Annotated in this window: 52 protein-coding genes, 2 tRNA genes, 1 other RNA gene, 1 pseudogene and 1 other annotated feature (1 of these 57 running past the window's edge); of the genes and pseudogenes, 18 read left to right on the forward strand and 38 right to left on the reverse strand. The window is 50.7% G+C overall.

Features of this window, described 5'->3' with window-relative positions:
- Both ACLBVC_RS00005 and ACLBVC_RS00010 read right to left on the reverse strand, forming a co-directional pair.
- Positions 1-132, reverse strand: a pseudogene (locus ACLBVC_RS00005) (IS3 family transposase); the annotation flags it as partial.
- Positions 133-271: 139 nt separating this feature from the next.
- On the reverse strand, positions 272-613 hold the full coding sequence (locus ACLBVC_RS00010) for a Grx4 family monothiol glutaredoxin (RefSeq protein ID WP_015697793.1): 342 nt from the start codon (positions 611-613) through the stop codon (positions 272-274).
- A 463-nt stretch (positions 614-1,076) separates the two neighbouring features.
- On the opposite strand from ACLBVC_RS00010, the gene ACLBVC_RS00015 reads away from it, so the two are divergent.
- Positions 1,077-1,979 (forward strand): C40 family peptidase, encoded by a 903-nt coding sequence (locus ACLBVC_RS00015; protein ID WP_410148058.1) that lies wholly within the window; start codon positions 1,077-1,079, stop codon positions 1,977-1,979.
- Between the two features lie 165 nt (positions 1,980-2,144).
- Here the strand turns inward: ACLBVC_RS00015 and cydH are convergent, their stop codons facing one another.
- Positions 2,145-2,234, reverse strand: a complete 90-nt coding sequence (gene cydH / locus ACLBVC_RS00020) for a cytochrome bd-I oxidase subunit CydH (RefSeq protein WP_104922526.1) — start codon at positions 2,232-2,234, stop codon at positions 2,145-2,147.
- A 333-nt stretch (positions 2,235-2,567) separates the two neighbouring features.
- Between cydH and purR the strand changes: the two genes are divergently transcribed.
- The gene (gene purR / locus ACLBVC_RS00025; RefSeq protein WP_104922527.1) at positions 2,568-3,593 is read left to right on the forward strand and encodes an HTH-type transcriptional repressor PurR; all 1,026 of its coding nucleotides are present in this window, start codon (positions 2,568-2,570) and stop codon (positions 3,591-3,593) included.
- 36 nt (positions 3,594-3,629) lie between these two features.
- Here the strand turns inward: purR and punR are convergent, their stop codons facing one another.
- Positions 3,630-4,535, reverse strand: coding sequence for a DNA-binding transcriptional activator PunR (gene punR, locus ACLBVC_RS00030; protein ID WP_410147385.1), 906 nt, complete (start codon positions 4,533-4,535; stop codon positions 3,630-3,632).
- A gap of 136 nt (positions 4,536-4,671) precedes the next feature.
- On the opposite strand from punR, the gene punC reads away from it, so the two are divergent.
- The gene (punC, locus tag ACLBVC_RS00035; RefSeq protein WP_410147386.1) at positions 4,672-5,883 is read left to right on the forward strand and encodes a purine nucleoside transporter PunC; all 1,212 of its coding nucleotides are present in this window, start codon (positions 4,672-4,674) and stop codon (positions 5,881-5,883) included.
- Positions 5,884-6,244: 361 nt separating this feature from the next.
- Entirely contained in the window at positions 6,245-7,396 is a 1,152-nt protein-coding gene (gene cfa / locus ACLBVC_RS00040; RefSeq protein WP_410147387.1) for a cyclopropane fatty acyl phospholipid synthase, read from the forward strand.
- A gap of 93 nt (positions 7,397-7,489) precedes the next feature.
- Here cfa and ACLBVC_RS00045 read toward each other — a convergent pair whose 3' ends face one another.
- Positions 7,490-8,143, reverse strand: a complete 654-nt coding sequence (locus ACLBVC_RS00045; protein ID WP_410147388.1) for a riboflavin synthase subunit alpha — start codon at positions 8,141-8,143, stop codon at positions 7,490-7,492.
- Positions 8,144-8,396: 253 nt separating this feature from the next.
- On the opposite strand from ACLBVC_RS00045, the gene ACLBVC_RS00050 reads away from it, so the two are divergent.
- The 5 genes from ACLBVC_RS00050 to ACLBVC_RS00070 all read left to right on the forward strand — a co-directional run bounded on the left by ACLBVC_RS00050 (position 8,397) and on the right by ACLBVC_RS00070 (position 12,698).
- On the forward strand, positions 8,397-9,770 hold the full coding sequence (locus ACLBVC_RS00050; protein ID WP_410147389.1) for an MATE family efflux transporter: 1,374 nt from the start codon (positions 8,397-8,399) through the stop codon (positions 9,768-9,770).
- 233 nt (positions 9,771-10,003) lie between these two features.
- Positions 10,004-10,080 (forward strand) — tRNA-Val (locus ACLBVC_RS00055).
- Between the two features lie 30 nt (positions 10,081-10,110).
- A tRNA-Val gene (locus ACLBVC_RS00060) sits at positions 10,111-10,187 on the forward strand.
- Positions 10,188-10,756: 569 nt separating this feature from the next.
- The gene (pykF, locus tag ACLBVC_RS00065; protein WP_410147390.1) at positions 10,757-12,169 is read left to right on the forward strand and encodes a pyruvate kinase PykF; all 1,413 of its coding nucleotides are present in this window, start codon (positions 10,757-10,759) and stop codon (positions 12,167-12,169) included.
- A 292-nt stretch (positions 12,170-12,461) separates the two neighbouring features.
- The gene (locus ACLBVC_RS00070; protein WP_013576093.1) at positions 12,462-12,698 is read left to right on the forward strand and encodes a major outer membrane lipoprotein; all 237 of its coding nucleotides are present in this window, start codon (positions 12,462-12,464) and stop codon (positions 12,696-12,698) included.
- A gap of 213 nt (positions 12,699-12,911) precedes the next feature.
- On the opposite strand, the gene ACLBVC_RS00075 is transcribed toward ACLBVC_RS00070, so the two are convergent.
- From ACLBVC_RS00075 to sufA, 7 genes are all read right to left on the reverse strand, one after another.
- Positions 12,912-13,925, reverse strand: a complete 1,014-nt coding sequence (locus ACLBVC_RS00075; RefSeq protein ID WP_410147391.1) for a L,D-transpeptidase family protein — start codon at positions 13,923-13,925, stop codon at positions 12,912-12,914.
- Between the two features lie 260 nt (positions 13,926-14,185).
- Positions 14,186-14,599: a cysteine desulfuration protein SufE gene (gene sufE, locus ACLBVC_RS00080; protein WP_410147392.1), complete on the reverse strand. Its 414-nt coding sequence runs from the start codon at positions 14,597-14,599 to the stop codon at positions 14,186-14,188.
- 28 nt (positions 14,600-14,627) lie between these two features.
- Positions 14,628-15,848, reverse strand: coding sequence for a cysteine desulfurase SufS (gene sufS, locus ACLBVC_RS00085; RefSeq protein ID WP_410147393.1), 1,221 nt, complete (start codon positions 15,846-15,848; stop codon positions 14,628-14,630).
- Positions 15,848-17,149, reverse strand: coding sequence for a Fe-S cluster assembly protein SufD (sufD, locus tag ACLBVC_RS00090; protein ID WP_410147394.1), 1,302 nt, complete (start codon positions 17,147-17,149; stop codon positions 15,848-15,850). The genes sufS and sufD overlap by 1 nt, the downstream gene beginning before the upstream one ends.
- Positions 17,124-17,870 (reverse strand): Fe-S cluster assembly ATPase SufC, encoded by a 747-nt coding sequence (gene sufC / locus ACLBVC_RS00095; protein ID WP_410147395.1) that lies wholly within the window; start codon positions 17,868-17,870, stop codon positions 17,124-17,126. The genes sufD and sufC overlap by 26 nt, the downstream gene beginning before the upstream one ends.
- 123 nt (positions 17,871-17,993) lie before the next feature.
- Positions 17,994-19,517 (reverse strand): Fe-S cluster assembly protein SufB, encoded by a 1,524-nt coding sequence (sufB, locus tag ACLBVC_RS00100; protein WP_152325716.1) that lies wholly within the window; start codon positions 19,515-19,517, stop codon positions 17,994-17,996.
- Between the two features lie 56 nt (positions 19,518-19,573).
- The gene (gene sufA, locus ACLBVC_RS00105; protein WP_104922540.1) at positions 19,574-19,945 is read right to left on the reverse strand and encodes a Fe-S cluster assembly scaffold SufA; all 372 of its coding nucleotides are present in this window, start codon (positions 19,943-19,945) and stop codon (positions 19,574-19,576) included.
- Between the two features lie 457 nt (positions 19,946-20,402).
- On the opposite strand from sufA, the gene ACLBVC_RS00110 reads away from it, so the two are divergent.
- Complete coding sequence (locus tag ACLBVC_RS00110) at positions 20,403-20,807, forward strand: hypothetical protein (RefSeq protein WP_410147398.1); 405 nt, start codon at positions 20,403-20,405, stop codon at positions 20,805-20,807.
- Positions 20,808-20,934: 127 nt separating this feature from the next.
- Here ACLBVC_RS00110 and ACLBVC_RS00115 read toward each other — a convergent pair whose 3' ends face one another.
- Together ACLBVC_RS00115 and ydiJ are read right to left on the reverse strand one after the other, a co-directional pair.
- Positions 20,935-21,354, reverse strand: coding sequence for a hotdog fold thioesterase (locus ACLBVC_RS00115; protein ID WP_410147399.1), 420 nt, complete (start codon positions 21,352-21,354; stop codon positions 20,935-20,937).
- A 16-nt stretch (positions 21,355-21,370) separates the two neighbouring features.
- On the reverse strand, positions 21,371-24,427 hold the full coding sequence (gene ydiJ, locus ACLBVC_RS00120) for a D-2-hydroxyglutarate dehydrogenase YdiJ (protein WP_410147400.1): 3,057 nt from the start codon (positions 24,425-24,427) through the stop codon (positions 21,371-21,373).
- Between the two features lie 326 nt (positions 24,428-24,753).
- On the opposite strand from ydiJ, the gene ydiK reads away from it, so the two are divergent.
- Together ydiK and rprA are read left to right on the forward strand one after the other, a co-directional pair.
- The gene (gene ydiK / locus ACLBVC_RS00125) at positions 24,754-25,851 is read left to right on the forward strand and encodes an AI-2E family transporter YdiK (protein ID WP_410147401.1); all 1,098 of its coding nucleotides are present in this window, start codon (positions 24,754-24,756) and stop codon (positions 25,849-25,851) included.
- A 189-nt stretch (positions 25,852-26,040) separates the two neighbouring features.
- Positions 26,041-26,151: antisense sRNA RprA (gene rprA / locus ACLBVC_RS00130), an RNA gene on the forward strand.
- 124 nt (positions 26,152-26,275) lie between these two features.
- On the opposite strand, the gene ppsA is transcribed toward rprA, so the two are convergent.
- Positions 26,276-28,651, reverse strand: coding sequence for a phosphoenolpyruvate synthase (ppsA, locus tag ACLBVC_RS00135; RefSeq protein ID WP_410147402.1), 2,376 nt, complete (start codon positions 28,649-28,651; stop codon positions 26,276-26,278).
- A gap of 508 nt (positions 28,652-29,159) precedes the next feature.
- Between ppsA and ppsR the strand changes: the two genes are divergently transcribed.
- The 6 genes from ppsR (at position 29,160) to ACLBVC_RS00165 (ending at position 35,206) form a co-directional block, all read left to right on the forward strand.
- A complete protein-coding gene (gene ppsR, locus ACLBVC_RS00140) occupies positions 29,160-29,981 on the forward strand; it encodes a posphoenolpyruvate synthetase regulatory kinase/phosphorylase PpsR (protein ID WP_101077080.1) in 822 nt (273 codons plus the stop codon).
- Between the two features lie 127 nt (positions 29,982-30,108).
- Positions 30,109-31,155, forward strand: a complete 1,047-nt coding sequence (locus ACLBVC_RS00145; protein ID WP_410147403.1) for a 3-deoxy-7-phosphoheptulonate synthase — start codon at positions 30,109-30,111, stop codon at positions 31,153-31,155.
- Between the two features lie 383 nt (positions 31,156-31,538).
- Positions 31,539-32,573, forward strand: coding sequence for a hemin-degrading factor (locus ACLBVC_RS00150; protein WP_410147404.1), 1,035 nt, complete (start codon positions 31,539-31,541; stop codon positions 32,571-32,573).
- A complete protein-coding gene (locus ACLBVC_RS00155) occupies positions 32,570-33,400 on the forward strand; it encodes a heme/hemin ABC transporter substrate-binding protein (RefSeq protein WP_410147405.1) in 831 nt (276 codons plus the stop codon). The genes ACLBVC_RS00150 and ACLBVC_RS00155 overlap by 4 nt, the downstream gene beginning before the upstream one ends.
- Positions 33,397-34,425 (forward strand): FecCD family ABC transporter permease, encoded by a 1,029-nt coding sequence (locus tag ACLBVC_RS00160; RefSeq protein WP_410147406.1) that lies wholly within the window; start codon positions 33,397-33,399, stop codon positions 34,423-34,425. Before ACLBVC_RS00155 ends, ACLBVC_RS00160 begins: the two co-directional genes overlap by 4 nt.
- Positions 34,418-35,206: a heme ABC transporter ATP-binding protein gene (locus ACLBVC_RS00165; RefSeq protein ID WP_410147407.1), complete on the forward strand. Its 789-nt coding sequence runs from the start codon at positions 34,418-34,420 to the stop codon at positions 35,204-35,206. The genes ACLBVC_RS00160 and ACLBVC_RS00165 overlap by 8 nt, the downstream gene beginning before the upstream one ends.
- A 64-nt stretch (positions 35,207-35,270) precedes the next feature.
- Here the strand turns inward: ACLBVC_RS00165 and ACLBVC_RS00170 are convergent, their stop codons facing one another.
- The 23 genes from ACLBVC_RS00170 to thrS form a co-directional block, all read right to left on the reverse strand.
- On the reverse strand, positions 35,271-36,725 hold the full coding sequence (locus ACLBVC_RS00170; protein WP_410147408.1) for a protein adenylyltransferase SelO: 1,455 nt from the start codon (positions 36,723-36,725) through the stop codon (positions 35,271-35,273).
- Between the two features lie 142 nt (positions 36,726-36,867).
- Positions 36,868-37,596, reverse strand: coding sequence for an EAL domain-containing protein (locus tag ACLBVC_RS00175; protein ID WP_410147409.1), 729 nt, complete (start codon positions 37,594-37,596; stop codon positions 36,868-36,870).
- 598 nt (positions 37,597-38,194) lie between these two features.
- Positions 38,195-39,208: a lipoate--protein ligase A gene (locus tag ACLBVC_RS00180; protein WP_410147411.1), complete on the reverse strand. Its 1,014-nt coding sequence runs from the start codon at positions 39,206-39,208 to the stop codon at positions 38,195-38,197.
- Between the two features lie 98 nt (positions 39,209-39,306).
- Positions 39,307-39,786 (reverse strand): NlpC/P60 family protein, encoded by a 480-nt coding sequence (locus tag ACLBVC_RS00185; protein ID WP_082465713.1) that lies wholly within the window; start codon positions 39,784-39,786, stop codon positions 39,307-39,309.
- A gap of 154 nt (positions 39,787-39,940) precedes the next feature.
- Positions 39,941-40,330, reverse strand: a complete 390-nt coding sequence (arnF, locus tag ACLBVC_RS00190) for a 4-amino-4-deoxy-L-arabinose-phosphoundecaprenol flippase subunit ArnF (protein WP_410147412.1) — start codon at positions 40,328-40,330, stop codon at positions 39,941-39,943.
- Positions 40,327-40,659 carry a 4-amino-4-deoxy-L-arabinose-phosphoundecaprenol flippase subunit ArnE gene (gene arnE, locus ACLBVC_RS00195; protein ID WP_410147413.1) on the reverse strand — a complete coding sequence of 111 codons (333 nt, stop codon included), beginning with the start codon at positions 40,657-40,659 and terminating at the stop codon, positions 40,327-40,329. The genes arnF and arnE overlap by 4 nt, the downstream gene beginning before the upstream one ends.
- Positions 40,656-42,326 carry a lipid IV(A) 4-amino-4-deoxy-L-arabinosyltransferase gene (gene arnT / locus ACLBVC_RS00200; protein WP_410147414.1) on the reverse strand — a complete coding sequence of 557 codons (1,671 nt, stop codon included), beginning with the start codon at positions 42,324-42,326 and terminating at the stop codon, positions 40,656-40,658. Before arnT ends, arnE begins: the two co-directional genes overlap by 4 nt.
- On the reverse strand, positions 42,326-43,225 hold the full coding sequence (arnD, locus tag ACLBVC_RS00205) for a 4-deoxy-4-formamido-L-arabinose-phosphoundecaprenol deformylase (RefSeq protein ID WP_410147416.1): 900 nt from the start codon (positions 43,223-43,225) through the stop codon (positions 42,326-42,328). Before arnD ends, arnT begins: the two co-directional genes overlap by 1 nt.
- 13 nt (positions 43,226-43,238) lie before the next feature.
- Complete coding sequence (arnA, locus tag ACLBVC_RS00210) at positions 43,239-45,221, reverse strand: bifunctional UDP-4-amino-4-deoxy-L-arabinose formyltransferase/UDP-glucuronic acid oxidase ArnA (protein ID WP_410147417.1); 1,983 nt, start codon at positions 45,219-45,221, stop codon at positions 43,239-43,241.
- Positions 45,221-46,201 carry an undecaprenyl-phosphate 4-deoxy-4-formamido-L-arabinose transferase gene (arnC, locus tag ACLBVC_RS00215; RefSeq protein ID WP_410147418.1) on the reverse strand — a complete coding sequence of 327 codons (981 nt, stop codon included), beginning with the start codon at positions 46,199-46,201 and terminating at the stop codon, positions 45,221-45,223. The genes arnA and arnC overlap by 1 nt, the downstream gene beginning before the upstream one ends.
- Positions 46,201-47,343 carry a UDP-4-amino-4-deoxy-L-arabinose aminotransferase gene (gene arnB / locus ACLBVC_RS00220; protein WP_410147419.1) on the reverse strand — a complete coding sequence of 381 codons (1,143 nt, stop codon included), beginning with the start codon at positions 47,341-47,343 and terminating at the stop codon, positions 46,201-46,203. Before arnB ends, arnC begins: the two co-directional genes overlap by 1 nt.
- Positions 47,344-47,691: 348 nt before the next feature.
- On the reverse strand, positions 47,692-48,453 hold the full coding sequence (gene btuD, locus ACLBVC_RS00225) for a vitamin B12 ABC transporter ATP-binding protein BtuD (protein WP_410147421.1): 762 nt from the start codon (positions 48,451-48,453) through the stop codon (positions 47,692-47,694).
- Between the two features lie 37 nt (positions 48,454-48,490).
- Positions 48,491-49,042: a glutathione peroxidase gene (locus ACLBVC_RS00230; RefSeq protein ID WP_410147423.1), complete on the reverse strand. Its 552-nt coding sequence runs from the start codon at positions 49,040-49,042 to the stop codon at positions 48,491-48,493.
- 62 nt (positions 49,043-49,104) lie between these two features.
- On the reverse strand, positions 49,105-50,112 hold the full coding sequence (btuC, locus tag ACLBVC_RS00235) for a vitamin B12 ABC transporter permease BtuC (RefSeq protein WP_410147424.1): 1,008 nt from the start codon (positions 50,110-50,112) through the stop codon (positions 49,105-49,107).
- 149 nt (positions 50,113-50,261) lie between these two features.
- A complete protein-coding gene (locus tag ACLBVC_RS00240; protein WP_410147426.1) occupies positions 50,262-50,708 on the reverse strand; it encodes a DUF2502 domain-containing protein in 447 nt (148 codons plus the stop codon).
- A gap of 765 nt (positions 50,709-51,473) precedes the next feature.
- Positions 51,474-51,770, reverse strand: a complete 297-nt coding sequence (ihfA, locus tag ACLBVC_RS00245; RefSeq protein WP_004089944.1) for an integration host factor subunit alpha — start codon at positions 51,768-51,770, stop codon at positions 51,474-51,476.
- 4 nt (positions 51,771-51,774) lie between these two features.
- A complete protein-coding gene (pheT, locus tag ACLBVC_RS00250; RefSeq protein ID WP_410147428.1) occupies positions 51,775-54,162 on the reverse strand; it encodes a phenylalanine--tRNA ligase subunit beta in 2,388 nt (795 codons plus the stop codon).
- A 14-nt stretch (positions 54,163-54,176) separates the two neighbouring features.
- On the reverse strand, positions 54,177-55,160 hold the full coding sequence (pheS, locus tag ACLBVC_RS00255) for a phenylalanine--tRNA ligase subunit alpha (protein WP_101077100.1): 984 nt from the start codon (positions 55,158-55,160) through the stop codon (positions 54,177-54,179).
- Positions 55,161-55,258: 98 nt separating this feature from the next.
- Positions 55,259-55,383 (reverse strand) — a sequence feature (Phe leader region).
- Entirely contained in the window at positions 55,334-55,378 is a 45-nt protein-coding gene (gene pheM / locus ACLBVC_RS00260) for a pheST operon leader peptide PheM (RefSeq protein ID WP_106120997.1), read from the reverse strand. It overlaps the preceding feature by 45 nt.
- A gap of 125 nt (positions 55,384-55,508) precedes the next feature.
- Positions 55,509-55,865 carry a 50S ribosomal protein L20 gene (gene rplT / locus ACLBVC_RS00265; protein WP_056773451.1) on the reverse strand — a complete coding sequence of 119 codons (357 nt, stop codon included), beginning with the start codon at positions 55,863-55,865 and terminating at the stop codon, positions 55,509-55,511.
- 42 nt (positions 55,866-55,907) lie between these two features.
- Positions 55,908-56,105, reverse strand: coding sequence for a 50S ribosomal protein L35 (gene rpmI, locus ACLBVC_RS00270; protein WP_013576135.1), 198 nt, complete (start codon positions 56,103-56,105; stop codon positions 55,908-55,910).
- A 95-nt stretch (positions 56,106-56,200) separates the two neighbouring features.
- A complete protein-coding gene (gene infC, locus ACLBVC_RS00275) occupies positions 56,201-56,752 on the reverse strand; it encodes a translation initiation factor IF-3 (protein WP_013576136.1) in 552 nt (183 codons plus the stop codon).
- Positions 56,753-56,755: 3 nt separating this feature from the next.
- A protein-coding gene (gene thrS / locus ACLBVC_RS00280) for a threonine--tRNA ligase (protein ID WP_101077102.1) crosses the window boundary here: on the reverse strand, positions 56,756-57,671 show its 3' end. The gene runs 1,013 nt beyond the window's last position; only the last 916 of its 1,929 coding nucleotides appear in the window; its start codon lies off the right edge, out of view; its stop codon occupies positions 56,756-56,758.

Raw genomic sequence — 57,671 nt, forward strand, 5'->3', positions numbered from 1 at the left:
ATGGCTGCCTTGAATACCATACCGGTCTTGCGCCTCGCGGTAAGTCATTTCGCCTTTTTCGACCTGTTCGACTACAGCCAATTTAAAGGATAGAGAGTAATCGCGTTGGGTACGTTTAACATATTGGTTCATCACATTTTCCTCAATATACGAGTTAAATGTGTCAACGCTATTTAGGACGGGTCAATACAAATAAAAAGAGCGACATAATGTCGCTCTTTTTTACCGGTAACCCCGGGTCAGGCTGCCGGTATTTCTGAATCGCCCTGAATTACTCTTCAGAGGATTTGTACTTCTCAGCCGTTTCTTTGATCAGCTGTTGCAGTTCACCACGCTGGAACATCTCAACCACGATGTCGCAACCGCCAACCAGCTCACCATCAACCCACAGCTGCGGGAACGTTGGCCAGTTTGCAAATTTTGGCATCTCAGCACGGATATCCGGGTTCTGCAGGATATCAACGTACGCGAAACGCTCGCCGCACGCAGACAGCGCCTGAACGGCCTGTGCAGAGAAACCGCAGCTTGGCAGTTTTGGAGAACCTTTCATGTACAGCAGAATCGGGTTTTCAGAAACTTGCTTCTGAATTTTTTCAATCGTTGGAGTGGTCATTTCTTGCTTCCTCAAGCCGGTACAGGCTGTCACGGTCATTACTCTTCACGCGCAGCACACAGAGACGGTGCGCAATCACAATGCTTTCTATTGTAACGATGGCTGCCACCAGATAAAAACGCCAATTTTTGTGGGGTCTTTCTGAATACTGGCATTTTCCTAAACAATCTTTAGCGCTTGCGTTCAGGCTCACATATTTAAAGATTCATCGAGAATAACATTTTTGCCGTTCGGCGATAATGTCAGATTTGCAAAATCCCATTCTTTAACTTAAATAATAACATGATGAAAAGTGGTTATTTTTTTGACTAAAAATGGCGGTTATTTCGACATAAAAAAAGCTATTAACTTTTTCTCACAATATGATCTAGAATCGAGGCAATTCGTGCTTTTTTGTCTCGTTCTTTTAGGCAATACTCTGACATCCCTGATGTTTAACCCTACCACTCATGGTAACGAAGCTATGCGCTTACTGTTCACGCTTTTTGTGCTGCTCTTTACCCAGCTGTTTCTGAATATGGCTCACGCGTCGCCACAGACTCGTGTTGCTGCCGATCAGCGAAAGAGTCATGTCAACCAGGTCACACCGGAAGAACGCCGAAAGCGAAAAACAGCAGCTGCGAAAACCAGCAAGAAAACCAAAGTCGCGCCGGTTTCAGAACCTAAAACTCAGGAAAAAGTTTCGAAGAAGAAAGTAAAAAGCACCGAACTGGTTAAGCGAAAGACGCCTTCTGAAAAAACAGTAAAAACGACGCGGGCCGAGAGTAAAAAAGAAAAGACACTCAAGACAACGCGGGCTGAGAAAAAAGCAGAGAAAGAAACGAAAAACCGTTCTCTCGCCAAAAACAGCAGTGAAAAGGCCAGTAAAAAAGAAGCGTATGGTCGCCACCGCAAAGGCAAAAAGTTACGTGAAGAAGACAGTAAGCCGATAACGCTCAGCGCAACACACAAAAAACGTTATCAGCATGCGCAGCAAACCGCGATGACCAAGCTGATGCACCAGGTCGGCAAACCTTACCGCTGGGGCGGAACGTCACCGAATACAGGTTTCGATTGCAGCGGACTGGTCTACTACGCATACAAAGATTTGATCCGTATTAAAATGCCCCGCACAGCCAATGAAATGTACCACTTGCGCGATGCGGCTCCGGTCAAACGGGGTGAATTAGAATCCGGCGATCTGGTGTTCTTCCGGATTAATAACCGCGGCGCCGCAGACCATGTCGGTGTTTACGTAGGAAACGGGAAGTTTATCCAGTCACCGCGCACCGGCGAAGACATTAAGATCACCTCACTGGGTGACGATTACTGGCAAGATCATTATGTAGGCGCACGACGGGTAATGACCCCTAAGACAATCCGATAATAAACAATTCGTTAAGTCTGAAGTTTCGCTAATCAGCCATTGAATAGCATTTAACGAAGAGTTTCTGCAGGGAAGAGTATCGGCGGAATGGGTGACTGCGTAAAATTGAAAAGGGCGATTCCTGTTATAGGTAATCGCCCTTTTTTATTGCGGCTTTCGCACAAATCAGTTCATCACTGCGGTAAAGCTGAAAGCAATAATCACGAGCAAAGCGCAGACCGTAGTGATCAAAGAAAATTTCAGGTTGCTGTCCATCAAACCCCCTTACGGATCAAATTGTGGCGTTGGTTTAGCCACACTAAATGTGTGCCAACGCATTTTCTCATAATTCGCATTTAAAATCTTGTGCTGAATCACAGTAGGTTCATGACAATTTTACTTCCACTTTCCTGCATTATAAGTGAAAATTGTCGGTTACCACGCCTGTGTGCCGGTCGATTTCACCCGAGAGCATTTCACGCCTTACTCTGAAGAATCCACCCAACGATTTCACTGCCCTTTTCGAAGTCCGCAGTTAAATCCACGCAAGCAAACGATTAACATAATGCTAACGTGCTGAAACACGTGAGCACAGGAGTCATTTTTTACATGGCAACGATTAAAGATGTCGCAAAGCGCGCTGGCGTTTCCACCACAACCGTGTCGCACGTCATCAATAAAACCCGTTTCGTCGCCGAAGAAACCCGAGCCGCGGTTCTCCTTGCAATCAAAGAATTACACTATTCACCCAGCGCTGTGGCACGCAGCCTGAAGGTCAATAACACAAAAACTATCGGTCTGCTGGCAACGTCCAGTGAAGCGCCCTACTTCGCCGAAGTGATTGAGGCCGTGGAAAACAGCTGTTTCTCAAAAGGCTATACGCTGATTTTGTGTAACTCACACAATAATCTGGAGAAGCAACAGGCCTACCTGCAAATGCTGGCGCAAAAACGCGTCGACGGTTTACTGGTGATGTGCGCGGAATATCCGGACGAATTGCTAAATATGCTTGAAGAATACCGTTCCATCCCGATGGTTGTGATGGACTGGGGCGAAGCGCGTAAGAATTTCACCGACAGCATTATCGATAACGCGTTCGAAGGCGGTTATATGGCCGGACGTTATCTGATTGAACGCGGTCATCGCGATATCGGCGTGATCCCGGGACAGCTGGCGCGAAACACCGGCGGCGGCCGTTTTCAGGGCTTTGTGAAAGCACTGACGGAAGCTAATATTCCTCTTCGTGAAGAGTGGGTCGTTCAGGGCGACTTTGAGCCGGAATCGGGCTATCAGGCCATGCATAAAATTCTGATGCAGAAAAACCGTCCGACGGCCGTATTCTGTGGCGGCGACGTAATGGCAATGGGCGCAATTTGTGCCGCCGATGAACTGGGCCTGCGCGTACCGCAGGATATTTCCGTGATTGGCTACGATAACGTGCGTAACGCGCGCTATTTCTCACCGGCGCTGACGACAGTTCATCAGCCAAAAGAACGTCTGGGCGAAATGGCCTTTACCATGCTGCTGGACAGAATTATCAGCAAACGCGAAGAGTCGCAGACCATTGAAGTGCATCCGAAACTGGTTGAGCGCCGTTCTGTGGCCGACGGCCCGTATCGGGATTACCGCCGTTAATTCTCACTCGACGCCTGCGATGCAGGCGTTTTCTTTTCAGCCGCGCAACCATTCCCGGTTCATCGTTTCCGTATCGCCCATGTATTCCAGCAGCCACGCCAGCGAAGGCGACGGATTGCTCTGATCCCACGTCAGGCAGCACGGGCTGTCGGGGAAGATATTTTCCAGCGACAGTACCTGCAATTTCCGCTGTTCAATCCACGGCGTCACGCGGTGAACCGGCATCATCCCCACACATAAACCTTCGTTCAGACATTCCACCGCACACGTCCAGTCGGGAACCACCAGCCGCCGCTGGTTATCCAGCGTCCAGGTATCGCGTTTCGGCAATGTCCGCGATGTATCTTCCAGGCAAAGCGCAGGATAAGGCCGCAACTGATCGTCATTCAGTATTCCCGACGTCTGCGCCAGCGGATGTTGCACGCTAACCACACAATGCCAGTCCATAAAACCCATATCGCGGAAACTGAACCGCCCTCCGACGGGGATCGCCCGCGTCGCACCGATGGCGACATCTGCCCGCCCGTCGACCAGCGCGTCCCAGACACCGTTAAAGACTTCCGAATGAATGATGAGCTCGGTATCGGGGAAATGGCGGTAGAAATCCAGCACCAGCCGCCGTGTCCGCGCAGGTTTAACGATACGGTCGACGGCCACCCGTAATTCTCCGCGCCAGCCGTTTGCGACCTGCTGACACTGGCGACGGGTAGCTATCATTTTTTTTGTCAGAATCCGTGCTTCATCGACAAAAACTTTCCCTGCGGGCGTCAGAACAACGTCACGGTGTCTGCGCTCAAATAAAGGAACGGCCAGCCATTGTTCAAGCTGGCGCACGGTATAACTGATGGCCGACGGCACGCGGTGCAAATCCTGCGCGGCTGCGCTGAAACTGCCTGTTCGGGCGACGGCGTCCACGACTTCAAGTGCATATTCGGACCACATTGTTTAGCCTTCAATATTTTTGATAGCAGAATGCAAATATTAGCGTTTCACAAGCCTGTTATCCAAGCGTTAAACTCCGCATCCGATATGATTTCTGCGTCAATTCATCTGCACTAAATAAATTAAAGAGACAATAATGAAACCCTCACTTGGATTTATGCTCTATCTTGCCGGGCTGAGCATGCTTGGCTTTTTAGCGACCGATATGTACCTTCCGGCCTTCAGCGCGATGCAAACCAGCCTGATGACCAGCCCGGGCATGATCAGCGCCAGCCTGAGCATTTTCCTGGGCGGCTTTGCCATCGGCCAGTTGGTTTGGGGGCCGCTGTCCGACAAGATCGGTCGCAAACCGGTATTGCTGATCGGCTTAGCGCTCTTTGTCGTCGGTTGTCTGGGCGTACTGTGGGTTGAGAATGTCCGTGCCCTGTTGGCGCTACGTTTCCTGCAAGCTGTCGGCGTCTGTGCTGCCGCCGTCACCTGGCAGGCGCTGGTGGTAGATCGCTTTTCTGCCGATGTTGCTAAAAAAACCTTTGCCAGCATCATGCCGCTGGTGGCGCTTTCCCCCGCGCTTGCCCCTCTGCTGGGCGCATGGGTTCTTAATCATTTTGACTGGGAGGCGATTTTCGTTCTGCTGACCGGCGTAGCCGTTATCCTGCTGATCACCACGTTCACTCTGCGCGAAAAGACACCGGAGGTTCATGCCCCTGAAGATAAAGCCGGTTTCGCGAAGCTTCTTGCTTCGCGGGTTTACAGCGGTAATGTGATGATTTATGCCGCCTGCTCTGCTGGCTTTTTCGCGTGGCTGACCGGTTCTCCATTTATTCTCAGCGACATGGGATATTCGCCGGGCGTGATTGGCCTGAGCTATGTTCCTCAGACCATTGCTTTCCTGCTGGGCGGTTTTGGATGTCGCGTACTGATCAGTAAAACGGATGGGAATAAGATCCTGCCGTGGCTGTTGGCGGGTTATGGCGTCAGTGTTGCGGGTCTGTTCGGCGTAGCTATATTTACTGATGCCGGGCTGATGAGCCTGTTAATTCCGTTCTGTATGATGGCTTTGGTGAATGGCGCGATTTATCCCATTGTTGTCGCAAATGCATTAATGCCATTTACTGCTAATACAGGTAAGGCCGCGGCGTTGCAAAATACCCTGCAGTTGGGTTTGTGTTTCCTCGCGAGTCTGCTGGTTTCCGCATTTATTGTGCAACCACTCATGGCGACAGTCACCACGATGCTGTCTACACTACTGTTGGTAGTTTTAGGCCGCTGGCTGTCACTGCGTCAGGAAGAAGGGCAATCCGGTGAACAGGAACCGGAGCAGAAACAGCAAGCAAGGCATGCGAACTGATCGCAATAATGACCTTAAGTAACAATCACTTAATGGACATTTTCATTCGTCGCGATTAACTATTGAGAATGCCTGCCAGCGAGCCTATACTCAACAAAACCCAATAAAATAGCATTTTTACAATACTTTTATTACATACTTAGCGCCGGCGCGAGGGTCGCGTCACACTATTTATTCTGGTTTATTTTTCAAGGATGATTTTCCTGCACGCCATTTGTGTGCGGGTGTTCTTCTAAATTTCCTCTGTAGGTGTCGAATATCGGACGTGGCGCGAGTCGTCTGTTCTCATAAAGACCTGCACAAATTGCCTTTGCTTTTCCCGGCAGGTTAATAAGTCAGAAGAGAAAGTGATGGAGAAGCTATGAGTTCATCGTGTATAGAAGACCAAAGCATTCAGGACAATCAGTGGTATCGGATAGTCAGTGAATTGCTGGCTACGGCAGACATCCAGGTTAACGGTAATCGCCCTTTCGACCTTAAAGTAAAAAACACTGACTTCTTCAAGCGTGTTTTACAGGAAGGTTCTTTGGGTCTGGGTGAAAGCTATATGGATGGTTGGTGGGAATGTGAGCGCCTTGATATATTTTTCCAGCGTGTTCTCCGTGCAGGTTTGGAAAATAAACTCCCCCACCATTTCAAAGATACACTGCGCATCGCAGCTGCACGCCTAACCAATCTGCAATCCCGCAAACGTGCGTGGATCGTTGGGAAAGAACATTACGATTTGGGTAATGATTTATTCACTCTGATGCTCGACCCATATATGCAATATTCCTGTGGCTACTGGAAAGACGCCACGACGCTTGAAGAAGCGCAGGAAGCTAAACTCAAAATGATCTGCGATAAACTGCAACTGAAACCGGGCCAGCGTTTACTCGATATCGGTTGTGGCTGGGGCGGATTGTCTGAGTTTGCAGCCCGCAATTATGGCGTCAGCGTTGTCGGCGTGACAATTTCTGCCGAGCAACAAAAACTGGCTCAGAAACGCTGCGAAGGCCTGGACGTCACCATCTTGCTTCAGGATTACCGCGATCTTAACGATCAGTTCGATCGCGTTGTTTCTGTCGGCATGTTCGAACATGTGGGTCCAAAAAATTATGACACCTACTTTAATGTCGCCAGACGCAATATCAAACCTGACGGCATTTTCCTGCTGCACACCATCGGTTCTAACAAAACAAATCTGAGTGTCGATCCTTGGATCGATAAATACATCTTCCCGAACGGTTGCCTGCCGTCTGTCCAGCAAATTGCTCAAAACAGCGAGTCATTGTTCGTGATGGAAGACTGGCACAATATCGGCGCAGATTATGACCGTACCCTGATGGCCTGGAATGAACGTTTCCAGAAACACTGGCCAGAACTGGCAGAACGTTACGGCGATCGTTTCCACCGGATGTTTACCTACTATCTGAATGCCTGCGCGGGAGCGTTCAGGGCTCGTGACATTCAGCTCTGGCAAGTTGTGTTCAGTCCGGAAGGTGTGGATGGCGGTATGCGCGTCCCGCGTTAACTCGGACAAGTAATGCTGTGCCATAAAAGCAAAAAACCGGACATGAATGTCCGGTTTTCTTTTGGTGCTTCTTCACACACGTGCTGAAAATAATTATTCAGCCCTTTCGATCATTGCCTGCGCAGTGGCAATTGCAGCTTCGCGACTGGCCAGCACGCGTTCAACGGTATCGACGATGGCCTGCGTTTGCGGATCAATTTCAATATTAATTTTATCCCCGAGACGCTTCGTTCCCAGCGTGGTTCTTTGCAGTGTTTCGGGAATTAAATGCACACAAAAACGGGTGCGGGTGACTTCGCCAATCGTCAGGCTGATGCCATCAATCCCTATATATCCTTTATGTAATACATATTTCATCAAATCTTCATGCGGCATGCGGAACCAGATTTGACGGTTATTTTCTGACGTCAGAATCTTCGCCACTTCAGCCGTACAAATAATATGCCCGGACATTAAATGCCCGCCGATTTCGTCATTAAAACGCGCAGCACGTTCCAGATTAACCTGATCGCCAATCTTGAGATCACCAAGATTAGTCAGACGCAGGGTCTCTTTCATCAGATCGAAACTGACCAAATCTCCCTTCACTTCTGTGACTGTCAGACAACAACCGTTGTGCGCGACAGAAGCACCTAGCTGGAGGTTATCAAGCATATCTTCGGGCAAGCTAACTACATGGGTACGGAAATTCGGTTTTTCGTCAATGGACACTACCGTTCCGGTTCCCTGAACAATTCCGGTAAACATAGCCTATTCCTCAATTTTAAATCTGCTTTATTAAGCCGACGTTTCTTTCAGTTTGCCGCAGAATTAATTGAAAGCCAATTCTCTGTGGGCAAAAATAGTCTCATATTGACGGATTTCATTATTTAACCGGTCATTAACAGCATTGTTTGCTTAAAAATATTGAAGATGTACAATCTTCTGGCTATTTTCCACTCTTTAATGCCGCCCTGCGTGGCGTTTTTTATTCAATATAATCAACAAAAAAGGTGTATCAGTGCAGAAGTACCTTGCAGAGGCGCGGGTCTTATTAGCGCTCGCGATCCCGGTCATACTTGCGCAGGTAGCCCAGACCTCTATGGGCGTGGTGGATACCATCATGGCAGGCTCGGTCAGCGCAACAGATATGGCTGCAGTTGCCGTCGGCACCTCAATCTGGCTACCCGCAATTTTATTCGGCCACGGCTTATTACTTTCGCTGACGCCAACCATCGCGCACCTGAACGGTGCCGGACGCCGGGACAAAATTGGTCATCAGGTCCAGCAGGGATTCTGGCTGGCCTCCGGCGTTTCTGTGCTGATCATTGCCGTCTTGTATCAGTGCGACCATCTTATTGGCCTGATGCACAACATCGATCCTGAGCTTAAAGAAAAAGCCGTCGGGTATTTGCACGCGATTATGTGGGGTGCGCCGGGTTATCTGTTCTTTCAGGTTTTGCGCGATCAGTGTGAAGGGTTGTCGAAAACCAAACCTGGTATGGTCTTCGGATTTATCGGGCTGCTAGTCAATATCCCCGTTAACTACATTTTCATCTACGGGAAATTCGGCGCGCCGGCGCTCGGCGGTGTCGGTTGTGGCGTGGCGACGGGGACGGTCTACTGGGTCATGTTCTTCATGATGCGGTTTTACGTGCGCCGTAATTACACAATGCGCGATATCGTAGCCCCTACCCGCTTTGCGAAACCTGACTGGCCGACGCTGCGCCGTCTGATCCAGCTCGGGATGCCGATTGCGCTGGCGCTGTTCTTCGAAGTGACGCTGTTCGCCATTGTCGCGCTGCTGGTTTCACCGTTAGGTATCGTGGCCGTCGCAAGTCACCAGATCGCCCTTAACGTCGGTTCACTGATGTTCGTGATCCCTCTTTCGCTTGGCGTTGCAGCAACGATCCGCGTCGGCTCCCGCCTGGGTGAATCGTCTGTGGAAGGTGCCAAAGTGGCGGCTTATACCAGCATTCTGACCGGCATTGTGATGGCGTGTTGTACGAGCCTGACCGCCATCATCTTCCGTGAGCAAATTGCGTCACTTTACAATGACAATGTGGAAGTGGTCACACTGGCGTCTCATCTGCTGATATTTGCTGCGCTATTCCAGATTTCAGATGCGGTTCAGGTGATAGGAAGTGGCGTACTGCGCGGATACAAAGATACGCGTTCGATCTTCTACATTACGTTTGTTGCGTATTGGGTGCTGGGACTGCCAGTGGGCTATGTTCTCGGGCTGACAGATCTGCTGGTACCGCAAATGGGGCCGAGCGGATTCTGGTGCGGATTTATCCTTGGTCTGACTTTTGCCGCAGTGATGATGACGATCCGTATGCGCTGGCTGCAAAAACAACCCTCTTTTACTATTTTGCAAAAAGCGGGCCGCTGATCGGATTTAAAAATCCCGAAGTCTGAAATTCCGCGTACTGCAAAGTGAAAGCTGTGCGCGGAAAATTTCGTCATCCTGCTGGCTGTTATGCCTAAAAAAACAACGCAATGCGCATTAGCTCGGCAATCACTCACAATATGACAGTAAAATGTCTTTTTTCCCTTGCCAGCATTCAGAGAGGTCGTTAATATTCGTCCCCGTCGCCAACGCTGGCTGACATAGAAGAAAACGATGCGTCCGTAGCTCAGTTGGTTAGAGCACCACCTTGACATGGTGGGGGTCGGTGGTTCGAGTCCACTCGGACGCACCATTCTTCAAAAGCTTTACCGTTGCACATTGTGCGTCCGTAGCTCAGTTGGTTAGAGCACCACCTTGACATGGTGGGGGTCGGTGGTTCGAGTCCACTCGGACGCACCAAAGCAACGTTCACTCTTCTCACCCCGACTTAAATTTCCCTGAACGGTTTCCGTTTCTGAATAAACCTGATTTCACTCATTCGCATAATTTCTTTCTGAGTTTTAAATAAACCCGACGCCATCCGTTTGTATTTTTTTAAGAATATTTCGCAAATGTGGCATTTTCGAAGGTACCGTGACGAAACTGTTATGCCCTCTGGTTTTTACTCTGCCCGCTTTGGATAATTGCGCAACAAAGCTCTGTCATCTGCCCTAAGCTTGCGCAGCATCACGTTTTTTATTTGGTTTCCCACCCCGTTCCCCTCTATAATACGCATCGTCTCTTCGATTGAATGGTTTCAGCCCCTTGATCTGTCGATATCGCACTTATAAAAGCGTGACCACTCCAGTAGCGATGATAAATCGCACAAATCGCTATGGTTTGGCTGAACTTACTACACCATTCCTTTCACAGTCTTCTACGCTTAGTAATGATTTGATTCAACCAGGCAACACCTCAATTCCGCGCGGACAGCGATGCTGTCAGGCAAACACTTTTCCAATCCATCACAACTTGTAGATAAAATCGTCATGAAAAAGACCAAAATTGTTTGTACCATCGGGCCGAAAACCGAATCCGAAGAAATGCTGACCAAACTGCTTGATGCGGGCATGAACGTTATGCGTCTGAACTTCTCTCACGGTGATTACGAAGAGCACGGTCAGCGCATCCAGAATATCCGCAACGTTATGGCTAAAACCGGTCATAAAGCAGCAATCTTGCTGGATACTAAAGGCCCTGAAATCCGTACCATGAAACTGGAAGGCGGCAAAGACGCTTCCCTGGTTGCGGGTCAGACCTACACTTTCACCACCGATCAGAGCGTTATTGGTAACACCGAACGTGTTGCTGTGACCTATCAGGGTTTTGCTGCTGACCTCAAAATTGGCAACACCATTCTGGTCGATGATGGCCTGATTGGCATGGAAGTTACTAATGTCACTGAAACTGAAGTGACCTGTAAAGTGCTGAACAACGGTGACCTGGGCGAAAATAAAGGCGTTAACCTGCCAGGCGTTTCTATCGCACTGCCAGCACTGGCTGAAAAAGACAAACGTGACCTGATCTTCGGTTGTGAGCAAGGCGTTGACTTCGTCGCGGCTTCCTTCATCCGTAAACGTTCTGACGTTCTGGAAATCCGTGAACACCTGAAAGCACATGGTGGCGAACACATCCAGATCATCTCCAAAATCGAAAACCAGGAAGGCCTGAACAACTTCGACGAAATCCTCGAAGCTTCAGACGGCATCATGGTTGCTCGTGGTGACCTCGGCGTTGAAATCCCTGTCGAAGAAGTTATCTTCGCGCAGAAGATGATGATTGAAAAATGTAACCGCGCACGCAAAGTGGTCATCACCGCAACGCAGATGCTCGATTCCATGATCAAAAACCCGCGCCCTACCCGCGCAGAAGCTGGCGACGTTGCTAATGCCATCATCGACGGTACCGATGCCGTCATGCTGTCTGGTGAAAGTGCGAAAGGTAAATACCCGCTGGAAGCTGTAACCATCATGGCGACCATCTGTGACCGTACTGACCGTGTAATGCAGAGCCGTATCGACGGTCAGAATGACAATCGTAAACTGCGTATCACCGAAGCCGTTTGCCGTGGCGCTGTAGAAACCGCAGAAAAACTGGATGCACCTTTGATCGTTGTTGCAACCAGTGGTGGTAAATCTGCTATAGCTGTGCGTAAATACTTCCCGCACGCCACTATCCTGGCTCTGACCACTAATGAAATCACTGCACGTCAGCTGATCCTCACTAAAGGTGTTGTCACTCAGCTGGTGAACGAAATCGCTTCTACTGATGATTTCTACCGTATAGGTAAAGAAGCCGCGATCGAAAGTGGTCTGGCTCAGAAAGGCGATATCGTTGTGATGGTTTCTGGCGCGCTGGTACAAAGCGGCACAACCAATACTTCTTCGGTACATGTTGTTTAATTAAAAACGTGACCTGGGTATTAATAGACGTTGCATAATGCAGCGTCTATTTCTTCAAAAAGGCTCTTCTTACTTAAAAAGTGCTAAAAGCAGTAGCAGCAAAATTGGGATAAGTCCCATGGAATAAGGCTGTTTTCGCTGCAATTTTTAACTTTTTCGTAAAAAAAGATGCTTCTTTGAGCGAACGATCAAAATATAGCGTTTACCGGCAAAAAATTATTCTCATTAGAAAATAGTTTGTGTAATACTTGTAACGCTACATGGAGATTAACTTAATCTAGAGGGTTTTATAATGAATCGCACTAAACTGGTACTGGGCGCTGTAATCCTGGCTTCAACTATGCTGGCTGGTTGTTCAAGCAACGCTAAAATCGATCAACTGTCTTCAGACGTTTCTACTCTGAACTCTAAAGTTGACCAACTGAGCAACGACGTGAACGCAATCCGTTCTGACGTTCAAGCAGCTAAAGACGATGCAGCTCGCGCTAACCAACGTCTTGACAACCAAGCTCACGCTTACAAGAAGTAATATTTACTTCTCTAGTTCAATGGCGCACTCAGTGCGCCATTTTTTTTGCCTGTCATTCAGTCAGTTCCCTACTCTGCTTTTTCGTTTCCTGAATCCCCCCTCCTGCAGTCTGCCCCTTTAAATCCTCCTGCGTCACTTCCTGAGCTTCGGAAACAATAAAGGAGCCATATGGCTCCTTTTGGAAAATCACTTCTTAAATGCTTCTGTATAACGTTATTGCGTGCTGGCCGTCGTTACCGTTGGCGTATCCGCAGAGACAGTTTGTGGCGCGTTGGCTGCCGGTGGCGTATCCGTCGCTTTATCACCCACACTGACCACGACAGGCATCCCTGAACGACGCTTGATAGCCTCTTTCACAATCTCTGCGTTAGTATCATCGCTTTTGATGAATTTCTTCATCGCTGCAGTCAAAAGAATGGGTTTAGTTTGCGGATCGTCTTTCTCGGTATGCGACAGCGGCTGATGCACCTCAATGTAACGTTTTCCGTCCGGCTCGACATCAATTTTGATGGGCTGATTAACTATCTGAACGCGCGTGCCTTTCGGCACAGAATTAAACAGCGACTCGATATCGTCGGGGCGCAACCGGATACAACCCGAACTGACGCGCATACCAATGCCGAAGTTAGCATTCGTCCCGTGGATCAGGTACTGGCCGGTACCGGCAGAAAGACGCATTGCAAACAGCCCCATAGGGTTATCTGGTCCCGCCGGAACCATACCCGGCAACGTGATGCCATCTTTCAGGTAAGCTTTACGAATGTTGGCCGTTGGCGTCCACGTCGGGTTCGGTATCTTCTGGCTCACTGAAGTGACCATTTCTGGCGTATTACGTCCTAACTGGCCAATACCAATCGGATAAACAACAACTCTATTTTCACCCTTCGGATAGTAGTAAAGGCGCAGTTCCGCGAGATTAACCACAATCCCTTCGCGCTTGGTGTCGGGCAGCAGCATTTGCGAAGGAATGGTCAGCACGGTGCCCGCTTTCGGCAAATATGGGTCGGTACCCGGGTTAGCTTCCAGCATTGCAATCAGCCCGATTTGGTATTTAGCCGCCACATCTTCTAAAGGTTTGCCGTCATTGGGCACGACATACGTCGTGTTTTCGCCAATCAGGCGGCTGTTGTCCGGCGGCAAGGGGTATTCTGCTGCACCTGCGGTCATGGAATGTGTTGTCAGAAATGTGCCAACCAACATTGCCAGAAGGGGTAATGCGCGTCTCATACTCAGTCCTTTTTCGGCTCGCATTCAGACCATCTGAAGCAAGACAATTATCTCGTCTGATAATACTAGCAGCGCAGAATCACGTAGCAATCAAACCACAGAAAATCAGAAAGTTACCTTACGCAGATGCAGGGAAATACACAGAAGATAGTGGGTTGAAAAATCAGGAGTAAATGAGTTGAGACAGGGAGAAGTGAAGAAATGACTTTGCTCATTAGCAGATAATTCCTAATGAGCAAAGATGTCGCTCAGGAACCGACTCAGGCCAGTTCAGCCGCTTTTGCACGGATAGATCGAATCATGGCTTCCAGCCCCTGAGAGCGGGAAGGTGTCAGATGCTGGCTGAGCTCAAGTTCAGAGAAGAACGGACGCACATCCAGATCCACCACATCACGAGGCGTTAAGCCCTGATACAGGCTGAATACTATAGCCACGAGACCTTTCACGATAGCGGCATCACTGTCACCTTCAAAGGTCAGCGCGCCACTTTCATCCATACGCATCACGATCCAAACCTGACTCTGACAACCCGCAATCAGATTTTTATCCTGACGATGTTCTTCAGGCAAAACAGCCAGCTGGCCGCCCAGTTCAATCACGTACAGATATTTTTCTTCCCAATTCGGGCATCGGGCAAAATTTCTGACTAACTTATTTTTATCTGGCAAAGCCATAACGACGTCCTGCTCAGGGCTGTCAGGATTAACCCAACAGCCGGTGAATTCGTTGCAATCCTGCGACCAACCGGTCGACTTCTTCGCGGGTATTGTACATCGCCAGCGAGGCGCGGCACATAGCCGGAACACCATAGAAGGACATTAATGGCATCGCGCAGTGATGACCGGTGCGGATTGCAATACCGTATTGATCGAGGAAACTGCCCACGTCGTAGGCATGGTGTTTGCCGAGATTAAACGCAATCACGCCAGCGCGCGTTGCCGGGCCGTAGATCTGGATATCAGGCACCTGCGCCATCGCTTCAAGCGCATAGCTCATCAGCCCCTGCTCGTAAGCGTGGATATTCTCCAGCCCAAGCTCAGTGACATAGTCCATCGCCGCACCCAACCCCATAATACCGCCGGTGTTTGGCGTGCCCGCTTCAAAGCGCCACGGCGCCGCTGCGAAGGTCGTCCCTTCGGTCAGGCTGACGTGCTTAATCATTGAGCCGCCTCCTTCCCATGGCGGCATCTGGTCGAGCAATTCTTTACGACCGTAAAGAATACCGATGCCCGTTGGTCCGTAAAGTTTGTGCCCTGACCAGACGTAGAAATCACAGCCCAGCGCCTGAACATCCACCGCATGGTGCATGACCGCCTGCGCGCCATCAACCAGAACCGTCAGACCGGCAGCTTTCGCCTGAGGAATGATTTTCTCGATAGGGTTAACCGTGCCCAGCACGTTGGAAACATGCGCCAGCGTCAGGAGTTTAGTGCGTGGCGTAATAAGCTTTTCAAGCTGGGATAAATCCAGTTCACCATCCGGAGTGAGGTGCCAGACGTCAATGTGCAGGTCACGCTCTTTCGCCAGCATCTGCCAGGGAACAATGTTCGCGTGATGCTCCATTTCGGTCAGAATAATACGATCACCCGGCTGCAATAATATGCGTCCATAGGTGTTGGCGACCAGGTTAATGGCTTCCGTAGAACCTTTTACGAAGACGATTTCTTCTGCTGACGCCGCATTCATAAAGCGAGCGGCCTGCACACGGACGTTTTCCATCTGCTCAGTCGCTTCCGCGCTCATGGTATGAATGCCGCGGTGAACCGCAGCATAACCCTGTTCGAAGAAAGACATCTCACGGTCAATAACCTGACGCGGTTTCTGTGCGCTGGCTGCACTGTCCAGATAGGCCAGCGGCTGGCCGTTAACTTCACGGCTCAGCACAGGGAAATCGCTACGTACTCTTTCCAGTGGAAAACTCATTACGCACCTCGATTGAGTCGGCCTGCAATACGGGCAATCACGACTTCACGCAGGGTTTCATTCTCAATGGCTTCCGTCAACTCAGCAGCAAACGCGAAAATGATCATTTGCTGAGCATCCTGGCCGCTGATCCCACGGGTACGCAGATAGAAAAGCTGTTCGTCGTCGATACGACCCACAGTGGCACCATGGCTGCACTTCACGTCATCGGCATAAATTTCAAGCTGAGGTTTGGTATCAACTTCAGTTTGCTTGCCCAGCAACAGGTTGTTGTTGGTCATTTTACCGTCGGTTTTCAGAGCGTGCTGCGCTACTTTGATCATGCCGTTGAAAATCGCTTTTGCACGATCATTCACAATCACTTTGTGCAGCTGATTGCTGTTGCAATAACCTTTGTTGTGTTCCAGATATGTCCGGGTGTCAGCAATTTCAGAGTCAACAGGCAATACCAGACTGTTGATATTCAGATCGCTGTTTTCACCGTTCAGTTGCGCACTGGTGTTATTACGGGTCAGGCCCGCGCCCAGCAGGAAACTGTGGCTGGAAACACGGGAATCGCGCCCGATAACCAGATCATTGTGCGAGAAGTGGAAGCTGGCCTGGCTTTCAAAAGCCAGTTTGTAATGCGTGAAACCGGCATTATCGCCCACTTTTACCGTCATACGCGCACCGGTGAAATGGCCTTGATCGTTGAGGCTCAGATAATGTTCGATGACTTCAGCGCTTGCACCGTTTTCTATCTCGATATGATAGCGGTGATGAACCGTGTTCATTTCACGTGACTGGTCACGACCGCTGCTCAGATGCAGTAAATACAACGGCTTATCAGCCTGTTTACCCGCAGCCAAACGCACAGCGAAAGAATCCTGCGCCAGACTTTCCGTCAGGTGCAAAAAGACTTCGGACTGAATCGGATCCGGCAGCGTTTGCTGCGCAGCCGCGTTCAGTTTTTCAATTTCGAATACGCCGGTGTTTTCATCACTCAGGCTCGCATCAAAACGGCCATCCACGAAAACCAGACGATAGCAATCAAGCGGCAAAGCCAGTGATTTAACATTCTCAACTGTCAGAACCTGCTGCTGCGGGGCGAAGAACTGATTGCCCAGCAGTGAGGAAACTGGCGTGTATTTCCAGTCTTCCAGTTTTGCGTGTGGAAAACCAAGGCGAAGCACCTGTTGCCAGTGTGCATGCGCGTGAGCAGATTGTTCACCACCGCGGCTTTCAAAAAGACGGTAAAGCTGCTGCATGGCGTGCGAACTGCCCGCTGCAGGTGCATTACTCTTCGTCGGTAAGCCAGCCATAACCCTGCTCCTCTAACTGTTTAACCAAGGTGAAATCGCCGGATTTAACAATGCGGCCCTGATACAGAACATGCACGTAGTCAGGCTTGATGTAGTCGAGGATACGCTGGTAGTGGGTCACAATGACGAATGAACGTTTGCCATCGCGCAGTGCGTTAACACCGTTCGAGACAATTTTCAGTGCATCGATGTCCAGACCGGAGTCGGTTTCATCCAGAATGCACAAGCTTGGCTCAAGGGCCGCCATTTGCAGAATGTCGTTACGCTTTTTCTCACCGCCGGAGAATCCTACGTTCACTGAACGGGTCAGCAAATCCGCAGGCATTTTCAGCATGGTAATTTTTTCTTCGATGAAATCGGCGAAATCAAAGCGATCCATCGGAGCTTGTTCGCGGTACTTGCGTACAGCGTTTACGGCAGTTTGCAGGAAGAAATGGTTGGTCACGCCAGGGATTTCTACCGGGTACTGGAAGGCCATAAACACGCCTTCACCGGCACGATCTTCCGGAGCAAGCTCCAGCAGATCTTTACCGTTGAACATTACGGAACCTTCGGTCACTTCGTAATCTTCACGGCCAGCCAGTGTCGCGGAGAGTGTACTTTTACCTGAGCCGTTCGGACCCATAATGGCGTGTACTTCACCCGGCTTGATCTCGAGATCAAGTCCTTTCAGAATTTCCTTTTCTTCGACACGGACCTTCAAATTCTTAATGCTTAACATACGTATCCTTGAGTTTGCGCCTGCGCGCTCATAATTCTGTTTATGCTTTGACTGTGCTGAACTCAAACCTCACCGCTGCCAGCGTCACACCACGCGGAGGCGGGAGGAAAAACGTGCGGAAGATTAACCGACGCTGTGTTCAAGACTGATCGCCAGAAGTTTCTGTGCTTCGACAGCAAACTCCAGCGGCAGCTCGGAAAAGACATCTTTACAGAAACCGTTAACAATCATGGAAATCGCGTCATCTTCGCTAATACCACGTTGCAGGCAGTAGAACAGCTGGTCATCGCCGATTTTTGAGGTCGTGGCTTCATGCTCCAGCTGAGCGGTGTTGTTACGCACTTCAACATACGGGAAAGTATGTGCGGCGCTGTCTGCGCCAATCAGCATGGAGTCACACTGCGTAAAGTTACGGGCATTTTCAGCACTTGGTAGGATCTTAACCAGACCGCGATAACTGTTCTGGCTGTGGCCTGCAGAAATACCTTTGGAGATGATGGTCGATTTGGTGTTTTTACCAATGTGAATCATCTTAGTGCCGGTATCTGCCTGCTGTTTGCCGCTGGTCAGCGCAACGGAGAAGAATTCGCCGATGGAGTTATCACCTTTCAGGATAACGCTCGGGTACTTCCAGGTAATCGCTGAGCCGGTTTCAGACTGCGTCCACGACATCTTCGAACCCGCGCCTTCGCACAATGCACGTTTGGTCACGAAGTTCAGGATCCCGCCGCTGCTGTCTTTGCTACCGGAGAACCAGTTCTGCACGGTGGAATATTTCACCTCCGCATCTTTATGTAAAATGACTTCAACCACGGCCGCGTGGAGCTGATAGGTGTCACGAACCGGGGCAGAACAGCCTTCGATATAGCTGACGTAACTGCCTTCATCGGCAATCAGGATCGTACGTTCAAACTGGCCGGTTTTCGCTGCGTTGATACGGAAATACGTGGAGAGTTCCATCGGGCAACGGACGCCCTTAGGGACATACACGAAAGTTCCGTCGGACGCGACCGCCGCATTCAGCGCTGCAAAGAAGTTGTCCTGTGCAGGCACAACCGTACCAAGGTATTTACGCACCAGATCTGGGTATTCGTGAATGGCTTCGCCGAATGAGCAGAAAATAACGCCTGATTCAGCCAGCTTTTCACGGTAGGTCGTGGAAACGGAAACGGAGTCAAAAATGGCATCAACCGCCACTTCTTTCCCTTCACGCACAGGAACACCCAGCTGTTCAAACGCTTTTTCCACTTCGCTGGTCAGGTAGTTTTTACCGTCAAGCGCAGGAATGCTGTGAGAATTTTCAGGAGGTTGTTGCGTAGCTCCAGGCTGAGAACCACAGGTATCATCACAGCTGCCGCATGAAGGCGCGGAGTAATAGCTGTAATCCTGATAGTCGAGAGGCGTGTAATACGCTTTCAACCAGTGAGGTTCTTCCATTTTCAACCAGGCATGATAAGCCTGCAGACGGAACTCCAGCATCCACTCCGGCTCATTGCGCTTTGCGGAAATGGCACGCACGACATCTTCGTTGATGCCTGATGCTAATTCATCGGTTGCCAGCTGGGTGAAGAACCCTTCCTTATAGTTCGTCTCCTCGCCGACCCAAGACTGCACATCATCTGGAATTTCTACGTTGCTTCGTGACATGTTGGTTACATCGCTTTGTTTACAATAATCGTAATGACTGTTTGCCCGGCACTGACTTAAAGGCCGAAACTTTCACCACACCCGCAGGCATGCTGAGCTTTAGGATTATTGAATTTAAATATCTGATTCAGTCCTTCGCGGACAAAATCCACCTCGGTTCCGTCAATGAAAGGCATGGCCTTCAGCGGAACAAACAGCAAAGCGCCGTCATGCTCAAACACCAGGTCATCGCTGGCCGGTTGTTTGGTTAAATCCAGAACGTAGCCAAAGCCGGCGCAGCCCGATTGTTTCACCGAAAGCTGGAGACCTTTGACTTCAGGATCCTGTTCCATCAGGTTCTTCACCTGTTTGGCCGCAGAATCAGTCAGGATCACACCTTGCCATACGTTGTCGTCTAAAGAGAAAGAGCCGACAGTTTCAGTTTGCATCTGTCTTACCTCATATTTTTACGGTCATAGACAAGACCTATTGTCTCTATTCTAGTGATAAGATTTATCACTTCAACCTCTTGTTTTAAGAGGTTATAGCGATTGCGCATGAGGAAAGTCGCTCAATGTGCATCGGGTTTACATCCGGCCGCTGGCGGGTCTTGAACACCGCAACCATCAACTGATTGAATAAGTTGTCAATTTTTTGTTAAAAATTAAAATTAACCTTGCATTTTGTGTGGCTTAATAGCTTTCATTGTGTCTATTATAAAACATTCATCGGAAATGCCTATTTATGAATTCACCACAATCAAAATAATTAAAGCTCTTTTTGCTTATCTGTTCTGACGCAACAAAATTAAAAAAACCCGATGAAAACGTTGATCCGGCGATTTTTTGTCAATATGATACCTATTCTTTGATAATGATTATCATTCAGACATCCGGAATACTGAGAATGGCTCAATCGGTCAATGCGTGGTTGCAGGGCAAAATAGACGACTACAAATCGAGTGTCCGCGATGCCACCGTGGATTTCTATATGGCGGATGCCGCCTTACGACGTCCGGGTGCGCATCTGTGCCAGCTCAAACGTTTTAATAGTATTTGCCTTGATATGGCCAATCTTTGCCTGCAAAACGGGGACGATCACAGCTACCTTCATGCTCTGTGTAAGCTACACAACCGGCTGATCCTTGAGATCAACACCGTTGTGCGTTGCGAGCTCTTCCGTGTTCAGAGCTACCATTTTGCCAGGCACACGCTAAAACTCATTTGTCAGTATTATGCCATGATGGGCATCTGGGAAAAAGCGACGGCATTTCAAACTGACTTTGCCAAGCGGGTTCCGTTCCAGCTTTGATGGGTTTTCAACGCGTTAGGGTATGCTCTCAGGCAAATAAAAAGGCGGATACAGTGGTATGCATCCGCCTTTGGCATTCAGCCAACGGTTATGTCGCAGGCATAAAAGCTAACTTAAAAACCTGAAATTAATGATCAATGACCATTGTGGTCAGTCTGGAAACGCAGCACAAACCACCCTGCTCATCAAAGATTTCAATCTGCCAGACCTGGCTCCGCTTCCCGGTTCGCAGCGCGCGACAAACCCCTCGCACAACCCCTTCCCTCGCTGATTTCATGTGGCTGGCATTGATATCAACACCAACAACCGTCTGATTGCCTTCTGTGCAAAGATAGCCAGCCATCGATCCCATCGTTTCTGCAAGAACCACCGAGGCACCTCCGTGTAACAGACCAAACGGCTGAGTCGTGCGTGCGTCCACAGGCATCGTCGCCTCGAGATAATCGTCACCCAGCTGAGTAAAAACAATCCCCACATGCCCGACCATGCACCCCTGACTGCGCTGGTTCAGCGCTTCAAGGTTGGTATTTCTTTTCCAGAGTGACATCGTGCTTCCTTATCCGTTAAGGGATGATATCCAGTAATGCCTGCAACGGATGGCGAACCCCATTGCCTTCAATACGCTTTACCTGGCTGCGGCAGGAGTACCCCGTCGCAAGGCAACGCTGTCGCGGCAACCGCTGTAAAGAGGTATGCCAGGACAGCTCATAAATACCCAAAGAATTCTCCAGATTTTTACTTTCATGCCCATAGGTTCCCGCCATTCCGCAACAGCCTACACTGACGTTTTCCAGCTTCGCGCCATAGCGGGCAAAGATGTCCCCCCACTGTTTACTACTATTTGGCAATGCCGTGCTTTCAGTGCAATGGCCGAACAAATACCAGGACTCTCCGCTTTGCTGCTGTGCCGGTCGTTCTCCCAGCCAGTTATCCAGCCATTCGTGTACCAGCTGAACCTGAAACGAACCGCGTGACTCGCCAAGAATTTCTTTGTACTCGTCGCGATAACACAGCACCAGTGCAGGGTCGACGCCGACCAGCGGCATACCCAGCTGCGCAACACGGTTGAGGAATACCGACGTCTTACGTGCCGTTTTCGCGAAACGCGTCAGAAACCCTTTAATGTGCTGCGCTTTTCCGTTTGGAGAGAAAGGCAACAGCACCGGTTTGAGACCCAGTTTTTCAATCAGCCGCACAAAATCAGCCACGACCTGCGCATCATAGAAACTGGTGAACGGATCCTGCACCACCAGTACGTATTCACCGCGCTGGGCCGGAGGGATTTTTTCCAGCTGTTCAAGCGTCATTTTACTGGCGCGATGCCCCAGCAGTTGTTCGCGCAACGTCGGGGAAGAAAGTAAAGGCAAATCCACCATGCCAATACTTTTGCGGCTCATTTCCCGCACCCAGGGTTGCTTGAGGAAGAAGTTAAACAGTTTGGGCGCTTTCGCCATTATCGGTGCATAACTTTCGACACTTGCCACGAAATGGTCACGCGCCGGGCGTAGGTAACGGGTGTGATAAAGCTGGAGAAAGCGCGAGCGGAAACCCGGAACATCAATTTTGATCGGACATTGCGTTGAACATGCCTTGCAAGCCAGGCACCCCGACATCGCTTCTTTTACTTCATGGGAGAAATCGTACTCGCCTTTGTTGGCGTGCCAGGTATTGCGCGTGCGGTCGATCAAGCTGCGCAAGCTGAGACCTTTTTCCGGCAGCGCATTTTCCAGCGCCAGCGGATCGACACCCTGTTCTGAAAGCAGGCGTAACCATTCGCGCACCAGACCGGCGCGCCCTTTCGGAGAATGGACCCGGCTGCCGGTGATTTTCATCGACGGACACATCGGGCTTTTGACATCAAAGTTAAAGCACAGACCGTTGCCGTTACACTCCAGAGCACCACGGAATGACTGTCGAACCTCCAGCGGGATCCGGCGATCAAGGGTTCCGCGTTTCGGCGCATCGACCTTCATCATCGGCTCATCGCATTCCAGAGGCGCACAAATCTTGCCCGGATTCAGACGGTTATCCGGGTCAAAAACGGTTTTGATCCGGCGTAGTTCATGAAACAACGCCTCCCCGAAGAAAGCCGGGCTGTATTCGGCACGGAAACCTTTACCGTGTTCCCCCCACAACAAACCGCCGTACTTCGCGGTCAGGGCAACCACTTCATCCGATATCTGCTTCAGCAGCATTTCCTGTTGTGGATCACACATGTCCAGCGCAGGGCGAACGTGCAACACACCAGCGTCCACGTGCCCAAACATGCCGTAACTCAGGTTATGGCTGTCGAGCAACGCGCGGAATTCTACGATGTAATCGGCCAGATGCTGCGGCGGCACGCAGGTATCTTCAGCAAACGGCAACGGCTTGGCTTGCCCTTTCGCATTCCCCAGCAGGCCGACAGCTTTCTTACGCATATTATAGATGCGTTCAATTCCGGGCAGATCCGCGCAAATCTGATAGCCAATAACGCCACCTTCTTTGTCGCTCATCAGCCCGTCCAGACGCTCACACAGCGCACTGACCTGATCTTCAATCAGTTCAGCATCATCGCCCGCGAACTCAACAATGTTGAGCCCCTGCATATCTTTGCCCTCAACGTCGGTGATGTAATCACGCACGCTGTGCCAGACGATATCCTCACGGGCCAGATTCAAAACTTTTGAGTCAACGGTTTCAACCGATAGCGCTTTGGCCTCAACCATGAAGGGTGCATTACGCAGCGCAGAGTTGAAAGAATCATATTTGATATTCACCAGACGCCGCACTTTAGGAATAGGCGTGATATTCAGACGCGCTTCAGTAATAAAGGCCAGCGACCCTTCAGAGCCCGTGAGGATGCGGGTCAGATCAAAGGTTTGCAGATCGTCACTCAGGACATGACGTAAGTCATAACCCGTCAGGAAGCGGTTAAGTTTAGGGAATTTTTCAATGACCAGCGCACGGTTATCGCGGCAACTGTCGAGCACCGTGCGGTAGATCCTCCCGATAACGGAATCTTCTTCACCGAGTTTATCTGCCAGCGCTACAGGTACTGCGACGGTATCGAGCATCTCGCCGCCGAGCACAATCGCACGAACCCCGAGAACATGGTCTGACGTTTTACCGTAAACCAGCGAGCCCTGTCCGGATGCGTCGGTGTTGATCATGCCGCCGAGCGTTGCGCGGTTGCTGGTCGAAAGCTCCGGAGAGAAGAAATACCCAAAAGGACGCAGATAATCATTGAGCTGATCTTTAATCACGCCGGCTTCAACTTTGACCCAACCTTGTTCAACGTTGATATCCAGAATACGGTTCATATGACGGGACATATCAACCACAATTCCACGGTTCAGCGACTGACCGTTGGTACCGGTACCGCCACCACGCGGCGTGAAGACCAGCGTTTTAAAACGTTCCTGCCCGGCAAGACGTGCAATCAGTGCAACATCAGACGTGGCGATAGGGAATAACACAGCATCCGGCAACAGCTGATACACGCTGTTATCGGTTGCCATCGTCAGGCGGTCCGAATAAGTCGTCGTGACATCGCCTGTAAAACCGTTACTTTTGAGCGCTTCCAAAAAATCGAGCACCAGCTGGATGACACCCGGCGCCTGAGAAATCTGTGGGATCATTGAATTATGACTCTGTCTTTGTTGTATGCCTGGCGGGCCCTAGGCGACCTGCCGGATCTGCGAGGCAGATCCACCCTGTTATTTACCCAGAATAAAAACTAACATACTTCGTTTTTAAGCGCTCCGTCTGGTTAGCCTTTGTTGCATTTGTTTCATGACACCCCGCAAAAAGCACGTCTGGCAACAACGTGTTGCAACTAATTGTGTGCGGCGCTATCCAAAAGCAGCCTGATGTTCCATGCTTATTTATTGCTATTACGATGTCACGGTAGTTTTTAAGGCACAAGGCGCGTGCCTTACTTCGTTTATCCATATGAGAAACATGAATGAATCTCCCAATTAAACGTTACGATTTGCCCCAGATTATGTTCGGGGTTCTTTTCATTGCACTGATGACCATCGCCAGTATCTGGATTGTTCAGCCCTTTATTCTTGGCTTTGCCTGGGCGGGGATGGTCGTGATCGCAACCTGGCCGCTGATGATCAAATTACAGCGAATTTTGTGGGGGCGGCGTTTTCTGGCCGTCATCGTGATGACGCTGTTGTTAATCCTGTTATTTGTTTTGCCAATCGCCTTGCTGGTCAGCAGTGCAATTGAAAATGGCGCGCCGCTGGTAGGTATCGCCACTAACCCGTCGACATTACATATGCCTGATTTCCACTGGCTAAACTCTATTCCTCTGGTCGGTCATAAACTTTACAGCGGCTGGCATGCCCTCATTAACGGTGGTGGCAATGCCCTGATGAGCAAAGTTCAGCCTTATGTCGGGCAAACCGCCTCCTGGTTTGTCACGCAGGCCGGGCATCTGGGACGGTTTATCGTCCACTGTTCTCTCATGCTTCTGTTCAGCGCGCTTCTTTACAGTCGTGGCGAGCAGGTTGCGATGGGTATCCGCCATTTCGCCGTACGTCTGGCAGCAGAACGCGGCGATGCCGCCGTTATCCTTGCTGGTCAGGCAATTCGTGCCGTTGCATTGGGCGTGGTGGTCACAGCGATTGTTCAGTCGGTGCTGGGCGGTATCGGGCTGGCAATAGCCGGTATCCCATATGCGACGGTTTTAACCGTGGTGATGTTTGTTTGTTGCGTTGCGCAAATCGGACCTCTGCTGGTGCTTATCCCGGCCATCATCTGGCTCTACTGGTCGGGTGATAATACCTGGGGTACGGTGCTGCTGGTCTGGAGTTGCGTCGTGGGCTCGCTGGATAACGTGTTACGCCCGGTGCTTATCCGTATGGGTGCAGATTTGCCGATGCTGCTGATTTTATCCGGTGTTATTGGCGGTCTGTTCGCGTTCGGGATGATTGGCCTGTTTATCGGCCCTGTCGTTCTGGCAGTGTCTTATCGCCTGATTTCGTTGTGGGTTCACGAAGCGCCAGAACCGGATGCCGATCCGGAAAAAGCGCTGAAAGCACTCGATGAGTAATTGTTCCGCGCAATAATTTCTTCCGGCGTTGTCTTGGATCTTAAAAGGCAACGCCCTCTTCCTTATTCCTCATTCCTTCGCCCTATTTTGAAACCATCAAAAACAATCCTTCTCATCTATTAGTATGAGAATAATACCTATTAGGATGATTCTTACAGACTAAATATCTTGAGAAACCTAGTATTAATAACAGTTCGGATTTCAACCCACTGATTTATATACAGGCTTTCCCTTGAGCAGGTATACCCCAAATTGCTGTGTGTAGTCTTTGCCTGTCTCTAATGACGGGCTTTTTTTTTATTTTAAATCCCTCCTGCTATTCATTACGTCACCTCACTAATTCACGGTTTAACGCCTCAAAAAAAGGCCATCACCCGAAAGCAATAGCCTTTATTTCATTTATTCAAAAACCTGACGCAGTTATTTACTTTTCAGCTAATGCCAGCCAGGTTTGTACAACGGTATCCGGATTCAGCGACAAACTGTCGATGCCTTCGTCCATCAGCCACTGGGCGAAATCCTGATGGTCGGACGGACCTTGTCCGCAAATGCCGACATATTTCCCCTGCTTCTTCGCGGCTTTGATTGCCATTGAAAGCAAAGCCTTAACCGCTTCATTACGCTCATCAAAGAGTTCAGACACCACGCCGGAATCCCGATCCAGCCCCAGCGCCAACTGAGTCATGTCATTTGAACCGATTGAGAAGCCATCAAAGTGCTCTAGGAACTGTTCGGCAAGTAATGCATTCGATGGAATTTCACACATCATAATGACCTTAAGGCCATTCTCTCCGCGTTTCAGCCCCTGATTTGCCAGTTCCTTAACCACAGCTTCAGCCTGCGCAACGGTTCTGACAAACGGGATCATAACTTCAACGTTGGTCAGCCCCATATCGTTACGAACTCGCTTCATCGCCTCGCACTCCAGCGCAAAACAATCGCGGAAGCTGTCTGAAACGTAACGACCAGCACCGCGGAAGCCCAGCATCGGGTTCTCTTCGTGCGGTTCATACTTCTCGCCGCCCACCAGATTGGCATATTCATTCGATTTAAAATCGGATAAACGCACAATCACACGTTTTGGCCAGAACGCTGCGCCCAGCGTGGCAATCCCTTCCGTCAGACGGGCTACGTAGTATTCACGCGGACTGTCGTAGCCCTGAATCAGTTTCTTAATTTGTTCCTGTAATTCCGGCGTCTGAGTATCGAACTCCAGCAGCGCTTTCGGATGGACACCGATCATGCGGTTGATAATGAATTCTAAACGCGCCAACCCGACGCCTTCATTTGGCAGGCAGGCAAAATCAAAAGCACGGTCCGGATTACCGATATTCATCATGATTTTCAGCGGCAATTTCGGCAACTCATCAACCTCTGAGCTTTGCACCGTGAAGTCCAGTTCGTCCTGGTAGACATAACCGGTATCGCCCTCAGAACAGGACACCGTCACTTTCTGATTTTCTTTCAGTTTTTCAGTCGCATCGCCACAACCGACAACCGCAGGGATCCCCAGTTCACGGGCAATGATTGCCGCATGGCAGGTTCGGCCGCCGCGGTTAGTCACAATGGCTGACGCTTTTTTCATGATCGGTTCCCAGTCAGGGTCCGTCATGTCCGTCACCAGAATGTCACCCGCTTTCACATGATGCATTTCGCTGATGTCATGAATGATTTTCACCGGCCCGGCACCGATACGATGACCAATAGCACGGCCTTCAACCAGAACTTTGCTGCTGCCATTGAGCTGATAACGTTCCATCACCTGACCGTTTGAACGTACGGTCTCTGGACGTGCCTGCACAATGTATAACTTGCCATTATGACCATCTTTCGCCCACTCGATATCCATCGGACGGCCATAATGTTTTTCAATCAATAATGCCTGACGTGCCAGAGCCTGCACTTCGTCATCGGTCAGAGAAAATCGGGTACTCAATTCAGCCGGCACATCTTCAATTTGTACCTGTTTTCCGTGTTCCTGGCTCGGCGCATAAATCATGCGGATCTTCTTCGAGCCCATGGTACGGCGCACAATCGCAGGCTTATTTTTTGCCAGCGTTGGTTTATGCACGTAGAACTCATCCGGGTTAACCGCGCCCTGCACCACCATTTCGCCCAGACCATACGCAGAGGTGATAAAGACCACCTGATCAAAACCTGACTCCGTATCGATGGTGAACATCACACCCGCAGACGCGAGATCTGAGCGAACCATGCGCTGAACGCCAGCCGATAGCGCAACGCCACGGTGGTCGTAGCCTTGATGTACGCGATAAGAAATGGCGCGATCGTTAAACAAGGAGGCGTAAACATGTTTCACAGCAATAAGAACTGCATCAAACCCCTGAACGTTCAGAAAGGTCTCCTGCTGCCCGGCAAAGGAGGCGTCGGGCATATCTTCTGCGGTGGCAGAGGAACGCACAGCAAAGGACGCGTCCGGTTCGCCTTCAGAAAGCTGCTGATAAGCTTCACGGATAGATTGCTCCAGCTCAGGCTGGAAAGGCGTATCAATGATCCACTGGCGGATTTGCGTGCCCGCCTGGGTCAGTTGCCCGATATCATCCACATCTGTTTTATCCAGTAATTCGTGGATCCGATGGTTAACGCCGCTTTGATCAAGAAAATCATTAAAAGCCTGAGACGTAGTGGCAAAACCGTTGGGCACGGAAACACCCAGATCAGACAGATTAGTGATCATTTCCCCGAGGGATGCGTTCTTACCCCCGACTTTGTCAACGTCGTTCATACCCAGTTGGTTGTACCAGATAACATTGCGTAAATCGGGATCGAGATGAGCCATGAAACAATCCTTTCTTAATTTATTCACAGTAAAAGTCAGTAGGAGTGTAAAACCGGTCGTGCAATCGTTGCCTGAGGCAATTGGATGCCAATAAGCAACGTTGTCATTTCGAGACTAGCATAATGATCCATAAGACATAGACAGGTGAATCGATCCAGCAAATTAAACTATTTTCGTTTGGGAAAATTCCAGAACGCTAAAATTCGTCAGCAACACGATAACCACATAACCCCTTATGAATCAGTGAGAAAAGTAGACTGGTTTCGCAAGTAAATTAACCATAGCAAAGTTGCTGAATCAATGCTGACGCAATTCATAAAGCTGCGAGATATCGCGGAAAATTTAAAATGCTATTTCATTTATTACAGCTATTTTGCGCACTGTCTCGCACGGTTTAAAGGAAGGTAACGGTTAAGAAGAATTATCCTTTTTATTTCCTGAAATTCTGGTTATTACTTACGGAGTCCCGACAAGGGAAAGTGAACTGATATAAATTTAGGAGCAATGAGTGGACAGATGCGTGTTTTATATTTCCGATGGCACGGCGATCACCGCTGAAGTGGTAGGTCATGCCGTGCTTTCACAATTCCCGGTCAATTCGACGACCTACTCATTGCCATTTGTTGAAAGCGAAGAACGGGCTCAGGCCGTCAGCCGCCAGATCAATGAGATTTTCGAAAAAACGGGCGCGCGTCCGCTGGTGTTCTACTCCATTATTGCGCCGAAGATCCGTCAGATTATTGAAAGCAGTGAAGGCTTTTGCCAGGACATCGTTCAGTCGCTGGTCGCACCGCTTCAGAATGAGCTTGGCGTTGAACCGACACCGGTGGCAAACCGGACGCACGGTCTGACCGCCAGCAATATCAGCAAATATGATGCCCGTATTGCGGCTATCGATTACACGCTGGCGCACGACGACGGTATATCCCTGCGTAATCTCGATCAGGCACAAGTTATTTTGCTGGGCGTTTCGCGCTGCGGTAAAACACCCACCAGCCTTTACCTTGCATTACAATTTGGGATCCGCGCGGCCAACTATCCGTTTACCGCCGATGATATGGATAATATTCAGCTTCCCGCCGCACTCAAACCCCACATGCACAAGCTTTTCGGGCTGACGATTGACCCGGAAAGGCTGACAGCTATCCGTCAGGAACGGGTGGAAAACAGCCGTTATGCGTCTTTACGCCAGTGCAGGATGGAAGTTTCTGAAGTCGAAGCATTATTTCGCAAAAACCAAATTCGTTATCTCAACAGTACAAATTATTCCGTTGAGGAAATTTCAGCGAAGATCATGGACAGCTTTGGTATGAGTCGCCGAATGTTCTGATTCATTTAATGATTTGGATGGCAGAACGTGCCGAGAGTGATTGAAATCATCTGTTTTTACGTTATTGTGATCGCCATCACTTCCCGGTATTCCTGCCGCAGCGAAGAAACAAATTTTCGAGAACACCATGTCACAAACAGATGAACTGCGTACGACGCGCATCGACAGCCTGATTACGCCTCAGGCACTGGCAGACAAATTGCCAATCTCCCCGTCGGTCGCACAGCATGTAATGGAATCACGCAAACGTATTGAAAAAATCATCAGCGGCGAAGATCCTCGCCTTCTGGTGATTGTTGGTCCCTGCTCTATTCACGATATTGAAGCTGCAATTGATTACGCAGGTCAGCTAAGCGTATTGCGCGAAAAATATCAGGATCGTTTAGAGATCGTGATGCGCACCTATTTTGAAAAACCGCGAACCGTCGTGGGCTGGAAAGGATTAATTTCTGACCCGGAGCTTAACGGTTCCTGCCGCGTGAACGACGGAATTGAACTGGCGCGTAAAGTCTTGTTGGCCATCAATCAATTAGGAATTCCAACGGCCACTGAGTTCCTGGATATGGTTATTGGACAGTATATCGCCGACCTTATCAGCTGGGGCGCAATCGGTGCGCGTACCACCGAAAGCCAGATCCACCGTGAAATGGCTTCTGCACTGTCTTGCCCGGTCGGTTTCAAAAATGGTACTGACGGCAATACGCGTATCGCTATTGACGCCATCCGCTCGTCACGCACCAGCCACATGTTCCTGTCGCCAGATAAGAACGGTCAGATGACCATTTACCGAACAGCGGGCAACCCTTACGGCCACGTGATTATGCGGGGCGGCAAAAAGCCTAATTATCACGCCGATGATCTTGAACAGGCCTGCCTGAGTTTGTCTGAGTTTGACCTGCCGCAACGTCTGGTAGTCGATTTCAGCCACGGAAATTGTCAGAAGCAGCATCGCCGCCAGCTGGACGTCGCCGAAGACATCTGCCAGCAAATCCGCAATGGCTCAACCGCCGTCGCGGGCATTATGGCCGAGAGTTTCCTGGCAGAAGGCACGCAGCCTATCGTTCCTGGCAAACCGCTGGTTTACGGAAAATCCATTACTGACCCTTGCCTGAGCTGGACTGACACTGAAACCCTTCTGTCGATGCTGGCTGAAGCGACCAATTCAAGATTCTGAACACCCCGAAATTATCTTCTTAAGGGCAACATATGTTGCCCTTTTTAATGCCAGCTCCAGCGCATTTCTCCGTTCCTTCAAACGCTTCCAGTGCCTTTCCCCGCTGCTTATCCTCCGTAAATTAAGGGGTTATCAGTAAATAATTACATTCCATCAACAAAAATTTCCTTGATGTGTTTGGGTAATGATTTGATAATGATTATCAAATTGATATTAATTACCATTACCAAAAATGAAATTAGCTGGTCTCTGGCCCGAATATTTCTACAAATCATTCACATAACAACACGATTTTTTATCCGCCAGATGGCAGATGGCAGATGGCAGATGGCAGATGGCAGATGGCAGATGGCAGATGACGTTAATACAACGAGGAGACAGCAATGCATTCAGTTAACTATCAGGACTATTTACAGGCCAAAGAAGCCAATCCCGGTAAATATGCCCGCGATCTGGCGGAAATTTTAGGTATCAGTGAAGCCGAGTTAACATCTTTACGCGTTTCACATGATGCAGTGAAACTGGATGTCGATGCCCGTACGTTGCTGGCCGCACTGGAAAATGTGGGCGGGACAAAATCCATCACCCGCAATGATTATGCTGTCCACGAACAGCAAGGTCGCTATGAAAACCAGCATCTCAGCGGCCATGCGGGGTTAATACTGAATCCGCGCGCGCTGGATTTACGTCTTTTCCTTCAGCATTGGCTGCACGTTTTCAGCATGTCTGAAAACACATCGCGCGGCGTTCGCCACAGTATCCAGTTCTTTGATACGCATGGTGACGCGGTTCATAAAGTTTATAACACTGACGAAACCGACATGGCAGCCTGGGATGCGCTGATCGCCCAATACAAAACTGATGTCAATCCTCCGCTGCAGATTGAACCGGTCGTGCCTGTGGCTCCGGCAAGTGTTTCTGATAACAGCAGCATCGATGCTGACTGGCGCGCAATGACGGATGTTCACCAGTTCTTCCAGCTTCTCAAACGTCATGATGTAACCCGCCAGCAGGCTTTCAAAGCGGTAGGCGACGATCTGGCATGGCGCGTCGAAAACGGTTCGCTGACCCGTTTACTGAACATCGCGAAAGACGACAAGAATGAAATTATGATTTTCGTCGGCAACCGCGGTTGCGTGCAAATCTTCACCGGCCAGATTGAAAAAGTGATGCCGCACGGCGAATGGATTAATGTCTTCAATGAGCGTTTCACTCTTCATCTGGTGGAAAGTGCCATCGCTGAAAGCTGGATCACACGTAAACCGACCAAAGATGGCTTCGTCACCAGCCTGGAATTATTTGCAGCAGACGGCACGCAAATTGCCCAGCTGTTCGGCCAGCGTACTGAAGGCACAGCGGAACAGACCCAGTGGCGCGAACAACTGGCGCAACTTAGCAGCGAAGGCGTTGCCGCATGAAAACACCTCTGAAAGCGCTGATTGCCACTGCGGCAATTTTGTCTGCGCCTGTGCTCCACGCCGCAGAGAAGCTGGTCAGCATCGGCGGCGATGTGACCGAAATAGTCTACGCCCTCGGCGCAGGCGATGAAATGGTGGCACGAGACAGCACCAGCCTGCGTCCGCAGGCGGTTCTGAAACTGCCGGATGTCGGTTATATGCGCCAGCTCAACACCGAAGGGATCCTGTCCATGCGTCCTTCGATGGTGCTGAGCAGCGAGCTGGCAGAACCTTCACTGGTTTTACAGCAGTTGTCACAAAACGGCGTTAAGGTCATTCGCGTGCCGGGGACAGCCTCTGTCGATACCGTGCCAAAAAAGATTGAAGTGATTGCAGGCGCCCTCAACCGTCAGACGGAAGGTGCAAAACTGATCGCCACTTATCGTTCTCAGCTTGAGGCTATCCACCACGATGCTTTGCCGGTAAAAATTCTGTTTGTCATGAGTCACGGCGGAATGTCGTCTATGGCGGCTGGCCAGAATACGGCGGCTGACGCGATGATCACGTCCGTGGGTGCGAAAAATGCCATGCAGGGCTTCAGCCGTTATCGACCTCTTTCGCAGGAAGGCGTCATTGCCAGCGCTCCGGACATTTTATTGCTGACCTCCGACGGCGTGAAAACGCTGGGCGGCATGGATCAGGTCTGGAAATTACCGGGGGTTGCTATGACGCCGGCAGGCAAAAACAAGCGCGTTTTAGTGCTTGATGATATGTCCTTGCTGGGCTTTGGCCTGCAAACACCGGTCGTTATGGCACAACTGCGTCTGGTGGCGGAACAAGCGAAATGAGCAGCATGAGCCCCCCAATGCCGTTACGACGCCGTTCTCCTGTCTGGGCGCTGATCGGCCTCGGTGGTGCTCTGCTGGTACTGGCTATTCTGGCCGCCAATACCGGTGCGATGGCGTTGTCACTGCGTACCTTGTTAACGCGGCCTTTTGACGACGGGTTATGGCAAATCTGGCTGAACGTCCGCCTGCCCCGCGTTCTGCTGGCCGTGGTGGTCGGCTGTGCGCTGGCCTGTTCCGGGGCCGTGATGCAGGGCTTATTCCGTAACCCGCTGGCGGATCCGGGCTTGCTCGGGATCAGCAGCGGCGCGGCGCTGGCTGTGGCGCTGACTATTGTCATGCCGCTGTCGCTGCCGCCGATTCTGGCACTCTACGGCCACATGATCAGCGCCTTTGCCGGAAGCCTTGGGATTTCGGCCATCGTCTTCACGTTGAGCCGTTTCGGCCATGGTGGGTTATCGCGTTTGCTTCTCGCCGGGATTGCCATTAACGCCCTGTGCGGCGCAGCGGTTGGCGTGCTGACTTACGTCAGCGATGACCAGCAGCTGCGCCAGTTTTCTTTGTGGAGCATGGGCAGCCTTGGACAGGCTCAATGGCCAACGCTGGCAGTAGCCGCGTCGTTGATCTTGCCCGCCTGTATGGCGACATTATTTATGGCACGCCGCCTGAATATCTTGCAACTCGGCGAGGAAGACGCGCACTACCTTGGCGTTAACGTCCGCCGTACTCAGCTGCAATTATTGCTTCTGAGTGCGCTGCTGGTGGGCGCTGCGGTCGCGGTTTCCGGTGTTATCGGCTTTATCGGCCTTGTGATTCCTCACCTGCTGCGCATGCGGCTGGGTGCGGATCATCGTTGGTTATTACCGGGATCAGCCATGGCCGGGGCCTGTCTGTTATTACTGGCCGACACACTGGCAAGAACGCTGGTCGCACCGGCTGAAATGCCTGTGGGTCTGCTGACCAGCCTGCTGGGTGGCCCGTATTTCTTATGGTTAATTTTACGTCCCGGAGTGCCGCGCAATGTCTGAACTCACTTCATCGCTGCTTGCGGAAAAGCTGTCCTATACCGCCGGGGGACGCCGCTTAATTGACGATGTTTCACTGAACCTGAAAAGCGGCGAAATGGTGGCGCTGATCGGGCCAAACGGCGCGGGGAAATCCACGCTGATGCGCATGCTGACAGGTTATCTGACGCCGCAGTCCGGGCATTGTACATTGCAGGGAAAACGACTGGACGACTGGACATCAAAGGATTTGGCCCGCACCCGCGCGGTGATGCGCCAGAACAGTACGATGGCATTCGGATTCAGCGTGCGCGAAGTGTTGACGCTCGGACGCTCGCCGCACGGCCAGCAAAATATGCAACATGCGCTGAACGAAGTGATGACGCAGACCGGTTGTATGACGCTGGCAGAACGTGATTATCGCCATCTGTCAGGCGGCGAGCAGCAGCGGGTGCAGCTTGCACGCGTGCTGATCCAGCTCTGGCAACCGGCACCGGCCCCGCGCTGGCTTTTTCTGGATGAACCGACGTCGGCGCTCGATTTATACCATCAGCAGCATGCATTGCGCCTGTTACGTGAGCTGACCCAGAAAACGCCATTGTCGGTTTGCTGCGTACTGCACGATCTCAATCTGGCGGCGCTGTATGCTGACAGAATAATTTTGCTGCACAGCGGTAAAGTTGTGGCCAGCGGGACACCTGCTGAAGTACTTAGCGAAGAAACTCTGAGCCGGTGGTATCAGGCCGATCTGAACGTCTGCCCGCATCCGGAAACCGCTTTACCGCAGGTTTTCCTGCGCCAGTAAAAACGGCCTCAATGCGAAAATGCCACAACACCGTCCCGGGTTTGTGGCATTTTTTAACTGCGCGTTAACTGGAGCAGGAAATCTCCAAATGTTTTCCCCAGTCCGGCGGTAATGCCGCCATGGCATCGTATTGCGGAGCATCGCTGTAAGGCTCGCGTAGCGCCTGATGCAGCAGTGTCAGCACACTGATATCGTCCTTTTCCGCCTTTTCAATCGCCTGTTGCGCCAGGTAATTACGTAATATGATCCGTGGATTACTTTGCTTCATGGCCTGCTGGCGTGTCGCATCGTCGATATTTTCCGTCTGCAAACGCTCGCGATAGGACTGATACCAGCTGTCAAATGCCGCGCGGTCAATGAATTCGTCGCGTAACGGGGATTGCACCTGTTGCTGTTCCACATGGCTGAGCAGCCGGAAAGTCTGTGTGAAATCCCTGCCCTCTTTTGCCATCAGGCTTAGCAATCCGGTCAGCAAATCGTTATCCCGTTTATCTTCCGTGAAAAAGCCCAGCTTGCCTCGCATCAGCGTCCCGTAGGCTTTCATCAGCGCCGGTTCGTAACAATCCAGCGCCGCCTGCAATTGTTCGGTGCTCATCAGGCCGGACAGCGTTTGAGCCAGCCGGTGCAAATTCCAGTACGCCACCGCGGGCTGGTTATCGTAGCTGTAGCGCCCCTGATGGTCGGAGTGATTACAGATGTAGCCCGGCTGGTAGTCGTCCAGAAAACCGTAGGGGCCGAAATCAATGGTCAGGCCGAGAACCGACATGTTATCGGTGTTCATTACGCCGTGCGCAAACCCGATACTTTGCCACTGCGCAATCAGCGCAGCGGTTCGCTGAACCACGTCGGAGAACCATTGCTGATAACGCCGCGCCTCGTCCGGCTCGCTTTCCGGCAAATGCGGCCAGTGATGAGCGATTACGTAATCCGCCAGCTGTTTCACCTGCTCGGCCTGTTTACGGTAATAAAAATGCTCGAAATGGCCGAAGCGGATATGACTTTCAGCCACGCGCATCAGCATTGCACCGCGTTCTGGCTGTTCACGAAATACCGGTTCGTCGCTGGTCACAATCGACAACGCGCGGGTTGTCGGAACCGATAAATGATGAAGTGCTTCGGACGCCAGGAACTCACGGATCACCGAACGCAGCACGGCGCGGCCATCGCCCATGCGTGAATATGGCGTCAGACCCGCGCCCTTCAGGTGCCAGTCAAAGCGTTCTCCGGAAGGCAAAACCTGTTCACCAAGTAAAATTCCGCGCCCATCGCCCAGTTGCCCTGCCCATTGTCCAAACTGATGTCCGCTGTAAACTTGCGCCAGCGGCAACATGCCCGGAAAGAATTTCTCGCCACACCAGAACTCCCGATGCTCAGCTTTAAAGAGCGAGTCATCCAGCCCCAACTGACGGGCCAGCGGTTCGCTGTGGTACAGAAGGCGCGCGCCTTTCAGCGGCGTGGGCTGAAGCACGGTATAAAAACCGGGCAGCTGATCTGCGTAATGGTGTTCGAATTGCGGCATAAATCCCCCTTTTCTTTAGTGTAGGGTGGCATGGCGCGGATTAACACGGAGTAACAGCAGGGAGATTACTAACACAAAACGTAAAAAATCCCGGCGCAGCGTGGGCTGCCCGGGATAATGGCACCGGAACTGAAGTGACCCATTAGTGAAATTGGGCTGGTCTGATAAGCAACTTATCGAGTGCCGCCGGTTCAACCCCCGGCCAGAGTAATCCTTTGACTCCCTGCACGTCAGTTTTACGCAGGGAGTCAAAGTAATCCTGGTTGTCCAGACCATCAACCACAACGTTCCGGCAGAACCGGTTAACATTTCTCAGGAGTGATGGCATCACAATGGAGAAGTGCTCGCCTTCATACAGCTGCCAGAACAGATTTTTATCCAGTTTCACCCACTGAAACAGGTGGTCGAAAACAGGCGCCATAGTGACGTTTCCCGAGCCAAAATTCTCGAGCCACAAGGGAAAGTGTTGTTTCAACGCCATCAGTTGCGAATTTCTCCGACCCTCAGAAAGCTGCGGGAATGATTCGCTCAGGTTCAGATGAATAAACGGGTGCGCCTTAAAGGCATCGCGAAGATTTTCGTCCTCGAGCAATAGCGCAACCTGCTTTTCTTCCACACCGATATTCAAAATTACCTGGTTATCAATAAACCACCGGGCATGTTCATTAGCCCAAATTTGTTGCTCATTAAGAAAACGTTGTAGCTGCTGCGGAGTTAACAGGTTCAGCACCAGCTCTGTTGGCATGATTAACTTGCTGTCTGCACTGGAAAAACGACACAGTAATTCTATCGCGAGCAATTTCCCTTCGATTGAGTAAACCGGCTGGCACAGATAGCTGCTGTTAAAGGCCGTATCGAATTGTATTTTCATTTTTGTCCAAAACATCAACGGCACTGCGAATTGATTAATAACTTTTTTGACTATCAATCAGATCATAAAGATACCGGAGCCCCGAGGCGTAACCGAAATATTAGAGAAATTGATATCAAGAAAGTGCCTATCCGGTTTCAAGGGTCGAGCGCTGATCTCTCGAACGGCAGTGAGATCAAAAGATGTAAGCAACTATGTCCCCTTTTCACCTTCGTTCTGAGGCGTCTTCAGTCAGAAAGGGGCTTTCGGACTAATCTTATCGTCAGTGGTGCAAACGCGCAACTTAGTCTGTGAGCGCTATCAGACATATTTTGACAAAATTTAGATTATCAATTGTGCAATCGCACAATTGATCCTTTCAATAAATATTTTAGTTAATGGTTATAGTGGCTTATGAAATATTCCGCAAACGCCAATGCCGCTCACCAAGCAGCTTTCCGCGCCTCTATCGATTTTTTTAACGTGATAATAAATCTGATGTTATTGCAGAGGTAAATGCTGAATCTGGTTTGAAAAGCGTTGGCTGTGAATTTGAAAGGTCTGCTTGAATCCGGAACCCACTTTTTCCTGACAGAAATGGGTTCCGGGTATTTCGATCTCAGCGAATGCAACGAACCAGCCAGGTTTGCAGTTCATCAAGTTCAGCCTGCATGGCCGGATATTGCGTACTTATTTTCTCGCAGGTCAGCGCAACGTCCTGCGCATGGTAGCGCGTCCCCACCAGCGTATCGGCCAGTGCCAGCAAAGGCGCAGGATTAAGGCTGTCGGTGAAAATTTGCGCACGGCTGATGGTTCCCTTTTCCACATCAAAGTGAATATCTACTCCGCCCCAGACAAAGCGTTCGTTAAGCAAATGGCTGAACGCCGGTGCTTTGCCGAAATTCCATTCCCAACTGCTTTGTTTGGCAAACCGTTCCGGAAAACCGGGAATATCCGGGAAAACGTCAGGAGAGATAATTTCAGGTTCGACGCCCGAGCCATACCATTCGAAAAATGCGGCAGTCACTGCCTGGCAGATTTGCTCGTGGTTAATATCCGGAACAAATTCATTCAGATTCGCCACCCGCGAACGGACAGACGTGATGCCTTTTGCCTGTAGCTTTTTAATATCCGGATTGAGGTAGTTTGCCAGACGGCTCAGGTCAGCATTAAGCAGCAGCGTGCCGTGGTGGAATCCGCGATCGGCCGTTTCACGGTAAGCCGAGCCGGAAATTTTTCTTTCGCCTCCGGCAGTCTGAATAACCAAATCGTTGCGGCCGGATGCGCTGGCATCAACGCCCAGGCTTCTTAACGCTTTAAGAATAATACCGGTCGAGACACTTTTATCGTATTCCGGTTTGCCTGCCATGAACGTAAAACAGGTATTGCCCAGATCGTGGAAGACCGCCCCGCCACCGCTGCTGCGGCGCGCCAGACGAATGCCGTCTTCTTCCATCCTGCGGGTATTACATTCTTTCCACGGATTTTGCGCCTGACCAATAACCACGGTTTCGGCGTTTCGCCATAAGAAAAGAACACGCTGCGTTGTCATCTCACGAAAAATACAGTCTTCCACGGCCAGATTGAACCAGGGATCATAAGAGTCGGAAAGTAAGAGTCTGAGAGGTTTCATTGCATATTCATCCTGAAAAAGTCTGTTCCGATGATAACAGCAAAAATCAGGATGAAATACGCAGCGAAATCAGGGGATAGTTTATTTACTGTCGGGCGTCAGATGCGTCGTGCCTGCCAGTAAACTTTGCGCCAGTAAACATTATCGAGAGAGGAGCGCGTTACGCCCTGGCTGGTCGAGGCGTGAATAAACTGGTCGGCAGTATCATAAATACCTACGTGTAATCCATTTTCGCCGCTGCCGGTTTTAAAGAAAACCAGATCGCCGGGAAGGAGTTCATCGCGGGAAACCTTAGTACCGATTTTGGTTTGATCGGCTGTGGTACGCGGCAGAACGACACCAAACCGGTCTCGATAGGTGCGGAAGACAAAGCCAGAACAGTCGACGCCGCTGGGCTGCAATCCGCCGTAGCGATAAGGCGCACCGTGCCACTGACTGAGCTGATCGTTGAGCTCTGCGACAACAGTAATAGAATCGGCGAAACGTCCGCTTGGAGGTGGTGCGTGGCTGCTACAGCCGTTAAGAATGAGCGCTGCAACAGCCAGCAGGGAATACATGGATACGGATGACCAGCGCATAGTGCATTCCTTCTTGAATTGCATCACGGCAGGGCCAGGCGCGGGAATTTGCGCAGACCGGATAAGTCGCCGTTATCTAAGAACTAATAGAATTTAGCGCTATTTTATCCGTCATCCAATATTTAATAATGTTTTTTATCGTTTAAAGCCGTTTTTAATGGACATCTTTTACCGGTTTGCTGTGAATTAACCAGACCCCGGATAAGATCAGCAGCCCGCCAATCGTTTTGGTTAAGCTGATGCTTTCATTGAACCACGGTAATGTGACCGCCGCGATATACACCAGCGCATAGCTCAAACTCAGTAAGGTATAGGCCCGGTTCAGCGGCAAATAACGTAATGCAAAGAACCAGCAGCCCATCGAAAACGCATACCCGCAAAGCCCCAAAAAGACAGCAATAATTGGTCTTAAATTAATGAAAATAAAAGAAATATTGAGATCAGCCAGTGAAACCCACGGGATCTGCACCATTCCCCATTTCATCAGCAACTGCGCCGCCGTCACCAGCAGAACGCTCGCCCCGCCCCAGAGATACCCTTTCATAAGCTGACACTCATCAGTGCGATACCGGCCATGATCAGCGCCACGCCACACCAGTGGCGGGCGTCAACGTGCTCTCTGAAAAACCAGCGGGCACAGAGCGTGATCAAAACAAAATTCAGGCTGAGCATCGGGTAAGCCAGGCTCAGCGGCAGAAGCTGCAATACGCGCAACCATAACAACATCGCGACGCCGAGCAACAATACAGCCAGCCCGAGCCAGCGTAAGACGCGGGCAAGACCGTCACCCGCGACCTGTGCGGCCTGCTTCTGACAAAGCTGACCGGCACAGGTGATGATGCTTACGGCAAGAACCAGAAGGAATCCGGTCATGGAAGTTTTTTGTAGAACAGCAGCGCCTGACGTTCAATCTGCACCGTCTGGTCAGCCGGTGGGAGTTTGCCGGAGATACCTGCATTTCTATCAAGTCTGAGGATCACAGAAACATTTCCTTCCTGACGTGCTTTTTGTAACCATTCCGGGAAATCCGCGGAATCGACAAATTTTGACTTCGCATCAGGATAACTCAGGCCATATTCCAGCTCACCTTTTTCACCAAACATGATGATGTCGTCGCGCTTCAGAACCCAGGCTAAACCGGTTGCAATACCCACATTATCTGACAGCACAAAACGACTGTCCTGCAACATCGCAATATTTTCGCCGATGAACCCTTGTGGTTGCTTGGAATCCATGACTTTTTGCGGGATCGCTTGCCCGACCAGAAGCGCCAGCACCAGCGGACATGCAGCCGCCCAGTACCAGCGTTTTTTCACGTCAGTCAGGGACATCGCACCGGCCAGCGCCCACACGGCAAAGCACAGAATACCAATCAGCGCACGGGGCAATTCAGCACGGGTGAACACAGCTTTGACATGTAGCGGTAAAATGCCGGAGATCACCAGAACCGCGATCGCCATCAGTACGCCAAAAACGATGTTAATGGTGCCATTGGCTTTCAGCGCCCGTAATTTTCCGGACTGACGTATCTGATCGAGATGATCGGCCATCAGCAAGGCCAGAGGCGCGAAACACGGAAGAATGTATGTCGGCAATTTACCCTTCGCTACGCTGAAGAAAATTAGCGGCATGATTGTCCAGCTCAGCAGGAAGAATAATTCAGGACGCAGTACACGTTTCGTCCAGCCATCACGTAAAGCGCCCGGCAGCAGCCCAAGCCATGGCAAAGCCCCGAGCAACAAGACCGGCACGTAGTACCAGAACGGCGCTTTGTGTTGCGCATTGGATTCGGCAAAACGCTGAATATGTTCAACCCAGAAGAAGTAGCGCCAGAAATCCGGTGCCTCACGAGCAATAGCCAGCACCCATGGCAGACTGAGTACCACCGCAGCAACAATTGCCAGCGGGCCCCAGCCAAACAGGGTTTTGAACCGTTTCTCACGCCAGACAATCGGCAGAACCGCAATCACCGGTAACGCCAGCGCCAGAAAACCTTTGGTCATAAAGCCCATACCGCAGGCCAGCCCCAGCGCAATCCAGCTCAGCGCCTTTTGCCGTGTTCCGGAAACCCGCAGACAGAAATAGCTGGCGACCATCGCGGCGGTCATCCACAACGTGATCATCGGATCCATCACGCTGTACGTACCGATACTGAATACCAGTGTAAAGGAAAGATAAATCAGAGTGGCAATGTACGCCGTCTGGCGGTTACGCCACATCAGATTTGCCAGCCAAAAGACCAGCAAGGCACTCAGCATTGTGCTGAACACTGAACCAAAGCGAACAGCGAAATTGCTGTCACCAAAGAGCATCTGGCTGATGTTGTTAAACCAGTAACCGGCTACCGGTTTTTCAAAATAGCGTAACCCCAGAAGATGTGGCACAACCCAGTCGCCGCGCTGTAACATTTCGCGACTGATCTCGGCATAACGGGTTTCATCGGGCTGCCATAAGAGGCGGGAATTAAGAGGAACAAGGTAAACCAGAGCAAAGAACACCAAAATTAAGGTGCTCCATACGCCTTTAAGGGATTTAGACATCAGGAAAAACCTTCTTGCTGACAGCCTAACCAGCCTTCCCGACCAGGGAAACTGGCACGAACCACTTTGCCTTTTGGCAACGTGCTGAGGTCCGGAGGCAACAAATCGCCCAACGCACAGAACTGAATTCCCTGCGCCGCAGCCCGAATCAATAACTCATCAAACTGAGCAGCCAGTGACATGCCTTCAACTTCTGCATGAATGGTGTAAACCGGCACACCCTGATCCTCAATAATGGCGTTGAGGATAAAATCATTGAAGTTGTTCGCAGTGATTTCGCCTCCCGCCACTTCATCGTAAGTGGGTAACGTCACCGGAATCTGCACCGTGCCCAGCGTGCCGTTTTCCAGCACCGGCAGGAAAGGATATTTCCCACGACAGTCGCTGTTGTAATAAAAATGGAACCGCTCTTTCACCTCAATCACGCGTTCATCGGCGCGCCAGCCAGCAACGGCTGAACATTCCACATCGTGACCGAGGCTTTTTTCCAGCGCATCCAGCCCCAGCTTAATTTGCTGTTCAAGCTGTTGCTCAGACCATTTACCGACTTTTGCCTGCCAGCCCTGATGATCCCAGGCGTGCAAACCGACTTCATGGCCGCGTTTGGCGGTTTCCTTCATCAGATAACCCAGGTCGCGGGCGATGAGTTTTCCCGGCCACGCAGTACCGGCCAGAAGGATATCCCAGCCGTAAAGCGAGGCGGCATTGGAGCGAAGCATCTTCCACAAAAAGCGCGGTTTAAGCAGGCGCCACAAGTGACGCCCCATGTTATCCGGCCCAACGCTGAAGAAGAAACTGGCGGTAATGTTATGTTTCGAGAGGACTTGCAGAAGCTGAGGGACACCCTCGCGGGTGCCACTCCAGGTATCTACATCAATGCGCAGACCCACTTTCTTCATCACAGACACCGTTTCAGGCTTTGTCAGCATCAGGATTGACAGAACGCAGGAAGAAATCCAGCGTGTCAGCGACGGTTTTATCCATGCCGATTTCCGGTTTCCAGTTCAGCAGACGGCGCGCATTTTTGATGCTTGGCGTGCGGTGCTCAACGTCCTGATAGCCTTTGCCGTAATACGTGCTGCTTTCGACCAGATTGAAACCGGCAAAAGGCGGGAACTGTGCGCGCAACGGGTGGGCTTCGAAGCTGCTCAGCAACATTTCGGCCAGTTCACGAATACTCGCTTCATTCGTCGGGTTACCGATGTTGATGATCTGACCATCGCACAGGTTGTCGCGGTTTTCGATAATGCGGAACAGCGCTTCGATACCGTCATTGATATCGGTGAAGCAGCGTTTCTGCTCGCCGCCGTCCACCAGTTTGATTGGTGAACCTTCAACCAGGTTGAGGATCAGCTGAGTGATGGCGCGAGAGCTGCCGATACGTGCCGCATCCAGGTTATCCAGACGTGGTCCCATCCAGTTAAACGGACGGAACAGGGTGAATTTCAAACCTTCTTTCGCACCATAAGCCCAGATTACGCGGTCCAGCAGTTGCTTAGAGACAGAGTAAATCCAGCGCTGTTTGTTGATCGGGCCGACGATCAGACGTGAGTTATCTTCATCAAACTCCTTGTCATCGCACATGCCGTAAACTTCAGACGTGGACGGGAAAATAATGCGTTTTTTGTATTTCACGCAGTCGCGGACAATCTTCAGGTTTTCTTCGAAATCCAGTTCGAATACGCGCAGCGGGTTGCGGGTATATTCGATTGGCGTTGCGATGGCCACCAGCGGCAACACGACGTCACATTTTTTAATGTGATATTCGATCCACTCGGAATGGATGCTGATATCGCCTTCAACAAAGTGGAAGTGCGGGTTATCCATGAAGCGGCTGACCGCGTCAGAGCTGATATCCAGACCGTAAATTTCATAACGATCTTCACGCAGCAGACGCTCGCTCAGGTGGTTACCGATAAAGCCGTTCACACCCAGAATCAGAACGCGGGTACGGCGTTTCATCACGGCCGTTGGCAGCGTAGCGACGCGCATGTCCGGCATAATGCCCAGTTCAAGCGCCAGACGGGAACCCTGTACGTACAGGCCGTTTTCGCTCTGCCCTGCCAGCACTTCCAGCGCGCCTTCGCCACAGGCAATGGTCAGTGGATCAGAAGAAAGCACGGTGCCTGGCTGTTTGTCATGCTGAGTCGCCAGCGGACGCGCACGCCAGATAGTCAGTTTACGCTGACCCAGATAAGAGAACGCCCCCGGATAAGGTTCGGTCACGGCGCGGATCAGATTATTAATTTCTGTCGCGGATTTGTGCCAGTGAATTTCACCGTCAGCCGCGGTGCGACGACCAAAATAGCTCGCCTGCGTTTCGTCTTGTGGTGTCAGGGTGATTTTGCCGGCTTTCATTTCAGGCAGCAGTTTGGTCAGCAACTCTTTCGCCGCTTCACGCACTTTGGCGTGCAGTTTCAGCGCCGTATCATCTGCGGTAATCGCGACTTTTTGCTGGCCAACGATGTCACCCGCATCCGGACGTTTCACCATTTTGTGCAAGGTAACGCCCGTTTCTGTTTCGCCATTCAGCAGCGCCCAGTTCACCGGAGCGCGGCCACGGTAGCGTGGCAAAAGGGAGCCATGCAGGTTGAAGCCACCGCGCGGTGCGAGAGATAAAATCTCTTCACTCAGCATGTTGCGATAGTAGAAAGAGAAAATCACATCAGGCTGCAAGGCATGAATGCGGTCAACCCACAGCGGATGGTTAACATCTTCCGGTGCATAAACAGGCAGATTTAAATCAGCACCCACGCGGGCAACTGAAGAGAAAAACTGATTTTCATTCGGGGCATCAGTATGGGTAAAGACTGCCTGTACGTCGTAGCCTGCATCAACCAAAGCCTGTAAACCAACGCAACCAATATCATGGTAGGCAAATACAATCGCTTTCATCACTCTTCTTCCTGACTGTTTTCTTCGGAACGAACTCCGACGACTTTTTGAACGAAATAACGGGGACGTGCACGAACATCGTTGTAGATACGCCCGATGTATTCACCGAGTAAACCCATACCGACAAACTGCGCACCGATAAACATGAATAACAATGCAAATAGCGTGAACACACCTTCAGCAGCCCATTCAGGGCCATTGATGAGGCGCATTAAAATCAGGAACACGGCCAGCAGGAAACCGAAGATGGCAATCACGCTGCCCACTACGCTGAGCATGCGCAGCGGTGTTGTGGTCAGACAGGTGATCAGGTCATACATCAGGTTGATCAGTTTCATCAGGCTGTATTTGGAATCACCAAATTCGCGCTCGGAATGCTGAACCGGAATTTCTACCGTTTTGCGGGCGAAGGTATTCGCCAGAATAGGAATAAAAGTGCTGCGCTCGTGGCAATGCAACATGGCTTCAATGATGTGACGGCGGTAAGCACGAAGCATACAGCCGTAATCGCCCATCGATTTCCCGGTCGCACGCTGGATCATCATGTTGATCATTTTGGAGGCAGTTTTGCGGAACCAGGAATCACGGCGGTTTGCGCGAACGGTACCGACTACGTCGTAACCTTCATCCGCTTTCGCCACGAGACGCGGAATTTCTTCCGGCGGGTTTTGCAGATCAGCGTCCAGCGTAATCACCAGATCCCCCGTCACATGACTGAAACCAGCCATGATTGCAGAGTGCTGGCCATAATTACGGTTAAGCAGGACCGCAATAATATAGCTGTCCGCTTCTTCCGCGGCGGCGGTGAGCATTTCGGCAGAACGATCCGCACTCCCGTCGTCGACCAGAATAATTTCGTACTGCTGCGTTAATTGTTTACACGCGGCCTGCGTCCGGGACAGCAACGCCGGCAGACTTTCTTCTTCGTTATAGACCGGGATAACTACCGAGACTTTACGAATAGGTTCATATTGCGCCACTACTGCGCCTCCAGAAGGGAAAAAAGAGCCGCGACAACACGGTCAACATCGCTGTCCTGCATATCCGGGAACAGCGGCAGACTGCATAAACGATCGGTATTCCATTCGCTGTTTGGCAAATTCAGGTCAGGATAGCGTTCGCGGTAATATTTTTGAGTATGCGCTGCACGGAAATGCAAACCCGTTCCGATGCCCTGCTCTTTAAGGCGTTCCATCAGCGCATCACGGGTGATCCCGCAGCGTTCTTTATCCACGCGGATCATGAATAAATGCCACGCATGCAGATGCGGATACGCCGGAATGCCCATCGGCAGGAAAGGAGAACCCTGTAATTTATCGAGATAACGCTGCGCCAGTTCGGTACGGCGGGCGTTGATTTCCGTCAGACGCTTAAGCTGCACAACGGCAATGGAAGCGTGAATATCGGAAAGGTTGTATTTGAAACCCGGCTCAATCACTTCAGCCTGCGGTTTGCGACCCTGAACCTGACGGTCAAACGCATCCACGGCCAGACCGTGAAATTTCAGTGCGCGGACTTTATCGGCCAGCGCATCGTCATCGGTCGCAATCAGACCGCCTTCGGCGCAGGTCATGTTCTTGATGGCGTGGAAGGAGAAAATTGCAGTCCCCTGCGCGCCAACCCAACGGTCACGGTAACGCGTGCCTGCAGCGTGCGCGGCATCTTCGATCACCGGAATACCGTGCTCATTTGCCACCGCGTAAATCGGATCGAGATCCAAAGGCGCGCCCGCGTAGTGAACCGGAATAATCGCTTTAGTTTTGGGCGTGATGGCCGCCGCAATGGCTTCTGCACTGACCATCAGGGTATCGGGGTCGACATCAATCATGACAGGTTCTGCGCCAAGCAGAACAATCATATTCAGGGTGGAAACCCAGGTCTGGGAAGGGGTAATCACTTCATCGCCGGGGCCTATGCCCAGCGCCATCAACGTTACGTGCATACCGCCGGTCGCGGAACTGACCGCTATCGCGTGCTTACAACCGAAAGCTGCAGAAAAATCCTGTTCGAGCTGATGAGTCTGCGGCCCGGTGGTGATCCAACCGGAGCGCAAAACCTGCCCCACAGCCTCAATCTCTTCATAACCCATCGACGGGCGGGAGAAAGGCAAAAAGTTTTCCATTACGCTATCCCAAAAGGTAATTAACTCATACCGACTTTAGACCGCATTTATTTAACCGTAAGTAAACGCTGCCCTGAAATTATGACTCTTATGATGTCGGTTTAAGCTTAATTTAACCTTAAGGATTTTCCAGTTTTGTGAAGTTAAACAGAAAGTAAATGGAATAGGAATAAACAAGCAGTAAACAACAAAATCCTTTAATAACATTTAGTTGCATTATTCATTCTTCAATTAAAAAAATGAACTTTATGGAAAAAAAATGACCACTGTATTTTTTATGAACAATATAAGCACGCCGCAAATGTTGAAAAATCAATAATTATATAATTAAAGTGCTATTCATTAAACTCAGATTAATGTCGGTGTTGTCATTATCCAGCGATGCCCTACCAGAGCATGTATCTGAAAGGGAACTTTATATACCGCAGAAAGTGCTTCTGCCTGCATAACCTCCGAACATTCACCTGCGGCGACCACTTCGCCCGCCGACATTAACCAGACCTGATGCGCGTGATGCAAGGTATGGTTCAGATCATGATCGCTGACGATAACGGAACGCCCGGCGGCGCAAAACTCGTCCAGCAGTTGGTCAAGCGCCTGTTGCTGCGCGACATCCAGACTGTTTGCCGGTTCATCGAGAAACAGCAATTGACTGTCGGGATTCACCTCCGGCCAGACCTGCAACAGCACCGCTGCCAGCCTGACACGCTGCCATTCGCCGCCGGAAAGATGCGTCACAGGCCTTGAAAGTTTATCGCTTAGCTGTAAGGCATCACATAACCGGCCAATCGTCTTTTCTAAAAGAACCGGGGAAGCGCCCGCTGGCTGGTGCAACGACAGATACTGATACACCGGCATCAGCGACGCCGGTGTCAGTTGCTGACAAAGCCACGCCCGCAGACGTGCAAGCCGCGGCCCTGAAATCTCCGTCAGTTTGTCTTTACCGATTAAGACCTCACCGCCTGAGCCGGAAATACCTGCCAGCCTGGCCAGCAGAGTACTTTTCCCCGCCCCGTTCGGGCCGATAAGGTGAATCCGCCTGCCGGGTGACACTCGCGCGCTAAACGCACGAAGACGCCCGCTCACACTCACCTCACGACATTCCAGCATCTGCGTTCCCTGCTCTTTTATATTTATCAAAAAAGGATTATTTCGCCAGCGCAGCTTTAGTAGCGTCGGTCAGCAACGGATCTTCCGGCGGCATGTCCGGCGCAAAACGCCCGAGCACGGTGCCGTCACGGCCAATCAGGAATTTTTCGAAATTCCACAGAATATTTTCCGGCTTCACAGGCTCACGCCCCTTGCTGGCCAGACGTTCGTAAAATGCACTGTCTTTCGGTTTAACAGCTTCAGGACGGGCTGCGATCAACGCCGAATATAACGGATGACGATGCTCACCGTTAACGTCAATTTTGCTGAACATCGGGAATTTCACGCCAAAATTCGTGGTACAGAAAGTTTTGATTTCATTTTCTGTACCCGGTTCCTGCGCACCAAACTCGTTGCACGGGAACCCGAGAACTTCAAAACCTTCCGGATGTAATTCCTGATAAAGGCTTTCCAGCCCTTCGTACTGCTTGGTCAGACCACACTGCGATGCGACGTTGACAACAAGAATCACCGAACCTTTGTAAGCACCTAAAGTCGTTGTTTCGCCATCGATAGTTTTGAGGGAGATATCAAAAATAGTGTTACTCATCGTTTAGTCCTGAGTTTTGTGGGTTAGGTAAAGGAAGAGCATAGCCGACCCTCCGGAAAGGATCAGCGGATTTGTCCGTTTCTGACCAGCAGCCAGATAAACACCGGTGCGCCGAGCGTGGCAGTGACGACTCCGACGGGCAGCTCAGCCGCATATAAACCAATACGCGCGATAACATCGGCCAGCAGCAGAACTGCCGCTCCACTCAGGGCGCAGGCCGGCAACAAACGGCGCTGATCGGTGATCCCGCAAAGCCGGAGAATATGTGGAATGACCAGCCCGATAAAACCGATCACCCCGGCCAGCGCCACGCTAATGCCAACCATCCAGCCGACCGAAAGAACCAGAATAAACCGCCAGGCGCGGAGGGATATCCCCAGTTGCTGCGCCTGCAGCGTCCCCAGAGAAAGTAAATTGAGTACTTTACCCTGAAAGATAAGCCACAGGAGAATCGGCAGCAGCATCGCGCCCAGCCAGATCTGATTCCAGTCCACGCCACCAAATCCGCCCATCATCCAGTACATCAGCTGGCGCAGATCGAGGTTGTCGCTGAAATAAATCGCCCACGTCATGAGCGCACTGCACACAATCCCAATCGCTACGCCAACCAGCAGGATCCGCGCATTGGTCAACAGGCGTTTTCGCGCAACATACAAAAGAAAAGCCGTCACAATCATCGCGCCAGAAACGGCCGCGATGCTCATGACCCAGACCGGGATCAATCCGTGACTGAGCATCACACAAAAAACCAGCGCCACGCCCGCACCGTTTGCAACGCCAAGCAAACCGGGTTCTGCCAGCGGGTTTTCAAACAGCGATTGCATCACGGCCCCGGCAACAGCCAGACTTGCGCCGACCAGAATCACCGCAATCGCACGGGGCAGACGCAGCTGCCAGATGAAAAGACGCGCCTCGCTGCTCAGCCATTGATCCGGCCAGAGCCAGCGCTCACCCGCACTTAAGCTGAGTACACCAATCAGCAGCAGCAATACGCTCAACCCGAAGAGCCAGAGACGGTCGCGTGATTTTTGTTGGTGTTCGAGAGCAGAAAAAGTCTGCGGGATAGGCATGAATATCGGATTCCTGAGGCTGAATTCCGGTGGCTGGAATTTTACTATCCTACCGATATTAGGCAGTTAGCTCCACAACAGGGAAGCAGAAATGAAAAAAGCCGGTGACTGAGCACCGGCTTAGGAAGTATTTTTCGTTTACGGGGGGATTAATGCCCCTGATGATCGTCCGGCGGGATCGGCTGACCGTTCCCGTGTTGATCATTATGTTGATCGTCATGACCCTGCTGGCCGTTGCCGCCAGGATGACCGTTGTTGTTGCCACGGTGATCGCCGCCGTTTGGACGGCCCTGATTATGTGGCTGTGGCTGCGGTCTGGCCGGTGGATTCGAGTGCCCGCGCTGTGGCGGTTTGGAATCCCAGCGATCGCCATGCCAGTACATGCCATGCTCATTACGGTCACCGTAATGATGACCCTGATGCTCGTGCCACCACTGCGGCGGACGCCAGTCATAGCCATCCCAGTAGTAGCCGCGCTGATCCTGATCCCCAAGGTGGAGCGTTACGCCAGGGACGTTAACGTCAATAGAAACATTTGCCTGCGCGATCACAGGCAATGCCAGTGCACAACAAAGCAATAAGAGAGATTTTTTCACGATAGTCACGCCTTCTTTATTTTTTATGACGTGTTTTTTATATCAGCAGGGAATAGAAGTGAATATGAGAAATAAACGTATTTTCGGATAACTTGCCGAGCCCTTACAATAAAAATACAAATATATCCTGATTGAAATAACTCAACAGCATGAAAATTATTAACAATTCAAATCTTATTACGACTCTAACAAATCTTAACGTAAGTCTGACAACAACGTTGTTGCGATCTCTTTATACTCGCCTTGTTTATTCAAACAAAGGATGTCTTTTATGCGTCGTATTTTAGCTTTATTTAGCGTAGCTCTGGTCGTCGTCAGCCTCAGTGGCTGTTTATTCCCGCCGTTTTGGGGCCCTGGTGGTGGCGGTCACGGTGGTGGTCATGGCGGCGGTGGCCCTGGTGGACCGCGTATGTTCTACAACCATTAATTTAATGTTCTAATCTGACTCTTATATTTTCAGATCACTCGTCAGGAGAATAAATACGTGCGCATTTTAACCTGAATATACTGAGTTATTTCACTTAAGGGGCTTTGGCCCCTTTTTAATTACCATCATTCACGCATCAATGAATAATTAAATTCCCTCCCGGCCTTGAAATTTAATCTATCAGATTAATCCTGAAGCGCCCACCCCTTTAACACTATCTTTTCACTTCCCGTGCTAATAACTTAAAAGCGTTAAATTCAGTGGTGTTGATACGTGAAGATAGTCACAAAAAAAGAGCAAAAAAAAGGCCGCTTTCGCGGCCTTTTTGATGATTTTACTTATTCTTTCGGAGTGGCATTCTCAACACGACTTTTCAATTTCTGTCCCGGACGGAAAGTCACCACACGACGCGCCGTGATCGGAATATCTTCGCCGGTTTTCGGGTTACGTCCCGGACGTTGGTTTTTGTCACGCAGATCAAAGTTGCCAAAGCCAGACAGTTTTACTTGCTCGCCATTTTCCAAAGCACGACGGACTTCTTCGAAAAATATTTCAACAAGGTCTTTGGCATCCCGCTTGCTCAGCCCGAGCTTTTCAAACAGGTGTTCTGACATTTCAGCTTTAGTAAGCGCCATAGGTTCAATCCCTCAAGGATGCTTGGAATCGCTGTTTTAGAGCCTCTACGCATTTTGCAACGGTAGCGGCGATCTCCTCTTCTTCCAGTGTACGGGCGGTATCCTGCAACACCAGACTGATAGCCAGGCTCTTATAACCCTCAGCTACGCCCTTGCCACGGTACACATCAAACAAGTTTACGCCAACTACCTGATTTGCGCCAACTTTCTTGCACTCTGCCAAAATATCGTCTGCGGGCACGTTTTCAGCCACAACAACAGCGATGTCACGACGGTTCGCCGGGAAGCGGGAAATCTCTTTCGCATCAGGCAGTACGCGGTCTGCGACCTTATTCCATAACAGTTCGAAGACAACAGTACGGCCATTGAGATCGAGTTTACGTTCCAGCTCTGGGTGTACTACACCAATGAAACCAATACGTTCGCCGTGTAAATAAATCGCTGCGCTCTGCCCAGGGTGCAGTGCAGGATTTGCTTCAACCTTGAACTGTACATCGTTCATTTTGCCGGTAAGCTCAAGAATAGCCTCAAGATCACCTTTCAAATCGTAGTAGTCAACTGCCTGACGCGCCAGATCCCAATGCTCTTCATTTTTCGTTCCGGAGATCACACCGGATAGCATGACGTCCTGACGGATACCCAAATCTGCTTGAGTATCAGGCACAAAGCGCAGGCCGCTTTCAAATATGCGCACGCGACTTTGCTGACGATTTTGGTTATTAACTACCGCAGTCAGCAGACCAGACCACAGAGAAAGACGCATTGCAGACATTTCCACTGAAATCGGACTTGGCAAGATCAGTGCGTCTTCGCCCGGATGCAGCAATGCCTGAACTTTAGGATCAACGAAACTGTAAGTAATTGCCTCCTGGAAACCACGGTCAACCAGAAGATTTTTCACACGTTTCAGCGACAGATTAGCTTCACGGTGTTTGGTCATCACCAGGCTGGCTTTCACCGGGACATCGGGGATGTTGTTATAACCGTAGACACGGGCAATTTCTTCCACCAGATCTTCTTCAATTTGCATGTCAAAGCGCCAGCTCGGTGCGACAGCCACCCAATGATCGCCTTTATGCTGAACCTGACAGCCCAGACGGGTCAGAATGTCCGTTACCTGCGCATCTTCAACGTGATGGCCAATCAGGCGATCCAGTTTTTCGCGACGCAGAGTAATGGTTGCGGCTTTTGGCAATTCGGCTTCTGACGTTACGTCGATAATCGGACCCGCTTCGCCACCACAAATGCTCAGCAGTAAGGCGGTTGCGCGTTCGATGGCTTTGAATTGCAGTTGCGGATCAACGCCACGTTCATAACGGTGCGAAGCGTCGGTGTGTAGACCCTGACGGCGCGCGCGGCCAGTGATCGACAGCGGTGCAAAGAATGCGGATTCCAGCAGCACGTCCTGAGTTTCGTCGTTCACACCGGAATGTTCGCCGCCGAAAATACCGGCCATCGCCAGTGCTTTGCCGTGGTCAGCGATCACCAGTGTATCTTCGTTCAGTTTAGCTTCAGTGCCATCAAGAAGAGTCAGCGCTTCATCTTTTTTCGCCATACGCACAACAATTCCGCCGTCGATACGGTTCAGGTCGAAGGCGTGCATTGGCTGGCCGAGTTCAAGCAGCACGTAGTTGGTAATATCGACGACAGCGTCAATTGAACGCGTACCGCAGCGGCGCAGTTTTTCACGCATCCACAACGGCGTAGGCGCCTTAACGTTGATGCCTTTGACTACTCGCCCCAGATAGCGCGGGCAAGCCTGAGGTGCCTGAACATCGATAGAAATAGCCGTATCAATAGTGGCTTTAACCGGATTTATTTCCGGCTCAACCAGCGGGAGCTGGTTAATCACCGCAACGTCACGCGCCACACCCAAGATACCCAGGCAATCCGCACGGTTTGGCGTCACGCTGATTTCAATAGTCGTGTCGTCCAATTTGAGGAATTCACGAATGTCGTTACCGACAGGCGCATCCTGAGGCAATTCGATGATGCCATCGTGATCATCTGAAATCGCCAGCTCAGAGAAAGAGCACAGCATGCCTTCAGACGGTTCGCCACGCAGTTTGGCTGCCTTGATTTTGAAATCACCCGGCAATACCGCGCCCACGGTGGCGACGGCAACTTTAAGGCCCTGACGGCAGTTTGGTGCACCACAAACGATGTCCAGCAGACGATCGCCACCCACATTCACTTTCGTTACACGCAGTTTGTCTGCATTAGGGTGCTGGCCACATTCGACCACTTCACCCACTACGACGCCACTAAATGCGCCTGCAACAGGCTCAACGCCATCGACTTCGAGGCCGGCCATGGTGATTTGGTCTGATAATGCTTCGCTGCTGATGGCTGGGTTTACCCACTCACGCAACCAGAGTTCACTGAATTTCATGTGATATTCCCGCCTTACTTAAACTGTTTGAGGAAACGCAGATCGTTTTCGAAGAATGCACGCAGGTCGGTCACGCCATAACGCAACATGGTCAGACGTTCCATCCCCATACCGAAGGCAAAACCGGAATATACTTCCGGATCAATACCGACGTTACGCAATACGTTAGGGTGCACCATGCCGCAACCCAGTACTTCCAGCCATTTACCGTTTTTACCCATAACGTCAACTTCCGCAGAAGGTTCTGTGAACGGGAAATAAGAAGGACGGAAACGGATCTGCAAATCAGCTTCAAAGAAGTTGTTCAGGAAATCGTGCAGCGTGCCTTTCAGGTTGGAGAAGCTGATGTCTTTATCAACAATAAGGCCTTCCATCTGATGGAACATCGGCGTATGCGTCTGATCGTAATCGTTACGATAGACACGGCCCGGAGCGATAATGCGGATTGGCGGCTGCTGGCCTTGCATCGTACGAATCTGAACGCCGGATGTCTGAGTACGCAGCAGGCGCTTAGCGTCAAACCAGAAAGTATCGTGGTCAGCACGCGCCGGGTGGTGGCCCGGAATATTCAGGGCATCGAAGTTATGGTAGTCATCTTCAATTTCCGGACCGGTTTCCACGGTAAAGCCGAGCTCACCGAAGAAGGTTTCAATGCGGTCGATAGTACGGGTCACCGGATGCAAACCGCCGTTTTCGATACGACGGCCTGGCAGGGAAACATCTATCGTTTCTTCTGCAAGACGCGCATTCAGCACAGCGGATTCCAGCGTATTTTTCCGCGCGTTAAGGGCTTCCTGAACCTGCGTTTTCGCTTCGTTGATCACTGCGCCTGCTGCCGGACGTTCTTCCGCTGGCAATTCACGGAGGGTCGTCATCTGGAGCGTCAGGTGGCCTTTCTTACCCAGATATTCGACACGCACGTTATCCAGCGCGGCGATATCCTGAGCACTCTCTACGGCTGCCTTGGCATTGGCAACCAGCTCTGCGAGATGTGGCATTGCTTTCCTCTTCTTCTGGCCAATATGGCCCGATGTAAAATAACCGTGATTAATCAGGGGCGCGATTTGACCCTGAACCTTAGTGTCTAAAGCACAGATACAAAAAAGCCTCCACGAGGGAGGCTTAGGCGCTACTTTTCGTTTCTTCTCTTACGCGCGAAAGCCTTCCTGAGTCAGGCGCTAAAGTAAAAAAAGAAACGGAAAATAGCAGCATTCATGCTTGCGTTACCTTAATGATTGTCTTTCTTGTGCCAGGGCGTAAACGGGACTGTCAGTATTAAACAACGAATCAGCCTGTTTTTAAATACAAAATATAAAAGAGGGAGCAAGCTCCCTCTTTCACCTGACTTACGCCAGTGCTGCTTTCGCTTTTTCGACCAGAGCGGCAAATACCACTTTGTCGAATACTGCGATGTCAGCCAAGATCTTACGGTCAATTTCAATAGAAGCTTTTTTCAAGCCGTTAATGAATTTGCTGTAAGACATGTCGTTCTGACGAGCTGCTGCGTTGATACGCGCGATCCACAGCTGACGGAACTGACGTTTCTTTTGACGACGGTCACGGTAAGCGTATTGACCAGCTTTGATAACAGCCTGGAATGCAACACGATATACGCGAGAACGGGCACCGTAGTAACCTTTCGCCTGTTTTAAGATTTTCTTGTGACGTGCACGTGCAATCACACCACGTTTTACGCGAGCCATATGCTCTCCTGAGTTTTATATTCTAGATTAAAAAAAGTGTATTTATGCGTACGGCAGACATGCAGAGACCAGACCCAAATCGTTCTTGGATACCAGGCCTTTTGGACGCAAGTGACGTTTACGCTTAGTAGCTTTTTTGGTCAGAATATGACGCAGGTTTGCGTGCTTACGCTTAAAACCACCGTTGGCGGTTTTTTTGAAGCGTTTAGCGGCGCCGCGTACTGTTTTGATCTTTGGCATTTTAAATTCCACTTCGCATTGTTATTAACATGAATCAGAAAGGCGAATCCAGCATGCGCGGTGCGAACACCGCGCAGCAGGATTACTTGGAAGCCTTACTGTTTCTTCTTAGGTGCGAGCACCATGATCATCTGACGACCTTCGATCTTCGTAGGGAAGGATTCGACAACGGCCAGTTCAGAATCTTCACACAGGTCTTTACGGACGCGGTTAAGCACTTCCATGCCGATCTGTTGGTGCGCCATTTCACGCCCACGGAACCGCAGGGTGATTTTGGCTTTATCGCCATCTTCCAGAAAGCGAATCAGGTTGCGTAGTTTGACCTGATAGTCGCCATCATCGGTACCAGGTCGGAATTTGATTTCCTTAACCTGAATAACTTTTTGTTTCTTTTTCTGCTCTTTGGTCGACTTGCTCTTCTCGTAGAGGAATTTGCCGTAATCCATGATTCGACAAACTGGCGGCTCGGCATTCGGACTGATTTCTACTAAATCGACGCCCGCTTCCTCAGCTTTTTCAAGAGCTTCATTCAGACTGACAATACCAATCTGCTCGCCATCGACGCCGGTGAGGCGAACTTCTTGCGCGCGAATCTCTTTGTTAATGCGATTAGGACGCGCCGGTTGAACTCGTTTTCCGCCTTTAATACTTTATTCCTCCAGTTGATGAAGACTTCTGCTGCGGATTTCCGCCAGCAGTTTGTCAACGACTTCGCTAACATCCATGCTTCCTAAGTCTTTGCCGCGGCGGGTACGAACAGCAACCTTGCCTGATTCGACCTCTTTATCGCCACAAACTAACATGTAAGGAACACGGCGCAGCGTGTGTTCGCGGATTTTAAAGCCAATCTTCTCATTTCTCAAGTCGGCTTTAACGCGAATGCCTGCATCTTGCAGTTTTTTAGTTAATTCTTCGACATACGGCGCTTGTGAATCAGTAATGTTCATGATCACAACTTGCACCGGCGCCATCCAGGTCGGGAAGAACCCGGCGTATTCTTCGGTCAGAATACCGATGAAGCGCTCCATGGAACCCAGGATAGCACGGTGAATCATTACCGGAACCTGACGGTCGTTGCTTTCGCCAATATAGGAGGCGTTCAAGCGACCAGGTAATGAAAAGTCGAGCTGCACGGTACCACACTGCCACGCACGATCCAAACAATCATGCAAGGTAAATTCAATTTTCGGACCGTAGAAGGCGCCTTCACCCGGCTGATATTCGAATTCAATCTTGTTTTCGGTCAGCGCTGCAGCAAGGTCATCTTCTGCCTTCGTCCACATTTCGTCAGTGCCAATGCGCTTCTCAGGACGGGTGGACAGTTTCACCACAATCTTTTCAAAGCCAAAAGTGCTGTACATGTCATAGACCATGCGGATACAGCTGTTCACTTCATCACGAACCTGTTCTTCAGTACAGAAGATGTGTGCGTCGTCCTGAGTGAAACCACGAACACGCATCAGGCCGTGCAGTGCACCTGACGGCTCATTACGGTGGCAGCTGCCGAACTCGGCCATACGCAATGGCAGATCACGGTAGGATTTCAGACCCTGATTGAAGATCTGA

This window comes from Rahnella selenatireducens, assembly GCF_046449555.1.
Taxonomy (GTDB): Bacteria; Pseudomonadota; Gammaproteobacteria; order Enterobacterales; family Enterobacteriaceae; genus Rahnella; species Rahnella selenatireducens.

Coding starts and splice junctions, on each gene's coding strand:
- ACLBVC_RS00010 (WP_015697793.1), bottom strand. CDS start 613: ATGACCACTCCAACGATTGAAAAAATTCAGAAGCAAGTTTCTGAAAAC.
- ACLBVC_RS00015 (WP_410148058.1), top strand. CDS start 1,077: ATGCGCTTACTGTTCACGCTTTTTGTGCTGCTCTTTACCCAGCTGTTT.
- cydH (WP_104922526.1), bottom strand. CDS start 2,234: ATGGACAGCAACCTGAAATTTTCTTTGATCACTACGGTCTGCGCTTTG.
- purR (WP_104922527.1), top strand. CDS start 2,568: ATGGCAACGATTAAAGATGTCGCAAAGCGCGCTGGCGTTTCCACCACA.
- punR (WP_410147385.1), bottom strand. CDS start 4,535: ATGTGGTCCGAATATGCACTTGAAGTCGTGGACGCCGTCGCCCGAACA.
- punC (WP_410147386.1), top strand. CDS start 4,672: ATGAAACCCTCACTTGGATTTATGCTCTATCTTGCCGGGCTGAGCATG.
- cfa (WP_410147387.1), top strand. CDS start 6,245: ATGAGTTCATCGTGTATAGAAGACCAAAGCATTCAGGACAATCAGTGG.
- ACLBVC_RS00045 (WP_410147388.1), bottom strand. CDS start 8,143: ATGTTTACCGGAATTGTTCAGGGAACCGGAACGGTAGTGTCCATTGAC.
- pykF (WP_410147390.1), top strand. CDS start 10,757: ATGAAAAAGACCAAAATTGTTTGTACCATCGGGCCGAAAACCGAATCC.
- ACLBVC_RS00070 (WP_013576093.1), top strand. CDS start 12,462: ATGAATCGCACTAAACTGGTACTGGGCGCTGTAATCCTGGCTTCAACT.
- ACLBVC_RS00075 (WP_410147391.1), bottom strand. CDS start 13,925: ATGAGACGCGCATTACCCCTTCTGGCAATGTTGGTTGGCACATTTCTG.
- sufE (WP_410147392.1), bottom strand. CDS start 14,599: ATGGCTTTGCCAGATAAAAATAAGTTAGTCAGAAATTTTGCCCGATGC.
- sufS (WP_410147393.1), bottom strand. CDS start 15,848: ATGAGTTTTCCACTGGAAAGAGTACGTAGCGATTTCCCTGTGCTGAGC.
- sufD (WP_410147394.1), bottom strand. CDS start 17,149: ATGGCTGGCTTACCGACGAAGAGTAATGCACCTGCAGCGGGCAGTTCG.
- sufC (WP_410147395.1), bottom strand. CDS start 17,870: ATGTTAAGCATTAAGAATTTGAAGGTCCGTGTCGAAGAAAAGGAAATT.
- sufB (WP_152325716.1), bottom strand. CDS start 19,517: ATGTCACGAAGCAACGTAGAAATTCCAGATGATGTGCAGTCTTGGGTC.
- sufA (WP_104922540.1), bottom strand. CDS start 19,945: ATGCAAACTGAAACTGTCGGCTCTTTCTCTTTAGACGACAACGTATGG.
- ACLBVC_RS00110 (WP_410147398.1), top strand. CDS start 20,403: ATGGCTCAATCGGTCAATGCGTGGTTGCAGGGCAAAATAGACGACTAC.
- ACLBVC_RS00115 (WP_410147399.1), bottom strand. CDS start 21,354: ATGTCACTCTGGAAAAGAAATACCAACCTTGAAGCGCTGAACCAGCGC.
- ydiJ (WP_410147400.1), bottom strand. CDS start 24,427: ATGATCCCACAGATTTCTCAGGCGCCGGGTGTCATCCAGCTGGTGCTC.
- ydiK (WP_410147401.1), top strand. CDS start 24,754: ATGAATCTCCCAATTAAACGTTACGATTTGCCCCAGATTATGTTCGGG.
- ppsA (WP_410147402.1), bottom strand. CDS start 28,651: ATGGCTCATCTCGATCCCGATTTACGCAATGTTATCTGGTACAACCAA.
- ACLBVC_RS00145 (WP_410147403.1), top strand. CDS start 30,109: ATGTCACAAACAGATGAACTGCGTACGACGCGCATCGACAGCCTGATT.
- ACLBVC_RS00150 (WP_410147404.1), top strand. CDS start 31,539: ATGCATTCAGTTAACTATCAGGACTATTTACAGGCCAAAGAAGCCAAT.
- ACLBVC_RS00155 (WP_410147405.1), top strand. CDS start 32,570: ATGAAAACACCTCTGAAAGCGCTGATTGCCACTGCGGCAATTTTGTCT.
- ACLBVC_RS00160 (WP_410147406.1), top strand. CDS start 33,397: ATGAGCAGCATGAGCCCCCCAATGCCGTTACGACGCCGTTCTCCTGTC.
- ACLBVC_RS00165 (WP_410147407.1), top strand. CDS start 34,418: ATGTCTGAACTCACTTCATCGCTGCTTGCGGAAAAGCTGTCCTATACC.
- ACLBVC_RS00170 (WP_410147408.1), bottom strand. CDS start 36,725: ATGCCGCAATTCGAACACCATTACGCAGATCAGCTGCCCGGTTTTTAT.
- ACLBVC_RS00175 (WP_410147409.1), bottom strand. CDS start 37,596: ATGAAAATACAATTCGATACGGCCTTTAACAGCAGCTATCTGTGCCAG.
- ACLBVC_RS00180 (WP_410147411.1), bottom strand. CDS start 39,208: ATGAAACCTCTCAGACTCTTACTTTCCGACTCTTATGATCCCTGGTTC.
- ACLBVC_RS00185 (WP_082465713.1), bottom strand. CDS start 39,786: ATGCGCTGGTCATCCGTATCCATGTATTCCCTGCTGGCTGTTGCAGCG.
- arnF (WP_410147412.1), bottom strand. CDS start 40,330: ATGAAAGGGTATCTCTGGGGCGGGGCGAGCGTTCTGCTGGTGACGGCG.
- arnE (WP_410147413.1), bottom strand. CDS start 40,659: ATGACCGGATTCCTTCTGGTTCTTGCCGTAAGCATCATCACCTGTGCC.
- arnT (WP_410147414.1), bottom strand. CDS start 42,326: ATGTCTAAATCCCTTAAAGGCGTATGGAGCACCTTAATTTTGGTGTTC.
- arnD (WP_410147416.1), bottom strand. CDS start 43,225: ATGAAGAAAGTGGGTCTGCGCATTGATGTAGATACCTGGAGTGGCACC.
- arnA (WP_410147417.1), bottom strand. CDS start 45,221: ATGAAAGCGATTGTATTTGCCTACCATGATATTGGTTGCGTTGGTTTA.
- arnB (WP_410147419.1), bottom strand. CDS start 47,343: ATGGAAAACTTTTTGCCTTTCTCCCGCCCGTCGATGGGTTATGAAGAG.
- btuD (WP_410147421.1), bottom strand. CDS start 48,453: ATGCTGGAATGTCGTGAGGTGAGTGTGAGCGGGCGTCTTCGTGCGTTT.
- ACLBVC_RS00230 (WP_410147423.1), bottom strand. CDS start 49,042: ATGAGTAACACTATTTTTGATATCTCCCTCAAAACTATCGATGGCGAA.
- btuC (WP_410147424.1), bottom strand. CDS start 50,112: ATGCCTATCCCGCAGACTTTTTCTGCTCTCGAACACCAACAAAAATCA.
- ihfA (WP_004089944.1), bottom strand. CDS start 51,770: ATGGCGCTTACTAAAGCTGAAATGTCAGAACACCTGTTTGAAAAGCTC.
- pheT (WP_410147428.1), bottom strand. CDS start 54,162: ATGAAATTCAGTGAACTCTGGTTGCGTGAGTGGGTAAACCCAGCCATC.
- pheS (WP_101077100.1), bottom strand. CDS start 55,160: ATGCCACATCTCGCAGAGCTGGTTGCCAATGCCAAGGCAGCCGTAGAG.
- rplT (WP_056773451.1), bottom strand. CDS start 55,865: ATGGCTCGCGTAAAACGTGGTGTGATTGCACGTGCACGTCACAAGAAA.
- rpmI (WP_013576135.1), bottom strand. CDS start 56,105: ATGCCAAAGATCAAAACAGTACGCGGCGCCGCTAAACGCTTCAAAAAA.